The sequence below is a fragment of the Roseovarius atlanticus genome (assembly GCF_001441615.1).
In the GTDB taxonomy this organism is placed as follows: Bacteria; Pseudomonadota; Alphaproteobacteria; order Rhodobacterales; family Rhodobacteraceae; genus Roseovarius; species Roseovarius atlanticus.
On sequence record NZ_LAXJ01000027.1, the window covers coordinates 56,630 to 113,059 of the forward strand.

At 64.3% G+C, this 56,430-nt stretch carries 57 protein-coding genes (1 of these 57 running past the window's edge); 32 read left to right on the forward strand and 25 right to left on the reverse strand.

The genetic code is table 11. The features are described 5' to 3' along the window. The 5 genes from XM53_RS22735 to XM53_RS19605 all read right to left on the reverse strand — a co-directional run. Positions 1 to 134: the beginning of an SPOR domain-containing protein gene (locus XM53_RS22735; protein ID WP_082631140.1), read on the reverse strand. 1,357 nt of this gene lie to the left of the window's left edge; 134 of the gene's 1,491 nt are visible here — the first part of the coding sequence; it begins with the start codon at positions 132 to 134; the stop codon falls past the left edge of the window. 64 nt (positions 135 to 198) lie between these two features. Beyond that, positions 199 to 831: a uracil phosphoribosyltransferase gene (gene upp / locus XM53_RS19590; protein WP_057796443.1), complete on the reverse strand. Its 633-nt coding sequence runs from the start codon at positions 829 to 831 to the stop codon at positions 199 to 201. Positions 832 to 906: 75 nt separating this feature from the next. Next, positions 907 to 2,094, reverse strand: coding sequence for a phosphopentomutase (locus XM53_RS19595; protein WP_057796444.1), 1,188 nt, complete (start codon positions 2,092 to 2,094; stop codon positions 907 to 909). Next, the gene (locus tag XM53_RS19600; RefSeq protein ID WP_057796445.1) at positions 2,091 to 3,398 is read right to left on the reverse strand and encodes a thymidine phosphorylase; all 1,308 of its coding nucleotides are present in this window, start codon (positions 3,396 to 3,398) and stop codon (positions 2,091 to 2,093) included. Before XM53_RS19600 ends, XM53_RS19595 begins: the two co-directional genes overlap by 4 nt. Before the next feature lie 3 nt (positions 3,399 to 3,401). Further along, positions 3,402 to 3,794: a cytidine deaminase gene (locus XM53_RS19605; protein ID WP_057796446.1), complete on the reverse strand. Its 393-nt coding sequence runs from the start codon at positions 3,792 to 3,794 to the stop codon at positions 3,402 to 3,404. A 156-nt stretch (positions 3,795 to 3,950) separates the two neighbouring features. Here XM53_RS19605 and XM53_RS19610 point away from each other — a divergent pair, with 156 nt between their 5' ends. The 3 genes from XM53_RS19610 to XM53_RS19620 all read left to right on the forward strand — a co-directional run bounded on the left by XM53_RS19610 (position 3,951) and on the right by XM53_RS19620 (position 8,801). Continuing rightward, complete coding sequence (locus tag XM53_RS19610; RefSeq protein WP_057796448.1) at positions 3,951 to 6,230, forward strand: NADP-dependent malic enzyme; 2,280 nt, start codon at positions 3,951 to 3,953, stop codon at positions 6,228 to 6,230. Between the two features lie 121 nt (positions 6,231 to 6,351). Continuing rightward, positions 6,352 to 8,241, forward strand: coding sequence for a propionate-CoA ligase PrpE (gene prpE, locus XM53_RS19615; protein WP_057796449.1), 1,890 nt, complete (start codon positions 6,352 to 6,354; stop codon positions 8,239 to 8,241). Positions 8,242 to 8,255: 14 nt separating this feature from the next. Next, positions 8,256 to 8,801, forward strand: a complete 546-nt coding sequence (locus XM53_RS19620; RefSeq protein WP_082631141.1) for a CIA30 family protein — start codon at positions 8,256 to 8,258, stop codon at positions 8,799 to 8,801. Here the strand turns inward: XM53_RS19620 and XM53_RS19625 are convergent, their stop codons facing one another. Next, entirely contained in the window at positions 8,802 to 9,569 is a 768-nt protein-coding gene (locus tag XM53_RS19625) for an NAD kinase (protein WP_057796450.1), read from the reverse strand. It abuts the gene before it with no gap. Between the two features lie 161 nt (positions 9,570 to 9,730). On the opposite strand from XM53_RS19625, the gene glyA reads away from it, so the two are divergent. Then, positions 9,731 to 11,038, forward strand: coding sequence for a serine hydroxymethyltransferase (gene glyA / locus XM53_RS19630; RefSeq protein ID WP_057796451.1), 1,308 nt, complete (start codon positions 9,731 to 9,733; stop codon positions 11,036 to 11,038). A 52-nt stretch (positions 11,039 to 11,090) separates the two neighbouring features. On the opposite strand, the gene XM53_RS19635 is transcribed toward glyA, so the two are convergent. Continuing rightward, positions 11,091 to 11,465, reverse strand: coding sequence for a hypothetical protein (locus XM53_RS19635; RefSeq protein ID WP_057796452.1), 375 nt, complete (start codon positions 11,463 to 11,465; stop codon positions 11,091 to 11,093). A 72-nt stretch (positions 11,466 to 11,537) separates the two neighbouring features. Here XM53_RS19635 and XM53_RS19640 point away from each other — a divergent pair, with 72 nt between their 5' ends. Beyond that, a complete protein-coding gene (locus tag XM53_RS19640; protein WP_057796454.1) occupies positions 11,538 to 12,311 on the forward strand; it encodes an alpha/beta fold hydrolase in 774 nt (257 codons plus the stop codon). Positions 12,312 to 12,355: 44 nt separating this feature from the next. On the opposite strand, the gene XM53_RS19645 is transcribed toward XM53_RS19640, so the two are convergent. Then, positions 12,356 to 12,541: a hypothetical protein gene (locus XM53_RS19645; RefSeq protein ID WP_057796455.1), complete on the reverse strand. Its 186-nt coding sequence runs from the start codon at positions 12,539 to 12,541 to the stop codon at positions 12,356 to 12,358. Positions 12,542 to 13,532: 991 nt separating this feature from the next. Between XM53_RS19645 and XM53_RS19650 the strand changes: the two genes are divergently transcribed. Both XM53_RS19650 and XM53_RS19655 read left to right on the forward strand, forming a co-directional pair. Further along, the gene (locus XM53_RS19650) at positions 13,533 to 13,820 is read left to right on the forward strand and encodes a hypothetical protein (protein ID WP_057796457.1); all 288 of its coding nucleotides are present in this window, start codon (positions 13,533 to 13,535) and stop codon (positions 13,818 to 13,820) included. Between the two features lie 143 nt (positions 13,821 to 13,963). Then, positions 13,964 to 14,440 carry an REP-associated tyrosine transposase gene (locus tag XM53_RS19655; protein ID WP_057796459.1) on the forward strand — a complete coding sequence of 159 codons (477 nt, stop codon included), beginning with the start codon at positions 13,964 to 13,966 and terminating at the stop codon, positions 14,438 to 14,440. A gap of 87 nt (positions 14,441 to 14,527) precedes the next feature. Here XM53_RS19655 and lepA read toward each other — a convergent pair whose 3' ends face one another. Further along, the gene (gene lepA, locus XM53_RS19660; RefSeq protein ID WP_057796463.1) at positions 14,528 to 16,327 is read right to left on the reverse strand and encodes a translation elongation factor 4; all 1,800 of its coding nucleotides are present in this window, start codon (positions 16,325 to 16,327) and stop codon (positions 14,528 to 14,530) included. Positions 16,328 to 16,523: 196 nt separating this feature from the next. On the opposite strand from lepA, the gene XM53_RS23215 reads away from it, so the two are divergent. The 3 genes from XM53_RS23215 (at position 16,524) to XM53_RS19675 (ending at position 18,963) form a co-directional block, all read left to right on the forward strand. Beyond that, on the forward strand, positions 16,524 to 17,537 hold the full coding sequence (locus XM53_RS23215; RefSeq protein ID WP_144435622.1) for a hypothetical protein: 1,014 nt from the start codon (positions 16,524 to 16,526) through the stop codon (positions 17,535 to 17,537). Positions 17,538 to 17,642: 105 nt separating this feature from the next. Continuing rightward, positions 17,643 to 17,924 (forward strand): acylphosphatase, encoded by a 282-nt coding sequence (locus XM53_RS19670; protein ID WP_057796468.1) that lies wholly within the window; start codon positions 17,643 to 17,645, stop codon positions 17,922 to 17,924. Between the two features lie 190 nt (positions 17,925 to 18,114). After that, positions 18,115 to 18,963: an MBL fold metallo-hydrolase gene (locus XM53_RS19675; protein ID WP_057796471.1), complete on the forward strand. Its 849-nt coding sequence runs from the start codon at positions 18,115 to 18,117 to the stop codon at positions 18,961 to 18,963. Positions 18,964 to 18,966: 3 nt separating this feature from the next. On the opposite strand, the gene XM53_RS19680 is transcribed toward XM53_RS19675, so the two are convergent. Further along, positions 18,967 to 19,557, reverse strand: a complete 591-nt coding sequence (locus XM53_RS19680) for a GcrA family cell cycle regulator (RefSeq protein WP_057796473.1) — start codon at positions 19,555 to 19,557, stop codon at positions 18,967 to 18,969. A 125-nt stretch (positions 19,558 to 19,682) separates the two neighbouring features. Between XM53_RS19680 and XM53_RS19685 the strand changes: the two genes are divergently transcribed. Beyond that, positions 19,683 to 20,486 (forward strand): ABC transporter permease, encoded by an 804-nt coding sequence (locus tag XM53_RS19685; protein WP_057796475.1) that lies wholly within the window; start codon positions 19,683 to 19,685, stop codon positions 20,484 to 20,486. A 64-nt stretch (positions 20,487 to 20,550) separates the two neighbouring features. Here the strand turns inward: XM53_RS19685 and XM53_RS19690 are convergent, their stop codons facing one another. From XM53_RS19690 to XM53_RS19700, 3 genes are all read right to left on the reverse strand, one after another. Continuing rightward, on the reverse strand, positions 20,551 to 21,267 hold the full coding sequence (locus tag XM53_RS19690) for a methyltransferase domain-containing protein (protein ID WP_057796477.1): 717 nt from the start codon (positions 21,265 to 21,267) through the stop codon (positions 20,551 to 20,553). Then, positions 21,264 to 21,614: a hypothetical protein gene (locus XM53_RS19695; RefSeq protein WP_057796479.1), complete on the reverse strand. Its 351-nt coding sequence runs from the start codon at positions 21,612 to 21,614 to the stop codon at positions 21,264 to 21,266. Before XM53_RS19695 ends, XM53_RS19690 begins: the two co-directional genes overlap by 4 nt. A 145-nt stretch (positions 21,615 to 21,759) precedes the next feature. Further along, positions 21,760 to 22,356: a hypothetical protein gene (locus XM53_RS19700; RefSeq protein ID WP_057796481.1), complete on the reverse strand. Its 597-nt coding sequence runs from the start codon at positions 22,354 to 22,356 to the stop codon at positions 21,760 to 21,762. A gap of 211 nt (positions 22,357 to 22,567) precedes the next feature. On the opposite strand from XM53_RS19700, the gene XM53_RS19705 reads away from it, so the two are divergent. After that, on the forward strand, positions 22,568 to 23,419 hold the full coding sequence (locus tag XM53_RS19705) for a DUF4394 domain-containing protein (RefSeq protein ID WP_057796483.1): 852 nt from the start codon (positions 22,568 to 22,570) through the stop codon (positions 23,417 to 23,419). Between the two features lie 353 nt (positions 23,420 to 23,772). Here XM53_RS19705 and XM53_RS19710 read toward each other — a convergent pair whose 3' ends face one another. From XM53_RS19710 to coxB, 9 genes are all read right to left on the reverse strand, one after another. After that, positions 23,773 to 24,357, reverse strand: coding sequence for a GNAT family N-acetyltransferase (locus XM53_RS19710; protein ID WP_057796485.1), 585 nt, complete (start codon positions 24,355 to 24,357; stop codon positions 23,773 to 23,775). Beyond that, entirely contained in the window at positions 24,357 to 25,619 is a 1,263-nt protein-coding gene (locus XM53_RS19715) for a M16 family metallopeptidase (protein ID WP_057796487.1), read from the reverse strand. The genes XM53_RS19710 and XM53_RS19715 overlap by 1 nt, the downstream gene beginning before the upstream one ends. Next, positions 25,616 to 27,004, reverse strand: coding sequence for a threonine synthase (gene thrC / locus XM53_RS19720; RefSeq protein ID WP_057796489.1), 1,389 nt, complete (start codon positions 27,002 to 27,004; stop codon positions 25,616 to 25,618). The genes XM53_RS19715 and thrC overlap by 4 nt, the downstream gene beginning before the upstream one ends. Beyond that, on the reverse strand, positions 27,001 to 27,690 hold the full coding sequence (locus tag XM53_RS19725) for an SURF1 family protein (RefSeq protein ID WP_057796555.1): 690 nt from the start codon (positions 27,688 to 27,690) through the stop codon (positions 27,001 to 27,003). Before XM53_RS19725 ends, thrC begins: the two co-directional genes overlap by 4 nt. Positions 27,691 to 27,792: 102 nt before the next feature. Then, positions 27,793 to 28,593 (reverse strand): cytochrome c oxidase subunit 3, encoded by an 801-nt coding sequence (locus tag XM53_RS19730; RefSeq protein ID WP_057796491.1) that lies wholly within the window; start codon positions 28,591 to 28,593, stop codon positions 27,793 to 27,795. Positions 28,594 to 28,619: 26 nt separating this feature from the next. Then, positions 28,620 to 29,207 (reverse strand): cytochrome c oxidase assembly protein, encoded by a 588-nt coding sequence (locus XM53_RS19735; RefSeq protein ID WP_057796493.1) that lies wholly within the window; start codon positions 29,205 to 29,207, stop codon positions 28,620 to 28,622. Continuing rightward, complete coding sequence (locus tag XM53_RS23600) at positions 29,207 to 29,365, reverse strand: hypothetical protein (protein ID WP_057796495.1); 159 nt, start codon at positions 29,363 to 29,365, stop codon at positions 29,207 to 29,209. The genes XM53_RS19735 and XM53_RS23600 overlap by 1 nt, the downstream gene beginning before the upstream one ends. A 3-nt stretch (positions 29,366 to 29,368) precedes the next feature. Next, complete coding sequence (gene cyoE / locus XM53_RS19745; RefSeq protein ID WP_057796497.1) at positions 29,369 to 30,316, reverse strand: heme o synthase; 948 nt, start codon at positions 30,314 to 30,316, stop codon at positions 29,369 to 29,371. Between the two features lie 85 nt (positions 30,317 to 30,401). Then, entirely contained in the window at positions 30,402 to 31,301 is a 900-nt protein-coding gene (gene coxB / locus XM53_RS19750; RefSeq protein ID WP_057796499.1) for a cytochrome c oxidase subunit II, read from the reverse strand. 194 nt (positions 31,302 to 31,495) lie between these two features. On the opposite strand from coxB, the gene tldD reads away from it, so the two are divergent. From tldD to topA, 4 genes are all read left to right on the forward strand, one after another. Next, a complete protein-coding gene (gene tldD / locus XM53_RS19755; protein ID WP_057796501.1) occupies positions 31,496 to 32,923 on the forward strand; it encodes a metalloprotease TldD in 1,428 nt (475 codons plus the stop codon). A gap of 271 nt (positions 32,924 to 33,194) precedes the next feature. Continuing rightward, positions 33,195 to 34,013, forward strand: coding sequence for a class I SAM-dependent methyltransferase (locus XM53_RS19760; protein WP_057796503.1), 819 nt, complete (start codon positions 33,195 to 33,197; stop codon positions 34,011 to 34,013). 167 nt (positions 34,014 to 34,180) lie between these two features. After that, a complete protein-coding gene (dprA, locus tag XM53_RS19765) occupies positions 34,181 to 35,323 on the forward strand; it encodes a DNA-processing protein DprA (RefSeq protein WP_082631144.1) in 1,143 nt (380 codons plus the stop codon). 125 nt (positions 35,324 to 35,448) lie between these two features. Continuing rightward, the gene (gene topA / locus XM53_RS19770; RefSeq protein ID WP_057796507.1) at positions 35,449 to 37,968 is read left to right on the forward strand and encodes a type I DNA topoisomerase; all 2,520 of its coding nucleotides are present in this window, start codon (positions 35,449 to 35,451) and stop codon (positions 37,966 to 37,968) included. A gap of 10 nt (positions 37,969 to 37,978) precedes the next feature. Here topA and XM53_RS19775 read toward each other — a convergent pair whose 3' ends face one another. Further along, positions 37,979 to 38,815: a lytic transglycosylase domain-containing protein gene (locus XM53_RS19775; RefSeq protein ID WP_057796509.1), complete on the reverse strand. Its 837-nt coding sequence runs from the start codon at positions 38,813 to 38,815 to the stop codon at positions 37,979 to 37,981. Between the two features lie 359 nt (positions 38,816 to 39,174). Here XM53_RS19775 and XM53_RS24085 point away from each other — a divergent pair, with 359 nt between their 5' ends. The 16 genes from XM53_RS24085 to XM53_RS19855 all read left to right on the forward strand — a co-directional run bounded on the left by XM53_RS24085 (position 39,175) and on the right by XM53_RS19855 (position 55,243). Continuing rightward, positions 39,175 to 39,363, forward strand: a complete 189-nt coding sequence (locus XM53_RS24085) for a Flp family type IVb pilin (RefSeq protein ID WP_057796511.1) — start codon at positions 39,175 to 39,177, stop codon at positions 39,361 to 39,363. 203 nt (positions 39,364 to 39,566) lie between these two features. Next, positions 39,567 to 39,755, forward strand: coding sequence for a hypothetical protein (locus XM53_RS19785; protein WP_057796557.1), 189 nt, complete (start codon positions 39,567 to 39,569; stop codon positions 39,753 to 39,755). Positions 39,756 to 39,975: 220 nt separating this feature from the next. Continuing rightward, positions 39,976 to 40,848, forward strand: coding sequence for a Flp pilus assembly protein CpaB (gene cpaB / locus XM53_RS19790; RefSeq protein ID WP_057796513.1), 873 nt, complete (start codon positions 39,976 to 39,978; stop codon positions 40,846 to 40,848). A 199-nt stretch (positions 40,849 to 41,047) separates the two neighbouring features. Continuing rightward, a complete protein-coding gene (locus tag XM53_RS19795) occupies positions 41,048 to 42,469 on the forward strand; it encodes a type II and III secretion system protein family protein (RefSeq protein ID WP_057796515.1) in 1,422 nt (473 codons plus the stop codon). Positions 42,470 to 42,483: 14 nt separating this feature from the next. Further along, entirely contained in the window at positions 42,484 to 43,149 is a 666-nt protein-coding gene (locus tag XM53_RS19800) for an OmpA family protein (RefSeq protein ID WP_057796517.1), read from the forward strand. Between the two features lie 249 nt (positions 43,150 to 43,398). Further along, a complete protein-coding gene (locus XM53_RS19805; protein ID WP_057796519.1) occupies positions 43,399 to 44,640 on the forward strand; it encodes an AAA family ATPase in 1,242 nt (413 codons plus the stop codon). 14 nt (positions 44,641 to 44,654) lie between these two features. Next, positions 44,655 to 46,109, forward strand: a complete 1,455-nt coding sequence (locus XM53_RS19810) for a CpaF family protein (protein WP_057796520.1) — start codon at positions 44,655 to 44,657, stop codon at positions 46,107 to 46,109. Between the two features lie 4 nt (positions 46,110 to 46,113). Continuing rightward, positions 46,114 to 47,082 carry a type II secretion system F family protein gene (locus XM53_RS19815; RefSeq protein WP_057796523.1) on the forward strand — a complete coding sequence of 323 codons (969 nt, stop codon included), beginning with the start codon at positions 46,114 to 46,116 and terminating at the stop codon, positions 47,080 to 47,082. Between the two features lie 10 nt (positions 47,083 to 47,092). Further along, positions 47,093 to 48,073, forward strand: a complete 981-nt coding sequence (locus tag XM53_RS19820; RefSeq protein WP_057796525.1) for a type II secretion system F family protein — start codon at positions 47,093 to 47,095, stop codon at positions 48,071 to 48,073. Positions 48,074 to 48,140: 67 nt separating this feature from the next. Next, positions 48,141 to 48,701 (forward strand): tetratricopeptide repeat protein, encoded by a 561-nt coding sequence (locus tag XM53_RS19825; protein ID WP_057796526.1) that lies wholly within the window; start codon positions 48,141 to 48,143, stop codon positions 48,699 to 48,701. A 25-nt stretch (positions 48,702 to 48,726) separates the two neighbouring features. Then, positions 48,727 to 49,584: a tetratricopeptide repeat protein gene (locus tag XM53_RS19830; RefSeq protein ID WP_057796529.1), complete on the forward strand. Its 858-nt coding sequence runs from the start codon at positions 48,727 to 48,729 to the stop codon at positions 49,582 to 49,584. Positions 49,585 to 49,605: 21 nt separating this feature from the next. Next, on the forward strand, positions 49,606 to 50,112 hold the full coding sequence (locus tag XM53_RS19835) for an A24 family peptidase (protein WP_201455451.1): 507 nt from the start codon (positions 49,606 to 49,608) through the stop codon (positions 50,110 to 50,112). 130 nt (positions 50,113 to 50,242) lie between these two features. Further along, positions 50,243 to 51,553, forward strand: a complete 1,311-nt coding sequence (locus XM53_RS19840) for a hypothetical protein (protein WP_057796531.1) — start codon at positions 50,243 to 50,245, stop codon at positions 51,551 to 51,553. 76 nt (positions 51,554 to 51,629) lie between these two features. Next, positions 51,630 to 54,032 (forward strand): ligase-associated DNA damage response DEXH box helicase, encoded by a 2,403-nt coding sequence (locus tag XM53_RS19845; RefSeq protein ID WP_057796533.1) that lies wholly within the window; start codon positions 51,630 to 51,632, stop codon positions 54,030 to 54,032. 49 nt (positions 54,033 to 54,081) lie between these two features. Beyond that, positions 54,082 to 54,756 (forward strand): ligase-associated DNA damage response endonuclease PdeM, encoded by a 675-nt coding sequence (pdeM, locus tag XM53_RS19850; RefSeq protein WP_057796535.1) that lies wholly within the window; start codon positions 54,082 to 54,084, stop codon positions 54,754 to 54,756. A 67-nt stretch (positions 54,757 to 54,823) separates the two neighbouring features. Next, the gene (locus XM53_RS19855) at positions 54,824 to 55,243 is read left to right on the forward strand and encodes a PaaI family thioesterase (protein WP_057796537.1); all 420 of its coding nucleotides are present in this window, start codon (positions 54,824 to 54,826) and stop codon (positions 55,241 to 55,243) included. 132 nt (positions 55,244 to 55,375) lie between these two features. On the opposite strand, the gene folD is transcribed toward XM53_RS19855, so the two are convergent. Next, a complete protein-coding gene (gene folD, locus XM53_RS19860) occupies positions 55,376 to 56,266 on the reverse strand; it encodes a bifunctional methylenetetrahydrofolate dehydrogenase/methenyltetrahydrofolate cyclohydrolase FolD (RefSeq protein WP_057796539.1) in 891 nt (296 codons plus the stop codon). 72 nt (positions 56,267 to 56,338) lie between these two features. After that, on the reverse strand, positions 56,339 to 56,430 hold a 92-nt coding region (locus tag XM53_RS23220), incomplete at its 5' end, for a formate--tetrahydrofolate ligase (RefSeq protein ID WP_144435623.1).

Consider the following 56,430-nt stretch of genomic DNA (forward strand, 5'->3'; position numbering starts at 1 on the left):
TATTGCCGCCCGGTGTAATTCGCCGGTGGAAATTCCGCCGGAACCCTTGCCCCTGAATCACTCTGCGCCACGGCCCCGCCGTGGACGACAGTTGTGGCGATTGCAGCTATCGCCAGAACACGCGTCAGTCTCATTTTGCCCCCAAGACAGTTGAGGCAAGATTGCCTTATTAATTTCGCTGAGTAAACAGCATTTAGCCTATTTGGTGCCGAACATCCGATCGCCCGCATCACCTAGACCGGGCAGGATGTATCCGATGTCGTTCAGCCGCTCGTCCAGCGCCGCCGTCACGATCGGCACATCCGGGTGCGCCGCCTTCATCCGGGCCACGCCTTCGGGGGCCGCCAGCAAGCACAGGAACCGGATATCGGTCGCGCCCGCCTCTTTCACCATGTCGACCGCCGCCGCCGAGGAATTGCCAGTGGCCAGCATGGGGTCCACGACAATGGTCAGCCGCTTGTCCAGCTGCTCGGGCACCTTGAAATAATACTTTACAGGTTTCAGCGTCTCTTCGTCCCGGTAAAGCCCCACAAACCCCACCCGCGCCGACGGAATCAGCTCCAGCATCCCGTCCAACAGCCCGTTGCCCGCCCGCAGGATGGAGATCAGCGCCAGCTTGCGCCCCGCCAGCACCGGCGCATCCATCTCTTGCAGCGGTGTTTCGATGGTTTGCGTGGTCATCTTCAACTCATGCGTGACCTCATAGGCCAGCAATTGGCTGATCTCGCGCAGAAGCTGCCGGAACACGGCGGTCGGCGTATGCTTGTCGCGCATCAGGGTCAGCTTGTGCTGCACCAGGGGGTGGGTCACGACGGTCAGGTGCTCTTTCATCTCGGCTCCGTTCGGCAAGGCAGGTGTGGGCTGATCCGTTCTTTCCAGAAAAACCCGCAAAGGGCAACGCAGAGGTCAGGGAAGAAAAGACCGCCCCGGCCCGCGCTGCGCCAAACCAAGATGCGCGGCCACGCTTGCGGCCACATCGACGAATTCCACGATCCCCGCCTCATGCGCCCCGACCCCGGCTGCCAGCACCGGCACACGCTCGCGGGTGTGGTCGGTGCCGGGCCAGGTGGGGTCGTTGCCGTGGTCGGCGGTGATCAGCATCAGATCCCCCGGTCGCAGGCGCGCCAGGCACCGGCCGATCCCGGCATCGAACCGCTCCAACGCTTCCGCGTAGCCCTCGACGTCGCGCCGATGCCCGTACTTGCTGTCGAACTCGACGAAGTTGGCGAAGGTCAGGCTGCCCTCTGCGGCCCCGGCCACGGCCCGTTCCAACGCCTCCATCAACTCCGCATCGCTGCCGGTCACCACGTCGTCGATCCCCTGCATCGAGAAGATGTCACCGATCTTGCCAATCCCGTGCACGCCGCGCCCCTCGGCTTGGGCCCAATCGCACAAGGTCGGCGCGGGCGGGGCCATCGCGTAATCCCTGCGCCGGCCGGTGCGCTCGAACCCCTCGTCATCGGACCCGACGAAGGGCCGCGCGATCACCCGCCCGACACCCATCTCGTGCAAGAGCGGCGCAATCGTGCGGCAAAGCTCCAGCAACCGATCCAGCCCGAACCGCTCTTCGTGGGCGGCCACCTGGAAGACGCTGTCGGTCGAGGTATAGCAGATCGGCCAGCCCGTGCGCATATGCTCTGCGCCCAGCGCCTTCAGGATCTCGGTGCCCGAGGCGTGGCAATTGCCAAGAAGGCCATCCACCCCGGCGGCCTGCCGGACCGCCGCGACCAGCGCTTCGGGAAAGGCCGGAACGGTCTTGGGAAAGACGTGCCACTCAAACGGCACCGGCACCCCGGCCAGTTCCCAATGCCCGGTCGGCGTATCTTTCCCCGGCGAGGTTTCCTGCGCAGCCCCCCAGCATCCTTCGGGCGTCGCACCCAACCCCGGCGCCGCCACGCCCGATGCCAGCGTCACCGCCGCCCCAAGCCCAAGCCGGTCAAGACTGGGCAGGGTCAGCCCGCTGGGCCCCGCCTGCGCGATATGCGCCAAAGTGTTGGCGCCGGTATCAGGAACAGGCCCGTTGAAAAACCCGCCGGCATCAGGCGCCCCGCCGATACCCACGGAATCCATGACAACAAGAAACGCGCGCGTCATGGCCCGACATGCTCGATCACCAGGGGGGTCTGTGCAGGCGCCGCCGGACCTATTTCAATCGCGCCGCGCACGATGGCCTCGGCGGCGTCCGCATGGGCCGCCCGGCTGGCATGGATGCGCAACAGGGGCTGGCCCGCGACCACCTCCGCCCCCAGGGGCAGAATGTCGGACAGGCCCACCGCCGGGTCGATCCGGTCGGTTTCCACCTTCCGTCCGCCGCCCAGCGCGATCACCGCATGGCCCAGCGCCTCGCCGTCGATCGCGGCGATAAAACCGGGCGCCTGCGCCGGCACCTCGCGGATGATCGTCGCCTCGGGCAAAAACCGCTGCCACGTATCGACGAACCGCACCGGGCCGCCCAACGCGCGCAGCATCCGGCCAAAGACCTCTGCCGCCTGCCCGCTCTTCAACACTTTCAACACTTGGCGCACGCCGCTTTCCGGACTGTCGCACAGCCCTCCGTGATACAGCGCCTCGCCGCCCAGATAGCAGGTCAGTTTCGCCAGCCGTCCCTCCACCGTTCCGGTCAGCACCCGCATCGCCTCGGCCACTTCCACCGCGTTGCCCGCCGACGGCGCCAGGGGCTGGCTCATATCCGTGATCAGCGCGCTGCACCGGCATCCGGCGGCATTCGCCGTTTCCACCAGCGATCCCGCCAGCGCGCGTGCCGCGCCCAGATCCTTCATGAACGCGCCCGAGCCCTGCTTGACGTCCAGAACCAGCCCGGTCAAACCCGCTGCCAGCTTCTTGGACAGGATCGACGCGGTGATCAGATCGACGCTTTCGACCGTTCCCGAAACGTCGCGCACCGCGTAAAGCCGCCGGTCCGCCGGGGCGATCTCGGCGCTGGCGGCGGCGATCACCACGCCGATCTCCTCGACAACCCTTTGCAGCCGCCCGGTCTCCAACTCGGTCGACACACCCGGGATGGCCTCCAGCTTGTCCAGCGTGCCCCCGGTATGACCCAGCCCGCGCCCAGAGATCATCGGCACCGCCGCCCCACAAGCCGCCAGCGCCGGGGCCAGCACAAGGCTGATGCAATCGCCAATCCCGCCGGTCGAATGCTTGTCGAGGACAGGGCGATCGGTGCGCCACCGCAATATCTGCCCGCTGTCGCGCATCGCCAGCGTCAGCGCGCGGCGGCTTTCGGGCGCAAGCGATTTCAGCAACACGGCCATGGCAAAGGCCCCGGCCTGCGCGTCGCTCACACCGCCGTCGGCCAGACCTTTGACAAACGCTTCGAGTGCCGCGTCGGACACCGCGCCGCCATCGCGTATCGCCGCTATGACGTTGCGCGTCTCCAAGGCTCAGCCGTTTGCCATGTGGTGCGTCGCAAAGGCGCCGGGCAACAGCTCTTTCAGGGTCCGCGTGACCGTCGCGCCGCCCAGCGTGGCCATCGTGACAGGCATGTCGCCGTCGCCGAATTCGGCCAGTTTCTGACGGCACCCCCCACAGGGCGTCACCGGCTCGGGGCTGTCGGCGATGACCACGATCTCGGCGATGCGGGTGTCGCCCGCCGCCACCATCGCGGCGATGGCCCCGGCCTCGGCGCAGGTGCCTTCGGGATAGGCCACGTTTTCCACGTTGCATCCGGCAAACACCCGGCCGGTCTGGGTTTTCAGCGCCGCCCCGACCTTGAAGCCCGAATAGGGCGCATAGGCGTTGTCCCGCACGCGCCGCGCCTCGTCCAGCAAACTCATCCCGCCTCCCGGCCTCATGGCCATCTCGTCGCCCGATAAAGATTGCGTCGCAACGCCTCGATATGCAAGCTACCTGTGACCCGGAATGATCGGGGGTGGCACATCCGCCGGACACAAGGTAGTTTAACCTTAAACTAATTTCCGCAGAGGGACCTCATGGCTGACAACTCGAACGAAACCCTGCGCCAGGCGGCACTGACCTACCACGAGTTCCCCAAGCCCGGCAAACTCGAGATCCGGGCGACGAAACCGCTGGCCAACGGGCGTGACCTCGCCCGCGCCTATTCGCCCGGCGTTGCCGAAGCTTGCCTGGAAATCAAGGCCAACCCCGCCGACGCCAGCCGCTACACCAGCCGCGCCAACCAGGTCGCCGTGGTTACCAACGGCACCGCCGTGCTGGGCCTTGGCAATATAGGCGCGCTGGCCGCCAAACCGGTGATGGAGGGCAAGGCGGTTCTCTTCAAGAAATTTGCCAATATCGACTGTTTCGATATAGAACTGAACGAGCAGGATCCCGAAAAACTGGCCGAAATCGTCTGCGCGCTGGAGCCGTCCTTTGGCGCCATCAATCTCGAAGACATCAAGGCGCCCGACTGTTTCATCGTCGAGAAGATCTGCCGCGAACGCATGAACATCCCCGTCTTTCATGACGACCAGCACGGCACGGCCATCGTCGTCGGCGCCGCCGCCACCAACGCGCTGCACGTCGCCGGCAAATCCTTCGAGGACATCAAGATCGTCTCCACCGGGGGCGGCGCCGCCGGCATCGCCTGCCTCAACCTGCTGCTGAAGCTTGGCGTGAAACGCGAAAACATCTGGCTCTGCGACATTCACGGCCTCGTCTACGAGGGCCGCACCGAGGACATGAACCCACAGAAAGCCGCCTTCGCTCAGAAAACCGACCTGCGCACGCTTGATGACGTGGTCGAGGGCGCGGACCTCTTCCTCGGCCTTTCAGGTGCAGGCGTGCTCAAGCCCGAACATGTCGCGCGCATGTCCGAACGTCCGATCATCCTGGCCCTGGCCAACCCGATGCCCGAAATCATGCCCGACGAGGTGCGCAAGGTCGCCCCCAAGGCGATCATCGCCACAGGGCGCAGCGATTTTCCCAACCAGGTCAACAACGTGCTCTGTTTCCCGTTCATCTTCCGCGGGGCGCTCGACGTGGGTGCGACGGACATCAACGACGCCATGCAGATCGCCTGCGTCGAGGCCATCGCCGAGTTGGCCCGCGCCACCACCTCGGCCGAGGCCGCCGCCGCCTACCAGGGCGAGCCGATGAATTTCGGCCCCGATTACCTGATCCCGAAACCTTTCGATCCGCGCCTGTCCAGCGTCGTGCCTACTGCCGTGGCCAAGGCCGCGATGGACTCGGGCGTGGCCGCGCGTCCCATTGAGGACCTCCACGCCTACGCGGCCAACCTTCAGGCATCGGTCTTCAAGTCCGCGCTTCTGATGCGCCCGGTTTTCGAGGCCGCAGCCACCGCCGCCCGCCGGATCGTCTTTGCCGAGGGCGAGGACGAGCGCGTGCTGCGCGCGGCACAGGCGATCCTGGAGGAAACGACCGAGTTGCCGATCCTGATCGGCCGCCCCGACGTGATCGCCGCCCGCTGCGAGCGCATCGGTCTGGAAATCCGCCCCGACAAGGATTTCAGCATCGTGAACCCGGAACGCGACCACCGCTACCGCGACTATTGGGCAACGTATCATGACATCATGAAGCGCCGCGGCGTCACGCCCGACCTGGCCAAGGCGATCATGCGCACCAACACCACCGCCATCGGTGCGATCATGGTCTACCGCGAAGAGGCCGACTCGCTCATCTGCGGCACGTTCGGCGAGTATCGCTGGCATCTCAATTACGTCACGCAGGTACTGGGCGACGCCGAACATCACCCGCACGGCGCGCTGTCGATGATGATCCTCGAGGATGGCCCGCTGTTCATCGCCGACACCCATGTGCGCATCCGCCCCACGCCCGAGGAACTGGCCGAAACCGCCATCGGTGCCGCCCGCCACGTCAAGCGGTTCGGCCTCGTGCCCAGCGTCGCCTTCTGCTCGCAATCGCAGTTCGGCAACCAGGGCAGCGATTCCGGCAACCGCCTGCGCGAGGCGCTCAGCATCCTCGACCGCGAGCCGCGCAATTTTTGCTACGAGGGCGAGATGAACCTCGATGCCGCGCTCGACCCCGACTTGCGCCAGCGCCTTCTGCCCGACAATCGCATGGAGGGTTCCGCCAACGTGCTGCTCTTTTCCAACGGCGACACCGCTTCGGGCGTGCGCAACATTCTGAAAATGAAGGCTGGCGGGCTCGAGGTGGGGCCGATCCTGATGGGCATGGGCAACCGGGCGCATATCGTGACCCCCTCGATCACGGCACGCGGACTGCTGAATATGGCTGCCATCGCAGGCACGCCGGTGGCGCATTACGGGTAGCGTACCGGGATATTCCCTAACCACGGCGGCTTGCGGTATTGTGCCACGGGCCGCCCGGACTCTCTTGTCTTGGCGCATTTCGCTCGCGTAAACGAAACGCGAAGACCGTGGAGGGGATACAATGGCATACAAAGACGTCTACGAAAGCTGGAAGACAGACCCCGAAAGCTTCTGGATGCAGGCCGCCGAGGCGATCGACTGGGACGAGAAACCCTCCAGGGCGCTCTTTGACGACAAGGCCCCCTTCTACGAATGGTACAGCGACGGCAAGGTGAACGGCTGCTACAACGCCGTCGACCGCCATGTCGCGGCCGGTCGCGGCGATCAGGTGGCGATCATCCACGACAGCCCGATCACCGACAGCATAACCAAGATCACCTATGCCGAACTGAAAGACCACGTCGCCAGCCTGGCCGGGGCGCTGCGCGCCAAGGGCGTGGAAAAGGGCGACCGCGTCATCATCTACATGCCCATGGTCCCCGAGGCGCTCGAGGCGATGCTGGCCTGCGCCCGGATTGGCGCGATCCACTCGGTGGTCTTCGGCGGTTTCGCGGCGCATGAACTGGCCGTGCGCATCGACGACGCCAAGCCCAAATGCATCATCGCCGCCTCCTGCGGGCTGGAACCGGGCCGAGTCGTCCACTACAAGCCCCTGCTCGACGGCGCGGTGGACCAGGCCAAGCACAAGCCCGACTTCTGCGTGATCTTCCAGCGCGAGCAGGAGACAGCCACCCTGACCGAGGGCCGCGATGTCGACTGGCACGAGTTCCAGAACGGCACCGAGCCCGCCGACTGCGTCCCGGTCGAGGGCAATCACCCGGCCTATATCCTCTATACCTCCGGCACCACCGGCGCGCCCAAGGGCGTCGTCCGCGCCACGGGCGGCCATTTGGTGGCGCTGCACTGGAGCATGAAGAACATCTACAACGTCGACCCCGGCGACGTCTTCTGGGCCGCGTCCGATGTCGGCTGGGTCGTGGGCCACAGCTATATCTGCTACGCGCCGCTGGTTCACGGCAACACAACCATCGTGTTCGAGGGCAAGCCCGTCGGCACGCCTGACGCCGGCACCTTCTGGCGCGTGATCGAACAGCACAAGGTCAAGTCCTTCTTCACCGCGCCCACCGCCTTTCGCGCGGTCAAGCGCGAGGACCCGCGTGGCGAGTACCTCAAGAAATACGACCTGTCGGGCCTCAAAGCGATCTATCTGGCGGGCGAACGCGCCGACCCCGACACCATCGAATGGACGCAAAAGATGACCGGCAAGCCGGTCTATGACCACTGGTGGCAGACCGAAACCGGCTGGACAATCGCCGGTATGCCCGCGGGGATCGAGGCGCTGCCGGTCAAGATCGGGTCACCCACCGTGGCGATGCCCGGCTACGACATCCAGATCCTCGACGACGCCGGCCACCCCGTCGCCCCCGGCACGCTGGGCGCCATCGCGATCAAGCTGCCTTTGCCGCCCGGCACCCTGCCCACGCTCTGGAACGCCGAGGACCGCTTTCGCAAAAGCTATCTCGACCATTTCCCCGGCTACTATGAGACCGGCGATGCCGGGATGGTCGACGAGGACGGCTATGTCTGGATCATGGCGCGCACCGATGACGTGATCAACGTCGCGGGCCACCGACTGTCCACCGGCGGGATGGAAGAAGTGCTGGCCAGCCACCCCGACGTGGCCGAATGCGCGGTGATCGGCGTCAGCGACGAGCTCAAGGGGCAACTGCCCGTCGGTTTCGTCTGCCTGACCAAGGGCGTCGACCGCCCGCATGACGAAATCACCGCCGAATGCGTCAAGCTGGTGCGCGACCAGATCGGCCCCGTCGCGGCCTTCAAGCTGGCCGTGGTGGTCGACCGCCTGCCCAAGACACGCTCGGGCAAGATCCTGCGCGCCACCATGGTCAAGATCGCCGACAGCCAGGACTTCAAGATGCCGGCGACGATCGACGATCCCGCCATCCTCGACGAAATCCGCGATGCGCTGCAAACCCTTGGCCTCGCCAAGTGACCGGACGGGTCGCCATGTTTGGACGCGCCCTGATCGCCGCGGCCTGCCTTCTCTGGCCCATGGCCAGCCAAGCCCAGGAGGTGTCCATGCGCCTGCCCCTGTCCGAGCCCGGCCGTTGGACCTATGTCGGCGACACGGTCATGGGCGGCGTCAGCCAGGGCGCGGCCCGTGTCGAATCCCAAGCGGGACAGCCTGTGCTGCGCCTGACGGGCGAGGTCAGCACCGCCAATAACGGCGGCTTCATCCAGACCCGCACCAGGCTTGATACCGCGCCGCCCGTCGATGCTTCCGGTGTGGTGATAGAAGCCCGCGGCAACGATCAACGCTATTTCGTGCATCTGCGCACCACCGGCACCTCGCTGCCCTGGCAATACTACCAGGCGGCCTTCGACGTCACGTCCGACTGGCGCGAATACCGCCTGCCGTTCGAGGCGTTCAAACCCTCGGGCAACCTGCTGCGCGACGTGCCCGAAGCGGACAGCATCCGCAGCGTCGGGATCGTCGCCTTCGGGCGCGACCACAAGGCCGATATCAGCGTCCGGCTCGTGGGCTTTTATTGATCAACTAAACTGCTCCCGCAGCAGCCGTTCCTCCAGCCCGTGACCGGGATCGAAGAGGATCCGGTGCTTTATCGTGGGATCGGACCGCACCTCGACCGACAAGACATCCGGGATCGAACTGCTATCGGCGTCTGCCATTACCGGCCGCTTGCCGGGGTCCAGCACATCAAACCGCACCTGCGCGTTCATCGGCAACAGCGCCCCGCGCCACCGCCTTGGCCGGAACGCCGCCACCGCCGTCAGCGCCAGCACGTCCGAGCCAATGGGCAGGATCGGCCCGTGCGCGCTGTAATTATAGGCGGTCGATCCCGCAGGCGTGGCCAGTAGGCACCCGTCGCAGATCAGCTCTTCCAGCCGCAGCCGCCCATCCACCGTGATCCGCAACTTCGCCGCCTGCGGCCCCGCCCGCAGCAAAGACACCTCGTTGATCGCCAGCGCCTCGTGCGTCTGCCCGTCCTTGTCGGTGGCCAACATGAACAACGGGTTGATGACCTCTTCCTCGGCCTCGTCCAACCGCTCCAGCAGGTCCGATTCGCTGTACTCGTTCATCAGAAAGCCGACCGTGCCCCGATTCATCCCGTAAACCGGCTTTCCCAGCTTCTGGACCTCATGCAGCGTCTCCAGCATGAAGCCGTCGCCGCCAAGCGCCACGATCAAATCGGCGTCCTCGGGCTCGACATGCTCGAACCGCTTGGCCAGCCTGTCCCGCGCGGTCTGCGCGACCGACACGCGGCTGGCGACAAAGGCGATTTTCTGCGGATTGCCCATTTTGGCTACCTTGATTTGTTCCGGAAGTTGATCGAAGCATAAATCGCGCCTTCGTACCAGCGATGCCGGTCCGCGGGTGACATGTGTCGCATTACCGCCTTTCAAAAAGACGGTGTTTCCGATACGAAATCGCTTGGCTCGCAATGTGGAGGACACCAACAATGGCGCACGACGGAAATCAAGATTTTGTTTCAGAAGGCTTTTTCACGGAATCGCTGGCGTCTCGCGATCCCGATATCGCCGAAGCCATGCGCAAGGAACTGGGCCGGCAGCGCGACGAGATCGAGCTGATCGCCTCGGAAAACATCGTTTCCGCCGCCGTGATGGAAGCGCAAGGCAGCGTGATGACGAACAAATACGCCGAAGGATACCCCGGGCGTCGGTATTACGGCGGTTGCCAATTCGTCGATATCGCCGAAGATCTGGCGATCGAGCGGGCCTGCAAACTTTTCGGCTGTGGCTTTGCCAACGTCCAGCCCAATTCTGGCAGCCAGGCCAACCAGGGCGTCTTTCAGGCGCTCCTGCAACCCGGCGACACGATCCTTGGCATGAGCCTCGACGCGGGCGGCCACCTGACCCACGGCGCGGCCCCCAACCAGTCGGGTAAATGGTTCAAGGCCGTGCAATACGGCGTCAAACGCGACACGCTGGAAATCGACTATGACCAAATCGCCGAACTGGCGAAAGAGCACAAGCCGCAGATGATCATCGCCGGCGGTTCGGCCATTCCGCGCCAGATCGACTTTGCCAAGTTCCGCGAAATCGCCGAAAGCGTCGGTGCCTATCTTCTGGCCGACGTGGCGCATTTCGCCGGCCTCATCGCGGCGGGCGAATATCCCAACCCGTTCCCGCACGTGCACGTGGCCACCACCACCACGCACAAGACTCTGCGCGGCCCGCGCGGCGGCATGATCCTGACCGATGACGAGGCGCTGTCGAAAAAGTTCAACTCGGCGATCTTCCCGGGCATCCAGGGCGGCCCCCTGATGCACGTGATCGCCGCCAAGGCCGTGGCCTTTGGCGAGGCGCTGCGCCCCGAGTTCAAGACCTACCAGAAGCAGGTCATCTGCAACGCGCAGGCGCTGGCGGACCAGCTGCACAAGGGCGGGCTGGACACCGTGACCCACGGCACCGATACCCACGTGATGCTGGTGGACCTGCGCCCCAAGGGTGTGAAAGGCAACGCGACCGAAAAGGCGCTTGGCCGCGCGCACATCACCTGCAACAAGAACGGTGTGCCCTTCGACGATGAAAAACCCACGGTCACCAGCGGCATCCGCCTTGGCACGCCCGCCGGCACCACGCGCGGCTTCGGCGAGGACGAATTCCGCCAGATCGGCGACTGGATCAACGAGGTGGTCGACGGCCTTGCCGCCAATGGCGAGGACGGCAACCAGGCTGTGGAAGACAAGGTCAAGGCCGAGGTGGCCGAGCTTTGCGCCCGCTTCCCGCTGTACCCAAACCTATGATTGCGGTCTGATCACTCTTAAGACCCGCGCAAGCCCTTGCTTGCGCGGGTTTTTATATGACGCCCTGCCAGCGCAGCACGATCAAAACCAGCGCGCCCAGGATCAACAGGTTGAACACCAGCCCCGCCAGCCAGTGGATCAGCCGGCTCCGCCGCCGGTCTGCCGCGTCAATGCTTTTGAGGTGCTCCTCCAACGCTCCAAAGGCTTTTTCCACGCGCGCCGCGTCGACCTGTGTGGCCAGTCGCGGATGCGCCAGTTTCCGCTCGGCTTCCACAAGGTACTGCCCCTCCGCCCGCAAGCGCTTCGGCAGCATCCGCCCGGCCCGCCGCAGCCGTGCGGCCAGGGTTTTGCCCCTCAGGCCCAGCTTCTCGTGAAGCTGCGTCTCAAGCGCCTCGCGCCGTGCGTCAAAATGTTTGCGATCAATCACTTAAGCCACCCCTCGGCGGCGCACACTAGGCGCAATTGATTGCGGGGGCAATGGCGTGTATTGGCTTCATCCATGTTGAACGTCATTCACCACGTCTCCCAAGGCACGAAGCCACCGCTTCTTATCGCCCACGGCCTTTACGGCTCTGGCCGCAACTGGGGCGTCATCGCCAAGCGGCTGTCAGATCGTGGCCCCGTGATGGCCGTGGACATGCGCAATCACGGCACAAGCCCCTGGTTTTCCACGCATTCCTATCAGGACATGGCCGCTGATCTTGCCGAGGTGATTGAGGCCGAGGCGGACGGTCCGGTGGACGTGCTGGGCCACTCCATGGGCGGCAAGGCGTCGATGGTGCTGGCATTGACCCGTCCCGACCTTGTGAACCGGCTGATCGTCGCCGACATCGCGCCGGTCAGCTATAACCACAGCCAGGCGCAATATATCGACGCCATGCGCCGCGTGGATCTTTCGACGATCACCAAGCGGTCGGACGCCGAGGCGCAGCTGGAAGGCGTCGTCGACGATCCGGCGCTTATCCCCTTCTTCACGCAATCTCTTGACGTGAAAGAGAAAAAATGGCGCCTCAACCTCGATACGCTTGAGGCCGAGATGCCCAAGATCCTCAGCTTTCCCGACCTGGACAGCCGGTTCGACGGCAAGACGCTGTTCCTCTCCGGCGCAAATTCTAACTACGTTTCACGTGAGTACCGCCCCCGCATCAAGGACCTTTTCCCGGACGCGACCTTCATCAAGATCAAGGACGCGGGCCACTGGCTTCATGCCGAGCGGCCGCGCGAATTCGAATCCGCCGTGCGCGGATGGCTGGAGAACACCGCGTCGGTATAGCGTCGGTATCCGGGTGGCATCGCGTCGGTGCGAAATCCGCGGCTTCAGCGGGCCTGATACAGCTGTTTCGCCACGATCCACGACACCGGAAAGGCCACCACGAACCCCGCCGCCGCGGTGATTAAGATCGGCGTCAGCGTGTCATAGCCCATGGCCAGGGCGGCGATGACGAACGAGCCTGCGAGGGTGGATCCGATGAAAACGTGCAAGATAACCATCAACCAGATCATGACGGGTCTCCGAGTGGGAATGTTGCGCGTGCCCTGCATAGCGCGCCGCACCTATCGGCGCATTGATCTGGATCACGGGCGCCTGTCTCAGGCGGCTTGTGGCCGATTTGCGAAGATATGGTGAAATCCGTCGGTCGCGCCGCCAGATCTGGTTGACCGGCGCCAAACCACGCTATATCGCAAAGACACAGGTGTTAGACGCGGTAGCATCACTGACAGCGGGGTCCGGAGGCCATTGGCCACGGACCCCGTTCGCGTTCCGACCTACTGCCATTCGGCGCATCGGACAAAGTAAAGGCGCCAGGTGCTCAGACGCGGTCTTTGCATCGCGGGGGTCACCCCGCACCCTGACGCCTTTGCCGAACCGATCATCCCGGGGGGCATCCGGCTCAGCTTTGCCTCCGGCCTCAATGAGACCGTCAGCGATCTCGCCACCCGAAGGCAACGACACCGTTCCACACCCGTCGCCGGACATGGCCGCCTCAAGACCCGAAGGCCCCTTGGCCACGAACAAGGGACAGGCCCCTGCCCGCCTGCATCGACCCGGCGATACGCAAGGTCGCCCTGGCCCCGAAAGGCGCGGGCATCCCCCGTGCATCGGCCTGAGCTGGCTTGGGCGGTCGTTAAGGCCCTGAGACCCCCGGTTCCGCCCGCGCCGGTCCCGAGGGGCCTTTGCGGCGCTGCGTCGGATCAGCGACCCGGTGCAGACATTCAAATGACACATCCGAAACCGCGTTCAGGCAAGGAAAAAGCACTGCGGCATCGAAATTTCTTGGGGATAACCTGTTGATATTGCGCCGGGAATTTCTGTGGATAAGCTCTGAAACCTCAACGTTTCGGCTGCTTTGCGCCGGGATAACTGCAATCGAGGCGCGAGCGGATGCACCTCGCCTGATTCTGCAGTTGCAAATTAACCTTTTCTATAAAATTGATTCAGAGTTGGGCGACTCACGTGGTATGGTGAAGGCACATATCACCAGGGTGGGGACCCATGTTTAAAACTTCTTTGTGCGCCGCCGCGGCGGCATTTCTCGTGATGGCCGACACTGCCAAGGCCGATACCTACATCCTCGTCAGCTGCTATCGCGGCCCATGGAACGAAGTGATCTGGGACAAGGCGAACCCGAACTTCGTCGATTCGCTGGTCGGCGCGGGCTACAGCCAGCAGGAAGCGACCAGCATCGCAAACTACATCTGCCGCGACCCACGCCTCGTGAACAACCCGATCGCGCTCGCCAAGGAAGTGCGGGCCGCGATGAGAGCCGCCCCTCGCGGGTGAGCGACAGGCCGGGCGGCGACGCCCGGCTTTCAATGTCCAAGCCGTAGGGTGGGTGAAAACCCACGCCCCGCCACGTGTGGAACACGCGTGGGTTTTCACCCAACCTACATGGCTTGTTAACCTTGGTACGGAACTATGGGTCCATGCCAAGGTATCGACGCCTCTATGTCCCAGGTGGGACCTACTTCTTCACCGTCACGTTGGCCGACAGGTCGGCAACCACCCTGACCGATGAAATAGACCTTCTGAGGTCGGTCTATGCGTCGGTCGTGGCCCAGCACCCTTTGCATTGCGACGCCATGGTCGTTCTGCCGGACCACATCCACGCGGTCTGGACGCTGCCACCCGGCGACGACGATTTCCCGACGCGGTGGAGAAAGATCAAGGCGTTGTTTTCACGGCATTCGGCAACGACTGGGTGCGTCAACCAAAGCAGGCGGCGCAAAGGCGAGCGGGGCATCTGGCAGCGGCGTTTCTGGGAACATGCCATCCGCGATGACGCGGACTTTCTCAAGCATGTTAACTATTGCCACTTCAATCCGGTGAAACACGGGTTGGTCGAACGACCCGAAGACTGGCCCTATTCCACGGTGCATCGAGATATACGCGCGGTCGCGTAGGGTGGGTGAAAACCCACGCGGCGCGACGTTCCCTGACGCGTGGGTTTTCACCCACCCTACGCCAATTTTTCACCGGGGCGGGCGCCCTCAGTTGTCCATCTTAAGCGCCGAAATAAACGCCTCCTGCGGGATATCCACCTTCCCGAACTGGCGCATCTTCTTCTTCCCCGCCTTCTGCTTATCCAAGAGCTTGCGCTTTCGGCTGGCGTCGCCGCCATAGCATTTGGCGGTCACGTCCTTGCGCAGGGCCGACAGCGTCTCGCGGGCGATCACCTTGCCGCCGATGGCGGCCTGGATCGGGATCTTGAACATGTGGCGCGGGATCAGGTCCTTGAGCTTTTCGCACATGGCGCGCCCACGCATCTCGGCCCGGTCGCGGTGCACCATCATGCTGAGCGCGTCCACCGGCTCGTCATTCACCAGCACGGACATCTTCACCAGATTGTCCTCGCGGTAGCCTTCCAGTTGATAGTCGAACGACGCATAGCCCCGCGTCACCGATTTCAAGCGGTCGTAGAAGTCGAACACCACCTCGTTCAGCGGCAGGTCATAGACCGCCATCGCGCGGCTGCCGGCATAGGTCAGGTCCATCTGGATGCCGCGCCGGTCCTGGCACAGCTTCAGCACGTCGCCCAAAAACTCGTCCGGCACCAGGATCGTCGCCTTGATCCGCGGCTCCTCCACATGGGCCACGGTCGAGGGGTCGGGCATGTCGGCGGGGTTGTGCAGGTCGATCTGCGTGCCGTCCTTCATGTAGACGTGGTAGATCACCGAGGGCGCGGTGGTAATGAGCTCGATATCGTATTCCCGCTCGATCCGGTCGCGGACCACTTCCAGGTGCAATAGCCCCAGGAACCCGCAGCGAAAGCCGAAGCCCAGCGCGGTGGAGCTTTCCATCTCGTAGCTGAAGGACGCGTCGTTCAGCGCCAGTTTCTCGATGGCGTCGCGCAGGTCCTCGAACTCGGCCGAGTCCACCGGGAAAAGCCCGCAGAAGACCACCGGCTGAGACGGGTTGAAGCCGGGCAGCGGCTCGGGCGTCTGGTTCTTCTCCAGCGTGATCGTGTCGCCCACGCGGGTGTCGCGGACCTGCTTGATCGAGGCGTTGAGATAACCGATCTCGCCCGGCCCCAGCTCCTTGACCGGTTTCATCGACGGGCGATAGACGCCGATATCGTCCACGTCATAGGTGCCGCCCGTTTTCATCATGCGGATGCGGTCGCCCTTCTTCAGAACCCCGTCGATGATCCGCACGATACAGATCACGCCCAGGTACTGGTCATACTTGCTGTCGACCAGCATCGCCTTCAGCGGCGCGTCGCGGGTGCCCTTGGGCGGGGGCAGAAGTTTGACGATGGCCTCCAGCACCTCGCGGATGCCCTCGCCCGTCTTGGCCGACACCGGGATCGCGCCCGACGCGTCGATGCCGATCACGTCCTCGACCTGTTCGGCAACCCGGCTGATATCCGAGGCGGGCAGGTCGATCTTGTTGAAAACAGGCACAATCTCGTGGTCGGCGTCGATTGCCTGATAGACATTGGCAAGCGTCTGCGCCTCGACCCCTTGGGTGGAGTCCACCACCAGCAGCGAGCCCTCGACCGCCCGCATCGAGCGCGAGACCTCGTAGGCGAAATCGACGTGCCCGGGCGTGTCGATCAGGTTCAGCACGTAATCCTCGCCATCGAGCGCGGTATACTCGATGCGCACCGTGTTGGCCTTGATGGTGATGCCGCGCTCGCGCTCGATATCCATCGCATCGAGCAGCTGTTCCTTCATGTCGCGGTCCGGCACCGTGTCGGTGGCTTGGATCAGCCTGTCGGCCAGCGTCGATTTCCCGTGGTCGATATGCGCCACGATGGAGAAATTGCGGATATGCGAAAGCGGTGTCATGTACCGCGTATGTAGTGGAAATCAAGGGTGGTCAAGGTGGCTTGAATAAGAGCGATGGGTCTATACGCTGACGCGATGTGTGACGGGAGCACAGGTATTGAGAAACAACTCCAAAGAATTGAACACTTGGTTGGAAAGTCAACCCGACGGGATGAGCGTTCTAATCGCCTTAAGGTCCGCTCTTCGGGCACTTTCGATGCTTTCTGACGACCGAGTGGAACCCGACACACAGGACAAAGCTATTTTAAGCTGCGTTCGGGCTATTTCCCTTTCTCTGCATATTGCCCGAAATCCCAGTGCTGAACTAAGCGAGCTGGCATTCTTGGTTTCTCGACGGGCCGCGAAAGCAGCAATCGAATGCCTCGATCAAGAGTATCGCAGCCCCAGAAAGAGGAAGGCAAGTGCCGGCACCACGTCATATGCTTGCGAAACTGCGAACCGATCTGCCAAAGCAGCCGAGCTTCAATCACAGTCAAGAACAAGAGGATTTGCCATCGACGCAACGCTTGATGGTGTACCTGACAACCCCGAGGAAACACTTTCTGATTTCTATGTTCCGTTCGAAAAGCTTCTGATAAAACCTTTGTGGTCCGACGAAAGGCTGCAAGCTTCACAAAACACTATCGGAAAGGTCTTCCCCTCTGGCGCTTGGTCTTTCTGGCGCGAATGGTATCAAGGCTTTCTCGATGGCAACCCCATCGACTGGGAGCTTCAGGCGCGGGTAGCATTGATTGACGATCCGATCTGGGAGGCCGGGCTGGACGCGGTAGCGGAGGAGATTGCCAAAATCGAGGCGGCCTATCAGGTTGAGAAATGTGCCTCGGACTTGGAAGAAAGCGCCTATCCACATTCCGACCTCAGAACCGCGCGTGGCATAGGGGACAACAATCCACCATCTTCGATTGAAGACGCGCTCCAGACGTCGGACGGCGTGACGATTATTTGGGCCGCTGCGCGAGATTTGAAGGAAGAGGCGCAGGCAGCGAAGCCAGATAAGAAACGTGTGGAAATTGCACTGGGTGCCATTCTTGGTGTCTTGAAAGTATGCGGAGTTTGGATGGCGAAGAAAGTCGATAGCGGCTTGCAGGCTGCGGTTATCGCTGCGGGCAGCACCGGAGGAATTGCTGGTGCCGCTTGGGTCACGCAGAACAGTGACAAGATCTTGGACTTGGTTGATGCCGTACAGAAATGGTTGCCGTTCCTTCAATGAGTTTTGACCGTATCGCAAGAGTTCGTGAGCAGAATGCCCACCCTACCGACCGACGCGACTATTTGGCCGTGTGCCCTATATCCTTCCCCAGAACAGGAGGCGACCATGCATAACGAGACGACACTCACCGGCGTTCTGGTGACCGGCAAGGTGCAGGGCGTGAACTACCGCGCCTGGACGCAGGAAGAGGCGCGGTCACGCGGCCTGCGCGGCTGGGTCAGGAACGAGGAGGACGGGTCGGTCCGGGCCGTTCTGTCGGGGCCGGAGGAGGCCGTGGCGGACATGCTGCGCGCGATGGAAAAGGGCCCACCGGCGGCAAAGGTCGAGCGGGTGGAACCCGAACCCGCCGAGGCACCCGAACAGGACGGGTTCGAGATCCTGCGCTGACGGCGCGTCTTTTCGCGACGTCATCCCGGACTTGATCCGGGATCTCCCGCTCGTGGGCGCGGCGCGACGGACAACGCGGCACCGATGTGCTTCTCAAACAGGCATTGCAGCACACCGTGCGGCGTCGGCACCGACGCAAAGCTGACTTTCCCGTCCCATGCGCTACACTTCCCGTCAGGAGGTACTGCCGATGGTCCGACTCGCCGTTTTGCTCGCCGCGCTTGCGACGACGCCCGTCTTGGTGCAGGAGGGCGCGGCGCAGGAGGCCCAGCGCAAGCCCAGCCATTGCCTGTCGATCGCGCAATCCGCACCGGGGCTCGACTATGTCCAGAAGGCCAGTTTCCGCGATCCGGTGCCCCAGGACAGGGTGCGCCTGCAATACATCGCCCACGCCTCGTTTCTGATCCAGGCCCATTCCGGCACCAGCGCGGTCACCGATTTCACCGGCTTCATCGGCAACGTGGATTTCCTGCCAGACGTGGTGACGATGAACCACGCGCATGAAACCCATTGGACGCCCTTCCCCGATCCCGGCATTCCCAACGTGCTGCCCGGCTGGGGCGAAGAGCACGGCGCGGGCATCGACCATTACCTCGATCTGGGCGATATGGTCATTCGCAATGTCTCGACCGATATCCGCTCGCGCTACGGCGCGCCGGCGGAGCCCGAGGGCAATTCGATCTTCGTTTTCGAGACGGCGGGGCTTTGCATCGGCCACCTGGGCCACCTGCACCACATGCCCACGGACGAGCAATTCGCGGCCTTGGGGCGGGTCGATGTGCTGCTGGCGCCGGTCGACGGGGGCTACACCCTTCCCCTGCCCCGGATGATCGAGACGGTCAAGCGCCTGCGCTCGTCCATCGTCATCCCGATGCACTGGTTCGGCGATGGCACGCTTCAGGCGTTTCTGGCAGCGATGGAAGAGGAATTCGCGGTGGTGCGCACCGAGGACAGCGCGCTGACCGTATCCCTGGACACCCTGCCGGGGCAGCCCACCGTTATGGTGCTGCGGCCCGGGTGGCTGCGTGAGCCGGACTAGGGCCTAGCGTTTCCGGTCGCGGCGCGAACTCATCGGCTGGAACGCGACGCCGACATGAGCCTCGCAATAGGGCTTGCCCGACTGAACCGGCAGACCGCAGAACCAGAAATCATCCGTCGCGGGGTCGCCCACGGGCCATTTGCAGGTCCGCTCGGTCAACTCCATCAGCGTCAGCCGCTTGGCCTTCTTCTCGATCTCACTGACCTTGGCCAGCGCGGCGGGGTCGATCTCGTTCGCCGACGGCTGCGGCGGCAGGGGCTGGCCTGCCGGGATGATCGCCTTGACGCGGCTCGCCGCGGCACTGGGCGCGGGCTCTTCCTTGGGCTCGGGCTTTTTCGCCTCGGGCTTGGGCGCCGCGGGCTTGGCCTTGGCCGCCGCCGGCTTGGCCTTGGCGGCAGGCTTGGCCTTGGCCGGTGTCTCGGACGCGGCCGCACCATTGCCCGAGCCGCTGCGGTTCGACAAGCCAAGGCGGTGCACCTTGCCGATCACGGCGTTGCGGGTCACCCCGCCCAGTTCCTTGGCGATCTGGCTGGCCGACTGGCCTTCGCCCCACATCTTCTTCAGCAGTTCGACGCGCTCGTCACTCCAGGACATGAGCCACCTTTCATTGGTTCATCACGCCGCGGGGCACCCCGGGGCGTGGTCTTTTTATCAGTCGCCCTATTCTAATCACTGAGCGTTGAGTTACAAGGCACCGCAGGACGACAATCGAGGCCGAGATGCAGGAATTCCACGAAATGGGCAGCCGCCGCTTCGGGCGGGTCAACTGGCTTGGGCTGGCCACGCTGGCCAAGCGCGAGACGCAGCGGTTTCTCGCCGTCTGGACGCAGACGCTGATGGCGCCGCTGGCCACGGCGGGACTGTTCCTGGTGATCTTTTCCATCGCCATCGGCGAGCGGCGGGGCGACGTGATGGGTGTGGATTTCACCACCTTCATCGCGCCCGGCATCCTTATGATGACGGTGATCCAGAACAGTTTCGCCAATACCTCGTCGTCCATCGTGATTTCCAAGGTGCAGGGCAATATCGTCGACACGCTGATGCCGCCCCTGTCGCCGGCCGAGTTGGTGCTGGGCTATCTGGCAGGCGCCATCGCGCGGGGCGTGCTGGTGGCGTTGGCCATCGCGGTGGGGCTGGCGCTGTTTTTGGGGATCGTTCCGGCACATCCGTTGATCTGGCTGGGCTTCGTGACCTTGGGCGCGGCGTTTCTGGGCGCGCTTGGCATGGTGGCGGGCATCTTCGCGCAGAAGTTCGATCAGATGGCGGCGATCACCAACTTCATCGTCACGCCGCTCGCCTTCCTGTCCGGCACGTTCTACTCGGTCGAGGCGCTGCCCGGCGCGCTATACACGATCAGCCACGTGAACCCGGTCTTCTACCTGATGGACGGAGGGCGCTACGGCATGATCGGCGTCTCGGACAGCAGCGTGTCGCTGGGCGCGGCGATCGTGCTGGCGTCGACCCTGGCGGTGTCGCTCCTGGCCTGGGCGCTGTTCCGCAAGGGCTATCGGCTCAAAGCCTGAACGGGCCCATTTTCCGCGCGGAAAATGGCGGCGAAAATACGCATTTTCGCGCGCCCGGCGACGGTCAGTCCGGGTCCACAGGGCTCAGCGCGCAGACATGCCGTACCTTGCGCCCGTCGCGGAAATAGTCGTGCATCCCGCGCCGGTCCTCGCCCAGGATCATGTCATGGTCGATCCACGTGGCCTCGAAATTCAGCGCCTCGGCCATGAAATCCGTGGCCTTGCGCGACGGCACGCCCACCACCGTATGGCTGCGCCCCTCGACCTCGGTCACCGCGTTCAGCGGGTTCGACACCTCTTCCTTCAGCACCTGGATCATGGCGTTGTCCAGCACGATGAATTCGCTGTCGATGATGACCAGCCCCGGTTCCAGTGCACGAATGAGCGACAACAGGCGGAAATGGTCCATCACGTGGTAAAAGATACCGTAAAGCGCCACCACGTCGAACCGCTCGCCCGCCGCGCCCCGCGCCTCAAGATCGGCGAAAAGGTCGCCGCAGGTCAGCCGCACGCGGGGCTTGAAGTCGGTCTTGGGGAAGGCGTCGAACCGCGCCACCAGTTCGGGTCGCGCCTCGACCCCCACGACCTCGGCCGCGCCGGCGGCGGCCAGCGCGTAGGACCACCGCCCGTCATGGGCGGCAATGTCCAGCACGCGGGCGCCTTCGATTTGCGGCACGAACGGGTCGATGATCAGCCTGTGGCGCTGGTTCAGGCGGTAGATCGTGGTTTCGTTGTCGTCATAGGGCGGAAGCTCGGCCAGAAAGTCGAACAACCCGCTCATCGGCACAGTCGCTCGGCCCGTTCGCCATAGGCTCGGTAGGCCTTCCAGAACGCCTCGTCCCCGCCCCGGTCCGACTGGCGGATTTCCTGCGCCTTGTGCGGATCGCGATAGAACGCCGCCGCGCGGCGCTGGTCGGACGGGTTCAGCGTCTGGTCCGCCGCCGCCTGGATACAGCCACACAGCGCCTGCGACCGCGCCTTGCGGTCGGACGCCATGCAGGCGCTGGAAATCGGGCCCGACGCCATCGGCGCGGCCCGGCTGACCGATCCGCTGCGCCCGTCGAAACGATCGGGCTGACCACACCCGGCAAGGCCGAGGGCCATGAAAGTCATCAGTAGCTTTTTCATCGGGACTGTCCTGCTCTGTCCTCAAAGTGTCGGCGGGATCGCGGGTTTGCCCCGTCTTGGCCGCGCCGTTTCGTTAACCTTCAATACACGCGATATTGCCCCAATGCCCGGCGTTTTTCAATCGCGATGACGCGGACCGCGACGCTCAGTCCTGCGACGGATTTTCCTCGGGGCGCGTGGTGTCGTACTGATCACCCGGCGACGTGAACCGCGTCCACCGCGCCGGCAGGATCGAACCGGACGTGAGCGCCAGGTTTTCGCCTGTCGCCGGCATGAACCAGATCTCGACGCCGATGCCGTCGCTGTCGCGTTCGCGCACCACGGCGCGGCGCGGAATGCGGATCTCGACGCGCGCCGCGTCGCGATAGGGCAGGCCTGTGCCCATGCAGGTGGCCGGCGCGCCGACATAGCTCTCGGCAGGCGCCACCTCGTTGAACACACGCAGGTCGTGCAGCACCACCTGCCCGTCCACGGCCAGCGTTCCGGGCGCCAGAAGGTCGCGCACGTGCGGGCGCACATAGGCTGTCAGCCGCTCGCTTTGCGCCCAGACCCCGCAGAGCGCCAGTTGCCCGTCGACGGCTCGCCGCGGCTCGACCGCCACGGTGATGCCGCCCCCGGTGCTGAAATCGCCGCCGCCCAGCGTGATATCGCCGCGCAACGGCACGGCCTCGGGCGCGGCCATCGCGTGGCCGGACACGCTGATCGCGGCCAGCGTGGCAATCATAAAGGCGCGAAACGACATGGTGCGGCTCCCCGATGCGGTTGGTGTAAGGCTACAGGGCTTTCCGCCGCGCATCAACAGAACCGCGGCCCCCCCTGCGCAAACCCGCGCGACGACTGCCACAAAAATTTTTGCTCCGCGCTGAAACTTCTTTCGGCCGCCTTTCGTGCCTTCGATCAAGCGCTGGCCAGGACGGCCGGTTGCGTGAACTTGAAAAACAGAGAGGACTAAAATGTATACTCGTACCATTACTGCTGTTTCCGCCCTGTCGATGCTTGGGGGCGCCGCCCTCGCGCAGAGCGATGGCGCTGACATGGGTTTCGCGCTTGCCAATGACGGCATGACACTTGTTTCCATGGCCGACATCACGTCGCCAACCGACGTTCAGACCATGGACCTCAGCGAGGCGCTGGATGCCATCGCATGGCGCCCCGTCACTGGCGAACTGCTGGGCTTCAAGAACGGCATGGTCGTCACCATCGATCCCGCGAGCGGTGAAATGACCGACCTGGAAGCGGCGTTCAACGACGACGCAATGGTCGCCGACGGCTCCAAGGTCGCGTTCGACTTCAACAACAAGATCGACGCCGTGCGCGCCGTATCCTCGGAAGAAGACAACCTGGTCTATTTCCCCAAGGATTTCAGCGCAGAGGACAAGGCCGGCAAGGTCGTCCGCGTCACTGATCTGGCCTATGCCGAAGGCGATGCGAACGCTGGCGCCGACCCGATGATCTATGCCAACGCCTATACCAACGCGATCAACGGCGAGACCGCCGGCAGCACCTTCCAGTACGCGCTTGACGCCGAGACGGATTCTCTCGTCAGCCTGGCCAACAACGAAGGCACGCTGGAAACCATCGCCGAGGTCACCGTCGACGGCGAGGCCGTGGACCTGAGCGACTGGGGCGGGTTCGACATCATGTCGCCGTCCGAGGGCGAGGACATGGCCTATGCCATCCTGCAGATGGAAGGCGCCGAGACGGCCGGTTTCTACACCATCAACCTGGAAACGGGTGAGGCCATGATGCAGGCCGATCTGGGCATGGGCGGCTTCACCGCGCTGGCCATCGCACAGGCCCGCTAAGACAAGACTGCGTAACGAGTTCCCTGTTTTCTGTTTGGTAACGAGTCATTGGGGACGTAACGAGTGTGGAGGGGGGCCTTTTGGCTCCCCTCTTTTTTGTGCGTTGGTAGCGGATATCCTATTCGCGCGGAACAGAGGCGCGGCCCTGCCGCGCCGCCGCGCGATCGTCCGCTGACCGAAAGGCGATTGCGCGCAATCGCCGAAAGGGGGACCGCCCCCCGGGGCTGGCGATTGGCTGACGCTAGCACCTCGAATTGCCGTTTCACGGATATGGCCAAGATAAAGTGCTCTGAAGAGAGGTCGGTTCGCCATCCCGCGGTCTGGCGATCGCGCGGCGCAAAAGGCCGAACGGTTTACCCTACATCCGTCCGGCCGCGCCGATCCCCGCGCAGCGATGCGTACAGAACATGCGTCCGCCAGCGCCCTGCGATTTGCAGGTAACTCTGCGCCACGCCCTCGTACTTGAACCCGCAGCTTTCCAGCAGCCGCCGCGACGGCGCGTTCTCGGGCAGGCAAGCCGCCTCCAGCCGCGACAGGTCCAGCCGTTCGAACGCGTAATGCGACATCGCCTGCAAAGCTTCGCGCATGTATCCCTTGCGCGCATACGGCTGGCCGGTCCAATAGCCCAGCGTGCCCGCCTGCGCCGGGCCGCGCCGGATATTGTCCAGCGTGATCGCCCCCACCAGTTTGTCACCCTCGCGCCGGAACAGGAACAACGGCACCGCCGAGCCCGACGCAATCGACCGCTGCGACCAGTAGACCCGGTTGGCGAACCCCTTGCGCGACAGGTGGTCGGCGGCCCATTGCGGCTCCCACGGGGTCAGGAAATCGGCACTGCTTTCGCGTAAGGACGACCAGTCGCGGAAGTCCGTCAAAACGGGCTGACGCAATGTCAGGCGCTCCGTCTCGATCCGGATCTTCCGGCGCGGCAGGAACATCAGGCCGCGCGCCTTTCCTGCAAGGTCTGCAAAGACGGTGCATGGCTGACAGGGCCGTACAGCGCCAGCGCGGCAGGCGCTTGCGTCGCGATCACCTCGGCATGGCTGCGCAGGTCGGTCAGCGTGACCGCGTCGATCCGCTCCACCACTTCCTCAAGGTCCGGCACCCGGCCCCAGATCTGCATCATCCGGGCCGAGCGTTCGGCCCGGCTCGACGGGCTTTCCAGCCCCATCAGCAGGCCCGCCTTCATCTGCGCCCGCGCCCGGTCCAGCTCGGCCTGGCTGAAATCCTCGGCGGCGCGCTTCATCTCGTCCACCGTCAGCCGCCCAAGGCTTTCCATCTCCTCGGCCGAGGTGCCGGCATAGATCGTCAGCATCCCGGTATCCGCATAGGCACCGGCCTGCGCGAAGATCGTATAGCACAGCCCCCGCCGCTCGCGGATCTCCTGGAACAGCCGCGACGACATCGAGCCGCCCAGCGCCGAGGCGTAGATCTGCGCGGTATGAATGTCGGGGCTGGAATAGTTCGAGCTCTCGAACGCCATGGCGAAATGCGCCTGCTCCAGCGTGCGCACGGTACGCGTCTCGCCCCCGGTGAACTTGGCGGCGGGCGGCGCGATGGTGTTCGAGGGCTGCATGTCGCCGAACGCCTCTTCGGCCAGCTTCACCAGCGCGTCGTGATCCACGGCCCCGGCGGCGGACAGGATCATCTGCCCGGGGCGATAGCGCTGATCGACGAACCGCGTCAGGTCATCGCGCGAAAAGCTGCGCACCCGGTCCTCGGGGCCCAGGATCGTGCGGCCCAGCGGGTGATTGGGATAGGCCTGTTCCTGCAACCAGTCGAAGATGATGTCGTCGGGCGTATCCAGCGCCTGCCCGATCTCCTGCAGGATCACGCCGCGCTCGACCTCGATCTCGCGCGCGTCGAAGACCGGGTTGCGCAGGATATCGGCCACCACGTCCAGCGCCAGCGGCACGTCGTCGGCCAGCACGCGGGCGTAATAGGCCGTCACTTCGCGGCTGGTGTAGGCGTTGATATAGCCGCCCACATCCTCGATCGCCTCGGCAATCTCAAGCGCGTTGCGCCGCTTGGTGCCCTTGAAAGCCATGTGTTCGAGAAAATGCGCGATGCCGTTCTGGGCTGCGTCCTCGTGCCGGGCGCCGGCCAGAACCCACACGCCGATGGCCGCCGATTGCAGGCCCGGCATGTGTTCGGTGACGATGCGAAATCCGTTGTCGAGAGTGGTCAGATTGACGGTCAATTCGGGATGCGGTCCTTGATGAGGGTTTCGATGGCGGCAAGGTCGTTCTCGACCCGTGTCACGCGTTCCGACCGCTCATACAGGTCGGCCATGCGGTCGGGCAAGGGGGGATGTTGGCCGCTGGCCTTTTCCACCGCGGCCGGAAACTTCGCCGGATGGGCGGTCGCCAGCGTGATCATCGGGGTGGCCGCGTCGCGCATCTCTTCGGCGACCTTCACGCCCACGGCGGAATGCGGGCACAGAAGTTCCCCGGCGGCGTTCCATGTCTCAAGAATCGTGGCGCGGGTCTCGTCCTCGTCGCAGCGGCCCGAGGCGAAACTCTCCCGCAGCGCCTCCAGCGCGCCCTGGCTGACCGAAAAGCCGCCCGCCTTCAACTCGTCCATCAACTGCGCCACCGCCGCGCCGTCCTGATCATAGGCATAGTAAAGCGCCCGCTCGAAGTTGGAACTGACCTGGATATCCATCGACGGGCTGATCGACGGGATCACACCGTCGGGCTTGTACTCGGATGTCGTCAGGCAGCGGTGCAAGATGTCGTTCTGGTTGGTGGCCACAATCAGCCAGTCGATGGGCAGGCCCATGCGCTTGGCAATGTAGCCTGCGAAGATGTCCCCGAAATTACCGGTGGGCACGGTGAAACTGACCTTGCGCTCCGGCGCGCCCAGCGACACGGCGGCGGTGAAGTAATACACCACCTGCGCCAGCACCCGCGCCCAGTTGATCGAGTTCACGCCGGCCAGGCCCACCGCATCGCGGAACTCGAAATCGTTGAACATGTCCTTCACCCGCGCCTGGCAGGCGTCGAAATCGCCGTCGAGGGCGATGGCATGCACGTTGTCCTCGACAGGCGTGGTCATCTGCCGCCGCTGCACCTCGCTGACGCGGCCATGGGGGTAGAGGATGAAGACATCCACCTTGTCCAGCCCCCGGAACGCCTCGATCGCCGCCGAGCCCGTGTCGCCCGAGGTGGCGCCCACGATGCACACCCGGTCGCCGGAGCGTTTCAGCGATGCCTCGAACAGCTGGCCGATCAACTGCATCGCGAAATCCTTGAAGGCAAGCGTCGGGCCGTGGAACAACTCCAGCAGGAAGTGCCCGGCATCAAGTTGCTTCAGCGGTGCGCGCGCGGCGTGGCCAAACCCGGCATAGGTCCTGGCGATGATCGTGCGGAATTCGTCATCGGTGAAGGCGTCGCCGATGAAGGGGCGCATGATGCGAAACGCCGCCTCCTCGTAAGACACCCCGTGCAGCGCCTTGATGTCGTCCGCAGTCAGCGTCGGAATGCTCTCGGGCAGGTACAACCCACCGTCCCGCGCCAGCCCGGTCAGCATGGCTTCCTCGAAACTCAAGACGGGCGCGTTGCCCCGGGTCGAGATGTATTTCATCGGTCCAGTCCTTTTGCGACGCCGCGGCCGCGGAAGATATAGAACGCGGTCATGCCCAGCCAGATGGCCGCCAGCGAGAACCACGTGATCGCATATTGCAAGTGATCGTTCGGAATGTGGCCCGTGTCCACCGGCAAGGGCGTCACTGCCTCCTCGGGTTGCGACAGGGTGCGCGCCACCAGCAGCACCGGCTCGGTGTCCAGAACCTCGGCCATCTGGCCCAGGTCGCGGGCGAACCACGTGTTGCCATCCACATCGTTTTCAGGAGTCGAGCTGTTGCGATCGTCGGGCCAGTGCAGGTTCCCGGTGACCGTCAGCACGCCTTCCGGCGCCGCCTCCAGCGTCTCGCCTTGCCGGATGAACCCGCGATCCACCAGAATGCGCCGCCCCCCTTCGGTCTCGAAGGGCGAGATCACCAGATATCCCGCGCCCACCTGCTTGCGGCTGACCAGCACCCGCAACGCACCGTCTTGGAATTGACCGCTCACCTCAACCGGCAGATACTTGTCGGCTTCAGGATCGAAACTTTCCGGCAGGGCCACCGGCGCGGCCGCGATGCGCGTCTCGATCTGCGCCAGGATGCCTTCCTTCCACTCCAGCCGCTGCATCTGCCACACGCCCAGCCAGATCAGCACGGCGGCACCGGCCAGCCCGAAGATCAGCGGAAGTACCAGGTTTCTCTGCATGATGCCCCATCTGACGCGAAAATGCGGAAGGAACCCCCTCCGCATCTTCCTCTGGCTTCAAATATCCCCGCCGGAGGCAGAGAATTTTCGTACGAAAATTCTTCAGCCGCCCCAGATATAGACCGCGGCGAAAAGGAACAGCCACACCACGTCGACGAAGTGCCAGTACCAGGCGGCGGCCTCGAACCCGATGTGTTTTTCGGGGGTAAAGTGCCCCCGCATCACCCGCATCAGGCAGACGAACAGGAAGATCGTGCCGATCACCACGTGCGCCCCGTGAAAGCCGGTCGCCATGAAGAAGTTCGCGCCATAGATGTTGCCGGAGAATCCGAAAGCCGCGTGACTGTATTCATAGGCCTGCAACCCGGTAAAGATCACCCCCAGGGCGATGGCGATGGTCAGGCCCCACTTGACGTCGTCGCGGTTGTTCTCGTGCACCAGCGCGTGGTGCGCCCAAGTCGCGGCCATGCCCGAACACAGCAGGATCAGCGTGTTGATCAGCGGCAGGTGCCAGGGGTCGAACGTCTCGATCCCCGCCGGCGGCCAGACGCCATCGGTAATGGGGGACATCTCGCCCATCGGATAGATGGCGTGCTTGAAGAAACTCCAAAACCAGGCGGCAAAGAACATGACCTCGGACATGATGAACATGATGAAGCCATAGCGCAGCCCGATCCGCACCACCGGTGTATGGTCGCCCGCCTGGCTTTCCTTGATCGTGTCGGCCCACCAGCCGAACATCACATAGGCGACGCCCACGAAGCCGGCCAGCAGCATCCAGGGTCCGCTGCCGTGGAAAAAGAGAACGGCGCCGAACAGCATGACGAACCCGGCCAATGCGCCCAGCAGGGGCCAGATTGAGGGGTTCAGAATGTGGTAATCGTGATTTTTTTCATGTGCCATCTGGCTTGGTCCCTCGTCGGTGGCTCTTAGTTCACGGTATTATCAGGTGTCTCGCCCTTGTCGAGCGCGGCCTGCGTTTCGTCTTCGGGCAACTCGATCTCGTAGAACGTATAGCCCAGTGTGATGGTCTTGGTGTACTTCGCATCGCGGTCGTCGACAATCTCGGGATCGACGAAAAACGTCACCGGCATCTGCACACGCTCGCCCGGCTGCAACACCTGCTGTTCAAAGCAGAAGCAGTCGATCTTGGTGAAAAACCCGCCCGCCTCGAAGGGTGTGACGTTATAGCTGGCAGATCCCGCGACCGGCTTGTCGGTGGGGTTGTAGGCCTCGTAGAAAGCCAGACCGGTCTCTCCGATGCGAATCTCCATCTCGCGCTGCACCGGTTTGAACTCCCACGGAAAGCCGCGCTCGTTGCTGGCGTCGAACCGAACCTTGATCGTGCGGTCCAAAATCTCGTCCGAACCCAGATCGGCCACGTTGGTCTCGCCGCCGTAACCCGTAACCCGGCAGAACCAATCGTAAAGCGGCACCGACGCCCAGGCCAGCGCGCCCATCGTGACACCCACGGCCACCAGCCGCATCACCGTCTTGGTGTTTTGGTCCATCGCCATCAGCTTGCCTCCTCGGTCGTCACCGCGAAATCGTCGTCAGACACCTTGGCAATGGTCAGCCCGAAGACCAGTGCCACAAACGCGACCAGCACCAGACCAAGGCCCAGGTTGCGCGAAAAGCGGCGCTTGTGCATTTCATGTTGGCGCGACAGCGACATGGCTCACCACCCTCCCAGGCCGTAGGGCGCCAGCAGCGCCTCGGCGGCAATCGCGCCGAAATGCGCGAACAGGTACAGCAGCGACGCCTTGAAGAACTTGCGCTCGGCCAGGTATTTGTCGGCCTCCGCCGCCGTCTCGTCGCGACGCACGATGTCCACCGCGCCTTTCAGGAAATTGAGGTTCAGCACCACGGCGACCGCCAGGTAAAGCGGACCGCCCACGCTGGTAAAGCCCAGCCCGATGGCCAGTGCCGCCAACAGCACGGTGTAGACAAGGATGTGCACCCGGGTCGACCGGCGGCCGTGGGTCACGGTCAGCATCGGCACCTGCGCGTTGTCGTAATCCATCTTGGTGAACAGCGCCAAGGCCCAGAAATGCGGCGGCGTCCACATGAAGGTCAGGCAGAACATCAGCACCGCCTCGATCGAAACCGAGCCCGTCGCGGCGGCCCAGCCGATCATCGGGGGGAAGGCGCCGGCCGCGCCACCGATCACGATATTCTGCGGCGTCCAGCGTTTCAGCCACATGGTGTAGATCACGACATAAAAGAAAATCGTAAAGGCCAGCAGGCCCGCGGCCAGAAGGTTCGTCGCCAGCCCTAGCATCACGACCGAGAAGCCCGACAGCGCCATGCCGAAGGCGAACGCCTCGTCCCGCGTCACTTTGCCTGCCGGGATGGGCCGCTTGGCGGTGCGTTTCATCACCGCGTCCATGTCGGCATCCCACCACATGTTCAGCGCGCCCGACGCGCCGCCGCCCACGGCGATGAACAGGATCGCGGCAAAGCCGACAACCGGGTGTACGGAGACTGGCGCGGCGATCAGGCCGACAAAGGCGGTGAATACCACCAGCGTCATCACGCGCGGCTTCAGCAGCGCGAAGAAATCGCCGAAGGTGGCCTCGTCCTCAAAGCCCTGTACCTTGGTGGTGCTGAGACTTGCGTCGCTCATGTCGTCTCCGAAACACGGGATGCGCCCGGGGGCGCATCCTGCGGGGGATGGCATGGGGCGCGCGTGCTGCGCACCCCGGCTGTCTTTACTCGGCGGCGGCCAGCTTCACCCGGTTGGGCAGCGTCGACGGGTCGCCGGCGTATTCCTCGATCGCACCTTCCAGCCACGCGTCGTATTCTTCCTGGCTGACGACCTTGACCGTGATCGGCATATAGGCGTGTGCCTGGCCGCACAGCTCGGAACACTGGCCGAAATAGACGCCTTCCTTCTCGGCGGTGAACCACAGTTGCGCGATCCGGCCCGGAACGGCGTCCTGCTTCACGCCGAAGGCGGGAATGGTCCAGCTGTGGATCACGTCCGCGCCGGTGACCTGCATCACGACGGTCTGGCCCACGGGCACGACGACGGCGGTGTCGGTCGCCAGCAGGAACTCGTCCTCCGAATACCCGGCCTCTTCCAGTTGCGCGCGCACGTCGTCGGTCAGGCGGTTGTCGCCGCCCGTTGCCGGTGCGCCGATCATGTAGCTGTCGAAGGCAAAGTCATGATCCATGTATTCATAGCCCCAGTACCACTGGTACCCGGTGACCTTGATATTCACGTCGCCTTCGGGGATTTCCTGCTGCTTGAACAGCACCGGCAGCGAGAACGCCGCGATGAAGACCAGGATCACGATCGGCACAACGGTCCACGCCACCTCGATGGGCGAGTTGTGGGTAAAGCTTGCCGGTTTCGGGTTGGCTTTCGCATTGTAGCGCACGATGCAATAGCCCAGCAGGCCGCAGACGAAAATGGTGATCGCCGTGATGATCACCAGCACCATGCCGTCCAGCCATTGCAGGTCGCGCGCCAGTTCCGTGGCAGCCGGTTGAAAGCCAATGCCGCCCTGTTCAGGCTTGCCGATGATTTCCAGATTGTCCTGTGCCATCGCCGGAAGCGCCGTTGCGGCGGCCATCACGGACGCCAGAAAGCTGGTGAATTTGCGCATGTTGCACCCTGATCCCGTTAGTTCGGTTTTGTCTTCAGCAGAACGTTCCAGGGCGAATGCCATGGAATCCCGTTGTTCGCGCCGTAAATAACAATATTCTGACGGGGCGTACAAGGAAATGCGTTGCGGCAAACGGACGCTTTTGAAACCGTTAAAATATTGGCGTTTCAGCGGCCCCAAGCAGGAGCAGGCAGATGACATCAGACGTTTTTCGTCCCTTCGAGACCGAGATCGAGCGCGAGGCGGCGCTCGGCAAACTGCGCCAGGCTGTGGCCGGCGCGGACGATGGCGAGCTTTTCTTCGAACGTCGCCGCGCGGAATCGCTGGTGTTCGACGATGGCCGGGTCAAGACCGCCTCCTACGACGCCGGACAGGGGTTCGGCCTGCGCGCCGTGCGGGGCGAGGTGGCGGGGTATGCTCACTCGTCCGAGATTTCCGAGGCCGCCATGGGCCGCGCCGTGGAAACCGCACGCCTTGCCGTGGGCGATGGCGGCGGCACGATGGCCGACGCCCCTTCGCCCACCAACAAGCGGCTTTATTCCGACGCCGACCCCATTGCCGGGCATGAATTTCCCGTCAAGCTCGACACCCTGCGCGAGATCGACGCCTACCTGCGCGATATGGACCCCCGCGTGGTGCAGGTCACCGCCACCATCGCCGCCTCGTTGCAAGAGGTCGTGATCCTGCGCGCCGACGGGCACGAGGTTTCCGACACCCGGCCCATGACCCGCCTCAATATAAGTGTCATCGTCGAAAAGGACGGCCGCCGCGAAACCGGCAGCGTCGGCGGCGGCGGGCGCGTCATGCTCGACGGCCTCATCGCCCCCGAGGACTGGCAGGCCAAGGCCCGCGAGGCGCTGCGCGTGGCGCTGGTCAACCTCGAGGCCGAGGCCGCGCCCGCGGGCGTGATGGACGTGGTCCTCGGCCCCGGCTGGCCCGGCATCCTGCTGCACGAGGCCATAGGCCACGGGCTGGAAGGCGATTTCAACCGCAAGGGCAGTTCCGCCTTCGCTGGCCTCATGGGCCAGCGCATAGCTGCCCCCGGCGTTACGGTTCTCGACGACGGCACCATTCCCGACCGGCGCGGCAGCATCACCGTCGATGACGAGGGCACGCCCTCGGGCAAGAACGTGTTGATCGAGGACGGCATCCTCGTGGGCTACATGCAGGACCGCCAGAACGCCCGCCTGATGGGGGTCGAGGCCACCGGCAACGGCCGCCGCCAAAGCTATGCCCACGCGCCGATGCCGCGCATGACCAATACCTACATGCTGGGCGGCGACGCCACGCGGGACGAGATCGTGGCGGATCTCAAGGACGGCATCTATGCCGTGGGCTTCGGCGGCGGTCAGGTCGATATCACCAACGGCAAGTTCGTCTTTTCCTGCACCGAGGCCTACCGCGTGAAGAACGGCAAGATCGGCGCGCCGGTCAAGGGCGCTACGCTGATCGGCGACGGGGCAACGGCGCTGCAACAGATCCGCGTGCTCGGCAACGACATGGCGCTCGACCCCGGCATGGGCAATTGCGGCAAGCAGGGGCAATGGGTGCCCGTGGGCGTGGGCCAGCCCACCGTGATGATCGGCGGTCTGACCGTGGGCGGCTCGCAGGCGGGGAGTTGAGCCCGCAGAACCCATGCCAACGCTCTTTCGCGCGGAATCAAGGCGCGGCCCTGCCGTGCCGCCGCGCGATCGCCAGACCGCCCCCCGGGCTGGCGATTGGGTGCCGTTGGCGCTTCGCTCAGAGGCCTTGCGGATATGGCTGCCATAAACCGCGCAGAACGGTCGGCGGGTCGCCACCCCGCGGTCTGGCAATCGCGCGACGAGGCCTGAACGTTTCTGCTGAGGTCGCCCTTCCAAACAGCGCGGAAACCATTATCAATCAATACAGCACATGACCGACCCGACTCAAACCCTCGACACAGACGCCCTCCGCGCCTTCGGCAATGACGTCGATTTCGGCCGCACCGCCAGCGACTATGCCACCCATCGCGCGGGGTTCCCGCCCGCCTTTTTCGACCTTCTGACGGACCGCGGCTGGGCCGGTCCCGGCCAGACCGACATCGACCTTGGGTGCGGCACCGGTACAGTCGCGCGCGGACTGGCGGCGCGGGGGCTGAAAGTCACCGGCATCGACCCCGCGCAGCCGCTTCTGGACGAGGCCCGCAGGCTAGACAGCGCGGCAGGCGTCGACGTGACCTACACAACAGGCACGGCCGAGGCGACGGGCCTGCCCCCGGCTTCCGCCGATCTCGTCACGGCGGGCCAGTGCTGGCACTGGTTCGACCGTCCCGCCGCCGCCGCAGAGGTTTCGCGCCTCCTGCGCCCCGGCGGACGGGCCGTGATCGCCCATTTCGACTGGCTGCCGCTGCCCGGCAACGTGGTCGCGGCGACCGAGGCGCTCATCCTGCAATACAACCCTCGCTGGGCGGGCGCGGGCGGCACCGGCATCTATCCCGCGTGGTTGGCCGATCTGGCACAGGCGGACTTCACCGCATTGGAAACCGCGTCCTTCGATCTCTTCCAGCCCTACACTCACACCGCCTGGCGCGGCCGCATCAGGGCCAGCGCGGGCGTCGCCGCGTCGCTCGACGCAGACGCCACGGCGCGATTCGACGCTGACCTCGCCGCCCTGCTGGCGCGCGCCTTCCCCGACGACCCGCTGAAGGTGCCGCACCGGGTCTGGATGGCGACCGGCGTGCTGAAGACCTGACACCAAAAGGCGGATTTGCCTGCAAAAGCGAGTCCGCCGGCAGAATTTCTTGATCAGAACCAATCCGTTACGCCTGGAATCAAAATTACTTCAACCGGCAGGGGTTTGGTTTACCGCCTATTAACCAACCGCGCGTATCAATGATCCTGCAACCAGGCGAAGTCACGATGCCCGAGGAACTACATCCTTCCACTCACCCCCAACTCCCACCCACCACGGAAGATGATCGGGTCGCGTGGCTTCGTCTGTTGCGCTCTCGCCGGGTCGGCCCTGCGACGTTTCACAGGCTGATGCAGGAACACGGCAGCGCCCAGGCCGCGCTCGAGGCGTTGCCCGAGGTCGCCCGTGCGGCAGGGGTCGAGAAATACACCCCCTGCCCTATTGGTGTGGCCGAGGCAGAGCTGAAGGCCGGGGCCGCCCTCGGCGCAAGGCTCATATTCATCGGCACGCCCGACTATCCCGCGCTTCTGGCCGAGACCTCCGATGCGCCGCCCTTTCTCTGGGCCGTCGGCGACGGCGCAGAGCTGCTGCACCGTCCCATGGTGGCGCTCGTCGGCGCCCGCAACGCCTCGTCGCTGGGCCTGCGCATGGCCAAGGCGCTGGCCGGCGCACTGTCCGAAAAGGGGCATGTGGTGGTTTCGGGCCTCGCGCGCGGCATCGACACGGCGGCGCATATGGCCGCTCTGGGCCCCGGCACCCTTGCCGTGGTCGCCGGCGGCGTCGACGTGATGTACCCCGCCGAGAACACCAAGCTGGCCGAGGATATCGCCCACACCGGCCTGCGCCTCTCGGAACAGCCCATCGGCACGGTCCCGCAGGCGCGCCACTTTCCGGCTCGCAACCGCATCATCAGCGGCCTCGTGCAGGCCGTCGTGGTGGTCGAGGCCGCGGCCAGGTCCGGCTCGCTCATCACCGCGCGCACCGCGCTCGACCAGGGCCGCGACGTGCTGGCGGTGCCCGGCCATCCCTTCGATGCCCGCGCCGCAGGCTGCAACATGCTCATTCGCGACGGCGCGACGCTGGTGCGCAACGCCGACGACGTGCTGGCCGCCCTGCCCGCCCCCGCCGAACCGGCCCCGACGCCGCAGCCCGACCTGCCGCTGGCATCGCCGCCCGAAAGACGCAGCCTGAGGGAAACCGCCCGGCTGCACATCGATATTCTCGACCGTCTCGGCCCCTCTCCGCTGGCCGAGGACCAGCTGATCCGTGACCTCGCCGCCCCCGCATCACAGGTCACTCCGGTACTCACCGACCTGGAGGTCGACGGCAAGATCCGGCGCCACCCCGGCGGTCTTGTCTCGCTCAGCTGACGAAACGCGGCCGGCGCGCCACCGCGTCGGGCTGCATTGACAATCCCCCTGCACACACCACATGTTGCGCCGCCATGGGGCCGGGCCGAGTCGTCCGCCCCCGTTTTCAGAGCGTAGGAGTGTTCATGCCAGTCGTTGTTGTCGAATCCCCGGCCAAGGCCAAGACGATCAACAAGTACCTGGGCAAGGACTATACCGTGTTGGCCTCCTACGGCCACGTGCGCGACCTTCCGGCCAAGAACGGCTCGGTCGATCCTGACCAGGATTTCGAGATGACCTGGGAGGTCGGCAATGACAGCAAGAAACACATCAAGGCCATCGCCGACGCGCTGAAGGACGACAATTCGTTGATCCTCGCCACCGACCCCGACCGCGAGGGCGAGGCTATCAGCTGGCACCTGGAAGAGGCCCTGCGCAAGCGCCGCGCCATCAAGAAGGACACCGACGTCAAGCGCGTCGTCTTCAACGCCATCACCAAGACCGCCGTCACCGAGGCCATGCAGAACCCGCGCGACGTGGACGGCCCGCTGGTCGAGGCCTATCTCGCCCGTCGTGCGCTCGATTACCTCGTGGGCTTCAACCTGTCGCCCGTCCTCTGGCGCAAATTGCCCGGCGCACGCAGCGCCGGCCGGGTGCAATCGGTCTGCCTGCGCCTCATTGTCGAGCGCGAGATGGAGATCGAGGCGTTCAATCCCCGCGAATACTGGAGCGTCAAGGCGCTTCTGACCACGCCCCGGGGCCAGGAATTCGAGGCCCGTCTGGTCAGCCTCGCCGGCGACAAGCTCGACAAGTACGACCTGGAAAACGCCACGCAGGCCGAAATGGCCCAGCAGGCCGTTCAAAGCCGCGACCTCACCGTCACAAGCGTCGAGGCCAAGCCCGGCAGCCGCAACCCCAGCCCGCCTTTCATGACCTCGACCCTGCAACAGGAGGCCAGCCGCAAGTTCGGCATGGGCGCACGGCAATGCATGAGCGCGGCCCAGCGCCTCTATGAGGCGGGACACATTACCTATATGCGGACCGACGGCATCGACATGGCCCCCGAGGCCGTCGAGGCCGCCCGCGACGCCATCGGCGAACGCTTCGGCAAGGACTACGTGCCGTCCAGCCCCCGCATCTACAAGAACAAGGCCAAGAACGCGCAGGAAGCGCACGAATGCATCCGCCCCACCGAGATGACGCGCGACGTCGACAGCCTCAAACTCAGCGAGCCGGACCAGCGCAAGCTCTATGACCTGATCTGGAAGCGCACCCTGGCCTGCCAGATGGAAGGCGCGCGGCTTGAACGCACCACGGTCGAAATCGGCTCGAAGGACGGCCAGGTCGGCCTGCGCGCCACGGGCCAGGTCGTGCTCTTCGACGGGTTCCTGCGCGTCTACGAGGAAGGCCGCGACGACGTGGTCGTCGATGACGACGACAAGCGCCTGCCGCAGATGTCCGAGGGTGACAAGACCGCCAAGAAATCCGTCACGCCCGAGCAGCATTTCACCCAGCCGCCGCCCCGCTATACCGAGGCGACGCTGGTCAAACAGATGGAAGAGCTCGGCATCGGCCGTCCTTCGACCTATGCCAGCATCGTCACCACCATCCAGGAGCGTGAATATGTCCGCAAGGACAAGAACCGCCTGATCCCCGAGGACAAGGGCCGGATCGTCACCGTTTTCCTGCTCAATTTCTTCCGCAAATACGTGGGCTACGAATTCACCGCCAACCTCGAGGAAGAGCTGGACGTCATCTCGGCCGGCGACGCCGACTACAAAAAGGTGCTGGCGGATTTCTGGCGCGATTTCCACTCCGCGATCGAGGAAGCGTCGGAGCTGCGCATCGCCGAGGTGCTGGATGTGCTGGACGACGCTCTGGCCCCGCAACTCTATCCCCCGCGCGAGGACGGCTCCGATCCGCGCATCTGCCCAAAATGCGGCGAGGGGCGTCTGCACCTCAAGACGTCGCGCACCGGCGGCTTCGTCGGCTGCGGCAACTATCCCGAATGCACCTATACCCGCCCCATCGCGGGCGAGGGCGCCGAGGGCGACGAGCGCCTGCTGGGAGAGGACCAGGGTGACGAGATCTGGCTCAAGTCGGGCCGCTTCGGCCCCTATGTGCAGCGCGGCGAACCGACGCCCGACAACAAGAAGCCGCCGCGCGCGTCGCTGCCCAAGGGCTGGGACAAGGACGAGATGACGCTGGAAAAGGCGCTGACACTCCTCAGCCTGCCGCGCATCGTGGGGACCCATCCCGACGGCGGCGAGGTGAAATCGAACTTCGGCCGTTTCGGGCCTTACGTCATGCACCAGGCCGAGGACGAGGCGAAACCCGTCTACGTGAACCTCAAGGATCCTGCGGACGTGTTCGAGATCGGCATGAACCGCGCCGTGGAACTTCTGGCTGAGAAACGCGCCAATCCGGGTCGTGGCCGGGGACGCACCGCCGCCAAACCGCTCAAGGAACTGGGCGAGCATCCCGAGGGCGGCGGACCCGTCAATGTCATGGAAGGCCGTTATGGGCCCTACGTGAAATGGGACAAGGTCAACGCCACTCTGCCCAAGGACGTGGAGCCGGCCAACGTGACCATGGACATGGCGGTGGAGCTGATCGCCGAGAAAGCCTCGAAAAAAGGTAAGGGCCGCGCCAAGAAGAAGGCCTAGGCCCTCGCAATTAGTTCGACGCCAGGGTCAGCGCACACGCGTCGGAAATCAGTTCCGGTCGCGTCTTGCACAGACCGCTGGCCACCTGGAACGCCGCCAGCACCTTGGGCACGTAATCCCGCGTCTCGGCATAGGGCGGCACGCCTGCGTGCTTTTTCACCGCGTTCTCGCCCGCGTTGTAGCCCGCCAGCGCCAGCACGGCGTCGCCGCGGAACTCCTTCATCAGCCAGTCCAGATAGGCGACCCCGCCGTTGATATTCTGCCCCGCCTGCATCGAATCGGCGACACCGAAGCGTTCCGCCGTGGCCGGGATCAGCTGCATCAGCCCCTGCGCGCCCGCGCCGCTGACCGCGTCCGTGCGCCCGCCCGACTCGACCGAGATCACCGCCAGCACCAGCGCCGGCGACACTTCGGTCCCGATCGTGGCGCGCAGGATGTCGGCACCGTGGGTGCGGGCGATCTCCTGCATGTGCTGCAACCGCGGCCCCTTGACCGACGCACCGCCCGGCCCGTCGCGCAGGCTCTCGAACGCCAGGCGCAACCGATCCGGCCCGCTGGCCGTGTCGTCGGTGGGCACTTTCGTCCAGAACCAGCCATAGGCGGCGGTGACGCTCGGCACCACCGGAATGTCGGCTCCGGCATCGTCACCCGCCTTGGACTTGCCCGTGGGTTTCAGATGGGCCTGGTCCTCGGGGTCGATCTGCACCGTGATCAGCTTGCCGCCGCCTTTCTTGGGTGGCTTGCCTTTCTTGAAGGTGAACTCGGGAAAGGGCGGCGGATCGCCGGCGTGAACGGGGAGTGCACACGCCAGGCACACGCCAAGGGCGAGAAATCGATTGAATCGCATTGTCGGGCCTGCTCTGCCTCGGTTGATTTTTTGCCAGTATGACACCAATCGCGCCATTTGCCTATAATTGTAGTGCGTGCGTGAACGCCAAACCGGGCCGCCAGGCACCGGAAACTATCCAGCAAGGAAAAGATCGAAAAAATTTAACCTTTTTATTTGTTCAGAATCAATGCCTTAGATGGATTCTTTGCGAAAAAGTTAATGCGGTCCAAAAACGCTCAAATGCCGCCCAAATCTCGCCGGATTTGGACGGCTATATGCTCCTCATACCGCAACGCAGCGGGCCAAAGAGAGAGGCGGCCCACTCACCTGCTAGCGGTTGTAACCTGAGTAAAACTGATCCTTTGGAGGGACCAACCATGATCAAATTCATCAAAAAATTCCGCAAGGACGAAGAAGGTGCCGTGACTGTTGACTGGGTCGTGCTGACCGCAGCTGTCGTGGGCCTGGGCGTTGCCGGCGTTTCCACCGTGTCCGGTGGCGTGAACTCGCTGGCCAGCTCGATCTCGACCGGCGTCAGCACCAAGACGGTCGACAACGGCAACTAATAGACGGCCACGTTCCGTCAAACCAGAGGCCGCGATCCGAAGGGACCGCGGCCTCTTGGCTTTCTGGGCATCCCCCGGATCGTTCAACCGCCCGAGGCCGGACACCTTCGCGGCTTTCCCCGCAATGACACCGATATGGCCTTATTCCGGCCAATATCCTGGTCCAGGCTCGGATCAGCATCATGAAAAGCGAGATTTCGGACATGACCCAATTCATCAAGAACTTCTTCCGGCGCGAAGACGGCGCCGTCACGGTTGACTGGGTCGTTCTGACCGCCGCCACCGTTGGCCTGGCTGGCGGCCTGGGCGTCACCATGACAGACGGCATCACCACCGCCTCGACTACCGTGTCGACCGCCGTCGGCACCAAGACGGTGGACAACGGCAACTAAAGCCGGCCACTCCGCCCGCCCCGATCATACCGGCGCCCCGGACCTGTCCGTGCGGGCGTCGGCCTGCGTTTGGCACCGCCAGAGACGCCCGACGGCATACTCGCGGACCTTCGTCAAAGCACCACACCGCCCCCATCATTTCGCCATATTTTCTTCGTAGGTCTGAACGGTAAGGCGCAATCAGTGCGTCAGTGAGCAGTTGCATTCGAAAGGACACGCCATGCGTTTGGTGTTTGGACTTGTACTCATTCTCGGCCTCGGGCTGGCGGGCTTCGCCGTCTACATGGCCAAGAACTACATCCAGGGCTACCAGGCCCAGCTTGAACAGGAACGCGCCAAAAGCGCGCCCGCCTTCGACACGGTCGAGGTCTACGTGGCCACGCAGAAGCTGGAATATGGCCAGCGCCTGCTGAAAGATCACGTGTCGCTGGTGGCCTACCCCGCCGGGTCGCTCCCCGAGGGCACCTATTCCACCGAGGAAGAGCTTTTCCCCGAGGGCGAGGACGAACCCCGCACGGTCCTGCGCACGATGGAGTCCAAGGAGGCGATCCTTGACGTCAAGGTCACCGGACCGGGCGAAGATGCCGGCATCACCTCGCAGCTCAAGCGCGGGATGCGCGCCTTCGCCATCGAGGTGGACGTGTCCAGCGGCGTGTCCGGCTTCCTGCGCCCCGGCGACCGCGTGGATATCTACTGGACCGGCAATGTTGGCACCGGCGATGGCATCGACGGCCGCCGCGGCGGCAGCGAAGTGACCAAGCTGATCGAAACCGGCGTCCGCCTGATCGCGGTCGACCAGGTCGCCAACGGCGACACCACCGAGGCGATCATCGCCCGCACCGTCACCGTGGCCATCAAGCCGCAGCAGGTCGCGGCGCTGGCCCAGGCCCAATCCACCGGCAGCCTTTCGCTGTCGCTGGTCGGCGCCGACGACGAAACCGTGGCCGAAGCCATCGAGGTTGACCAGAACATGCTGCTGGGCATCGAACAGGCCGCCGCCCCCGCGCCGAAGGTCCAGGAAGAGATCTGCACGATCAAGACCCGCCGCGGCGGCGAGGTGATCTCGACACCGATCCCCTGCACCACCAACTGATCAACACAACATATTGTGTTACCGAGGCGCCCCCACCACAGGGCGCCTCGTTTCTTTCGGGCAACTGTCCCCGAAAATCCACAGCAACAGCGCGTCGAAAGTGGTTGATTCTTGAAAAAAATTTTGAATTGGCCCACAGTCCTCGCAATTCCGGGCGAAAAGACCCGACAAATGAGGCGTGATCGGAAAGGCAGGTCACATGAAAAATTCGAGCGTGTTCAAGGCCGCCCTGTTGGGGCTGGCTGTCATTTTTTCCCCTGTTGCCGAAATGGCAATGGCCGACAACATTACCGTGATCCGCAAGGGCGCGAACCGTGATCTCAGCATCCCGATGAACCGGGCCGTCGTCATCGAAAGCGATGTGCCCTTCGCGGAACTGAGCATCGCCAACCCCTCCATCGCGGACTTTTCGACGCTGTCGGACCGCACCGTTTACGTGCTGGGCAAGGCGCCGGGGCGCACCACCCTGACCCTTCTGGATGCGACGGGCCGGCTGATCACCAACGTAGAGGTGCATGTCAGCCCCGATATCTCGGAGTTCAAGGAACGCCTGCAACAGATCATGCCGGGCGAAAAGATCGAGGTCCGCTCGGCCAATGACGGCATCGTCCTCTCGGGCACGGTCAGCAGCGCCGGTAAGATGGACCGCGCGCTGGAGCTGGCCAACCGTTACGCGCCCGAACGCGTGTCGAACCTGATGTCGGTCTCGGGCAAGCAGCAGGTAATGCTGAAGGTCCGCTTTGCCGAGATGCAGCGCACCGTCTCAAAGGCCCTGGGCACCTCGCTGTCGCTGGATGCACGCTCGGCGGGCAGCGCCGGCTTCATCGGCGGCTCGGGCACCACCAACACCCAAGGCGGCGTTCTGGGCACGCTGGCCGGCGCGATCCCGACCGTTCAGAACAATTTCGGCGCGCTTGCCATCGGCTTCGACATCGGCTCGACCGAGGTCGGTATCCTTTTGGAAGCCTTGGAAGAAAAAGGCGTCGTGCGCACTCTGGCGGAACCCAACCTGACCGCCCTGTCGGGGCAGGAGGCCAAGTTCCTCGCAGGCGGCGAATTCCCCATCCCCGTGGCCCAGGAGAACGGCACCACGACGATCGAGTTCAAGCCCTTCGGCGTCGAGCTTAACTTCACCCCGCGCGTGCTGGACGACGAGGTCATCAACCTCGAAATGGCCGCCGCCGTCTCCTCGCTCGATCCCGCCAACGGGATCACGACGAACGGGCTAAACGTCTCTGCCTTCCGCCGTCGCGACGCGTCCACCACCGTGGTGATGCGCGACGGACAAAGCTTTGCCATCGCCGGCCTGCTTCAGGACGACTTCCGCGACAGCGCGGGCCAGATCCCGTGGCTGGGTGACATCCCGATCCTTGGCGCACTTTTCCGCAGCGCGGAATACGAACGCGCCCAGACCGAGCTGGTGATCATCGTCACCGCGCATCTCGTGACCCCCACCAGCGGCACGGTCCTGGCCCTGCCGACCGACCGGGTCAAGCTGCCGACGGAAAAAGACCTGTTCCTGAACGGCCGCGTCGCCAAGGACGTGCGCCAGTCGCCCGGCGCAACCGGCGAAGTCGCCCGGCAGGATTTCAACGGGTCCTACGGCTACGTGATGGACTGAGGAGAGACGAGGCCATGAAAAAATACCTTATAACAGCGTCGGTTCTCGCCCTTGCCGGGTGTTCGCAGCAGGGGCAGGTCTACAAGTCCTACTTCGGCGAAGCGGGCGGATTGGTGGATGGCGGCAATTTCGGCAACGCCACCGTCCACAACCAGTTGGTGATGCGCGGCGAGAAAGGCTATGTCTACGACCTGGCCAACCGCTTCTCGAACGAGGTGCTGAGCACGGTCAACTTCGCCTTCAACAGCGCCCAGCTGGATGCCGGCGCGCGCGACACGCTGAACGAACAGGCCCGCTGGATCAAGCAGTTCCCCGAGGTCCGTTTCCGGGTCTACGGCCACACCGACCTTGTCGGGTCCGCCGGCTACAACAAGAGCCTCGGACAACAGCGCGCCAACGCCGTGGTCAACTATCTGGTGGCCCAGGGTATCAGCCGCGGCCGGCTCGAGGCCGTCGTGTCCTTCGGCGAAACCCAGCCGCTGGTCGTCACCCAGGGCCGCGAGCGCCGCAACCGCCGCACCGTGACCGAGGTGACGGGCTTTGTCGCATCGCATCCCATCGTGATGGACGGCAAATATGCCGAAGTGGTTTACCGCGAATATATCGAAAGCGCCGAACCGCGCTCGACCCTGATCATGGTCGAAGAAGGCGGTGACGTCACCGGCGGCAGCGAGGAATGATCTGAATTCTCCCTGTCCGGCCACAGGCCGGGCCACCTCAAGAACCCGCCCGAAACAATATGTTGGGCGGGTTTTTTTTGTCGCGAGATATCGCACAATTACGATCTTTTGGCCCCATTATCGCCAAGATTTTCCAGCAGTTTCTGAGCATGGCAATGGGTCCCTCGCGTGTATGCGCGTGGCCCGATTGCGTTAAAAATAACGGTTTCCGACGCTCAGACGTCGCAACAAACATGGGGCCGACCAGAGATGAGTAGTGTGCAAAAACAACCCGAATCCAGCCCGATCACGGCCTGCACCATCAGCCGCGACGTCCAGGATTTCGACCTGTTGATCGAGGACATGGAAACCGCCCTGGGCGAGGCCTGGGGCGATCTCGGCTTTGCCGAGGCGCTGGCCTTTTTCAACCAGCCCGAGGCCGACGGTCTTGAATTCGTGGCGCTGGCCATCGACGCCAGCGACGAGGACGAGATCGGCCTGCTCAGCGAGATCATTACCATGGCCAAGGCGCGCGGGATCAAGGTGATCCTGATTGCCGAGGATGTCAGCCCCGCGTCCCTGCACCAGCTTCTGCGCCAGGGCGCGGATGAATTCGTCCCCTACCCCCTGCCCGAGAACGAGCTGCAAGCCGCAATCGACCGCCTGCACCGCACCGAGGCCGCCGCGCCTGCGGCCACCGCCGCCGCCCCGTTCGGTGATACAAGCCGCGCGGGCGACGGCGTGCTTCTGGCCGTCCAGGGGCTGGCCGGCGGCACCGGCGCCACCACCCTTGCGGTGAACCTGGCCTGGGAGCTGGCCTCTGTCTCCAAGAACGACGCCCCGCGTGTCTGTATTCTGGACCTCGGCCTGCAAACCGGATCGGTCGCCACCTATCTCGACCTGCCGCGCAAGGATGTGGTCTATGAGATGTGGGCCGACACCGACTCGATGGACGAGGATATCTTCAAGCAGGCGCTGGTGCCCTTCGAAGACAAGCTTTGGGTTCTGACCGCGCCCACCGACATCCTGCCGCTCGACATGATCACGTCCGAGGACGTGCAGCGCGTGCTCGATCTGGCCCGCGCCAAGTTCGACTATGTCATCGTCGACATGCCCAGCACCCTGGTCCAGTGGACCGAAACAGTGCTGCATTCCGCGCAGATCTACTTCACCACGCTGGAGCTTGACATGCGCTCCGCCCAGAACGCGCTGCGCCTGAAACGCGCCCTGCGCTCCGAGGATCTGCCGATCGAAAAGCTGCGCTTCTGCCTGAACCGGGCGCCGAAATTCACCGACCTGAACGGCAAGAGCCGCGTCAAGCGTCTGGCCGAAAGCCTGGAAATCAGCATCGAGGTACAGCTGCCCGACGGCGGCAAGCCGGTGATGCAGGCCGGCGATCACGGCACCCCACTGGCCAGTGCCGCCGCCAAGAACCCGCTGCGCAAGGAAATCGCCAAGCTGGCCGCCTCGCTGCACGCGCTTGGCCAAAGCGACGCCGAGCAGGCCGCATAAAGGAATCCCCACCGATGTTCTCGCGATACAAGAAAACGACCGAAGGCGCCCAGCCGGTCAAGGCCGCCAAGGCGGGCAAGGCGGCCGTCGCCGAGGCGCCCAAGACCGCCCCGGTTGAACAGGCCCAAAGCGTTTCGCTGCGCAAGCCGCTTCAGCAAGCGGCGGCGACCGCCGCGCCCCAAGACAAGGACCGAAAGCGCAAGGAACGCCTGGCCGAGATCAAGATCGACCTGCACCGCGCGCTTCTGGACAATCTCAACCTTGGCGCGCTCGACACCGCGACCGAGGCCGACCTTCGCGCCGAAATCAGCGCCATCACCGGCGAGGCCCTGGAAGAGCGCAGCATCGTCCTCAACCGCGAGGACCGCACCACGCTGACGCAGGATCTCTACGACGAGGTGCGCGGCCTGGGCCCGCTGGAGCCGCTGCTGAAGGACGACACCGTCAACGATATCCTGGTAAACGGCCCGCACCAGGTGTTCGTGGAACGCGCCGGCAAACTGATGCTGACGGACACCACCTTCAAAGACGAAAAGCACCTCTTGCGGATCATCGACAAGATCGTTTCCGCCGTGGGCCGCCGCGTCGACGAATCCAACCCTTACGTCGACGCCCGCCTGCAAGATGGCTCGCGTTTCAACGCGATGGTCCCGCCCGTGGCCGTCGACGGCAGCCTTGTGTCCATTCGTAAGTTCAAGAAGGACAAGCTTGGCATCGACGACCTGGTGAATTTCGGCGCCTTTTCCGAGGAAATGGCCGCCTACCTTCAGGCCGCCGTGGCCACGCGCCTCAACGTGATTGTCTCGGGCGGTACCGGCTCGGGCAAAACGACCACGCTCAACGCGCTGTCGTCCTTCATCGACAATTCCGAACGCATCCTGACGATCGAGGATACCGCGGAACTTCAGCTGCAACAGATCCACGTCGGCCGGATGGAAAGCCGCCCGCCCAACGTCGAGGGCAAGGGCGAGGTCAGCCCCCGCGACTGTCTGAAGAACGCCCTTCGGATGCGCCCCGACCGCATCATCGTCGGCGAGACGCGCGGCGAGGAAGTCATCGACATGTTGCAGGCCATGAACACCGGCCACGACGGCTCGATGACCACGATCCACGCCAACAACCCGCGCGACGGCATCAGCCGTCTGGAAAACATGGTCGCCATGGCCGGGATCGAAATGCCATTGAAGGCCGTGCGCTCGCAGATCGCCTCGGCCGTGAACCTTCTGGTGCAGGCCAGCCGCCTTCAGGACGGCTCGCGCCGGATGACCTCGATCACCGAGATCACCGGCATGGAGGGCGACGTGATTTCCATGCAGGAAATCTTCCGCTTCCAGCGCGTCGGCCTCACGCCCGACAACAAGATCATAGGCCACTTCACCGGCACCGGTGTGCGGTCGAACTATTCAGAACGGTTCCGCCTGTGGGGCTATGACCTGCCGCCCAGCATCTACGAACCGGTAGGGGAATAACGTCATGTCCATCAGTGCAGAGCCAATTATTTACGGCCTGATCTTCATCGGGATCATGGTCCTGGTGCAGGGTCTTTACCTTACGGTCTTCGGACGCTCGATCAGCCTCAACAACCGGGTCAACCGCCGGCTCGAGATGCTCGACAAGGGCGGCAACCGCGAAGAGGTGATGGAAAAGCTGCGCAAGGAGATGGAACAGCATCTCAAGGCGCGCAAGATCCCGCTCTATTCGATCCTTGCGACCAAGGCCCAGATGGGCGCCATCGCGTTCTCGCCCAAGCAGCTGATGATGCTGATGGTGGCCTGCGGCTTCATCGCCTTCATCGGCCTGTCCGTCGGCACCAGCACCGCCCTGCCCGTGCGCGTTCTCGTCTCGGCGGCGATGGGCGTGGGCGGCATTTTCGTGTGGGTCAACATGAAGGCCGGCAAGCGCATGGCGATGCTGGAAGAGCAGCTGCCCGACGCCATCGAACTCATGGTGCGCTCCTTGCGCGTGGGCCATCCGTTCAGCTCGGCCATCGGGATCGTCGCCAACGAGGTCGCCGACCCGCTGGCCACCGAATTCGGTGTCATCGCCGACGAGGCCGCCTATGGCCGCGACATGGGCGAGGCGCTCAAGGATATGGCCGAACGGCTGGACATGCAGGATCTGCGCTTTCTCGCCGTCGCCGTGACCATCCAGCAGCAATCGGGCGGCAACCTGGCCGAGATCCTCGACGGTCTGGCCAAGGTGATCCGCGCCCGCTTCCGCCTGTTCCGCCGCGTCAAGGCCATCACCGCCGAGGCCAAGTGGTCAGGCAAATTCCTGTCCGCCTTCCCGATCCTCGCGCTGATCGCGATCCAGATGATCAAGCCCGACTATTACGACGAGGCGATGGAACATCCCTACTTCATCCCGGCCTGCCTGGCCGTGGGCTTCTTCCTCGTGGCGAACCTCTTCGTGATGCGCGCCCTCGTGAACATCAAAGTGTAAGGCCACGATCATGCTCGATACCGTGACACAACTCATGACCGACACGCTGGGCCCCTTCGGCCCGCTGATCGCGGTCGGCACGCTGGGCCTGCTCCTGGTCCTGCTGACGATCCCGATCCTGATCCGCGAGTCGAACGACCCGCTGGACAAGATCAAGAAGGCGTCCCGCTCGGGCGTGTCGCAGGAAGAGCAGAAGAAGAAGCTGCGCTCGGGCCAGCGCAACGAGAAGCTGGACAAGTACGCCAAGTTCCTCGAACCCGAGGATGAAAAGCAGCTCAGCCAGATCCGCCTGACCCTTCTTCAGGCCGGCTATCGCGACCGCGACGCCGTGCGCTACTTCCACTTCGCGCAGTTCGCGCTCGGCATCGGCTTCCTGATCCTCGGCGTGCTCTACTTCGTCGTGTTCCTCGCGGGCAACGAGGATACCACGACCCAGCAGACGCTGATGTATATCCTCGGCCCCGGCGGCCTGGGCTACATGCTGCCCAAATACTGGGTGACCAAGCGCCAGCAGAAACGCCAGCAGGAAATCGAGGAAGGCTTCCCCGACAGTCTCGATATGATGCTGACCTGCGTCGAGGCGGGCCAGTCCATGGACCAGGCAATCATCCGCGTCTCCAAGGAAATCCGCGCCTCCTATCCCGCGCTGGCCGAAGAATTCGAGATCGTCTCGCACCAGATCAAGGCCGGCCGTGACAAGCCTTCGGTCCTCAACGAAATGGCCGAACGCTGCGGCGTGCAGGACATCTCCAGCTTCGTGACCGTCATGGTGCAGTCGCAGACCTTCGGCACCTCGATCGCCGATGCCCTGCGCGTCTATGCCGGCGAGATGCGTGACAAACGGGTCATGCGCGCCGAAGAAAAGGCCAACAAGCTTCCGACAAAGATGACATTGGCCACGATGATGCTTACAGTGCCGCCATTGCTGATCATTCTGGTCGGCCCGTCGGTGCTGGGGATCATGGAACTCTTCACGATGGCGGGCCAGTAGGGCCGGACCAACGAAAGGCAGGCCCCGCACGGGCTTGTCGCCACAAAGAAGAGGCGGCATCACAGGCATGGCACGAGCAGGTGTCTGGCTTCTGGTTTCCTTCGCTCTCGTCGCGGGCTGCGGCGAGGGCGCTTCGCGTGATCCCGACAACCCCTATGCCCCCGGCGTGGCGCGGGGCGGCGAGGCCGTCGACTCCAAGCTGGTCGGCCACCGTCTTGTCGCCGCGGGCGAGTTCGAGCTGGCGATCGACGCATTTTCCCGCGCCGCCCTCGACGAGGGCATGAGCGCCGACGTGCTGGCAGGCCTGGGCACCGCCAACCTTGGCCTGGGCCGCCTGCACACCGCCGAACGCCTGCTGCGCCAGGCCATCGAAAAGGACGAATTCTCGCCCGAGGTCTGGAACAATCTCGGTGTCGTCCTGCTGGAAAAGGGCGAAAACGGCGAAGCGGAACAGGTGTTCAAGAAGGCCTATGCGCTCGACAATGGCCAAAGTGACTCAATCCGCGACAATTTGCGGTTAGTTCTCGCAAAAATGGATAATTCGCTTTATAGTGAAGAGTTAGAGCAAGATTATAAACTGGTGCGGCGCGGGAGCAGCGACTACCTGATCCGCAGTATACCAGGTTGAGGCAAAGGCAGTAAAAGGACGCAAAATGCGCCATCCTATCCTTATGTGCATCTGCGTGGGCAGCGCATTTGCTCTTTCCGCTTGTGATGACAAGGCCGGCAAGGCCGATGTGGACCGGGCCCTGTCCGATCTCAACGTCGTCGATGAAAGCAACCTCGGCGATGTCATGCTGACCGTGGCCGACCCCAACGAGTCCGTGAAATACTTCCAACGCACGCTGGGCGAAAAACCCGACCGCCTCGACGTGCGCCGCGGTCTCGCGCAATCGCTCATTCGCGCCAAGCGCCACACCGAGGCCGTCGCGGCCTGGAAAAACGTGGTCGACCATGAAAAATCCACCGACGACGACAAGGTGGAATACGCCGACGCGCTCATTCGCAACAACGAATGGAAACGCGCCGACGAGGTGCTGGATTCCGTGCCACCCACCCACGAGACCTTCAAGCGCTACCGCCTCGAGGCGATGATCGCCGACAGCAACCAGAACTGGCAGAAGGCCGACAGCTTCTACGAGACCGCCATTGGCCTCACGACCCAGCCCGCCAGCGTGATGAACAACTGGGGCTATTCCAAGCTGACCCGCGGCGATTTCCCCGCCGCCGAGCGTCTGTTCACCGACGCGATCCGCCAGGATGACAGCCTGTTCACCGCCAAGAACAACCTGGTGCTGGCCCGCGGCGCGCAAAAGAAATACTCGCTGCCCGTCCTGCAAACCAGCCAGGAAGAGCGCGCGCAACTGCTCTACACGCTGGGCCTGTCGGCCATCAAGCAGGGCGACACCAGTATCGGCAAGGGCCTTCTGCGCGACGCCATCGACACCCACCCCCAGCATTTCGAGGCCGCCGCGCGCAGCCTGAGCGCGCTGGAAAACAACGTCGAATAAACGGTTTACGAGGCGCCGGCCATGCCCTTGGACATCACAAGCTGGGCGGCGCTCTGGTTCCTGCCCTTTGTCACCCCGGTCTGTCTGTGGGTGATGTGGAGCGACCTGCGCGCCATGCGCATCCCCAACACCTCCGTCCTGACGCTGGCGGGCATTTTCGTCGTCGTGGGTCTCTGGGCCGTCACGCCGTTCTGGCCCGATTACGCCTGGCGTATCGCGATCATGGCCATCGCATTGGTCATCGGCTTCATTGCCAACGCGGGCGGCTTGATGGGTGCGGGCGACAGCAAATTCATCGCCGCCGCCGCTCCCTTCGTCGCCCCCGGCGACTGGCGGGTCATCATGTTTCTCTTCGCCGCCAACCTTCTGGCCTGCTTCGTCACCCACCGGCTGGCGAAACACTCGCCCCTGCGCCGGCTCGCCCCTGACTGGGTCAGCTGGGACCGCGGCAAGAAATTTCCCATGGGCTTCGCCCTCGGCGCGACCCTGGTGATCTATCTCGCCCTCGGCGCGGCCTACGGACGCTAAAGCGTCCTGCCCCAACCCCGCCCGGCAGAGACCATAATTTCCGCACGATTTGCTGCCAGTCTGTGGTGAAACACTCCGCCGTCCGCGGGGTCGCAACACGTCACCTTGTCAGACAAACGGGCAGCAAAACATGAACATGCAAGTGACCACCGGCGTTCAACCGCCCCCGCCGCCATCCGGCATCGAGGAAATGCGCCTTCCCGTCGTGATGATGCGCGACATCCTTCTGAAAACCATGTTCCGCAAGAACCTCGACATGGTCAGCGAAATCGCCGAGGCGATCTGCCTGCCCCGCGCCGTCACGCAGGAGCTGGTGGACATGGCCCGCCAACAACGCCTGCTCGAGGCGACCGGCACGCTCAACGCCAATTCCGGCGGCGAAATGGGCTTTCAGCTGACGGACGCCGGCAAGTCCCGCGCGCTCGACGCCCTGTCACAATCGGAATATTTCGGCGCCATGCCCGTGCCACTGGCCGTCTACCGCGAGCAGGTTCAACGCCAATCGATCCGCAACATCCAGATCACCCGGGACGAGCTGACCGGCGCCATGGGCCACCTCGTCCTGCCGCCCAGCCTGCTCGATCATCTCGGCCCCGCCGTGTCGGCCGGCCGCTCGATCCTGATGTATGGCCCCCCCGGCAACGGCAAATCCTCGATCTCGAACGGCATTCGCGACGCCATGGGCGACAAGATCTATGTCCCCCGCGCCATCGAATACGCGGGCCAGGTCATCACCGTCTACGACCCGATCGTGCATTCCAAGGCCGAGGTCGAGGTCGACGACCCCAACTCCCTGCGCCGCAAGCGCACCTTCGACACGCGCTATGTGCGCTGCGAACGGCCCACGGTCATCACCGGGGGCGAGCTGTCGCTTTCGATGCTCGATCTGGTCTACAACCCCACCGCGCGCACCTACCAGGCGCCCTTGCAGCTCAAATCGACGGGGGGCATCTTCATCGTCGACGACCTTGGCCGCCAGGCCGAACCGCCGCAAAGCCTGGTCAACCGCTGGATCGTGCCGCTGGAGGAATCCAAGGACATCCTCGCGCTGCAATCGGGCGAAAAGTTCGAGGTGCCCTTCGACACGCTGGTCATTTTCTCGACCAACTTCCACCCCAACGAGATCTTCGACCAGGCCGCCCTGCGCCGGATCTTCTTCAAGATCAAGATCGACGGACCCAACCAGCAGGATTTCCTCAAGATCTTCGCCATGGTGGCCAAGAAACGCGGAATGCCGCTGGACGAGGAAACGCTGCTGCATCTTCTGAAGGTCAAGTACCCGACAATCAACAACGTCTACGCCAATTACCAGCCGATCTTCCTGATCGACCAGATGATCTCGATCTGCGAGTTCGAGGGCATCCCCTACCAGATGCGCCCCGACCTCTTGGATCGCGCCTGGGCGAACATGTTCGTCAAGGACGAAAAGATCGTGAAATAAGCGCCACCCGGAGTTTTGAAAAACTCCGGGCAAAACTTTTTCTGAAAAGTTTTGCGGTTGCGCCTACATCAGGCGGATGACGTCGCTACCCCCCGTGTTCACAGACTGGTTCGCCGCGCGCGGTTGGTCCATCCACCCGCACCAGCAGGCCATGCTGGACCGTGCCGATGACCCCGCCCTTCTGCTCATCGCCCCCACCGGCGGCGGCAAGACACTGGCCGGGTTTTTGCCCACCCTGGTCGATATCGCCCAGAACGGCCACGAGGGGCTGCACACGCTCTACATCTCCCCGCTCAAGGCACTCGCGGCCGACATCAAGCGCAACCTGACCACGCCTGTGTCCGAGATGGGCCTGCCCATCCGCATCGAGGACCGCACCGGCGACACCTCCTCGTCGGCCAAACGCCGCCAGCGCGCCGACCCGCCGCATATCCTGCTGACCACGCCCGAAAGCCTGGCACTCCTGACCTCCTACGAGGACGCGCCGCGCATCTTCAAGGGCCTCAAGCGCATCGTCGTCGACGAAATCCACGCGCTGGCGGAATCCAAGCGCGGCGACCAGTTGTTCCTTGCCCTCAGCCGCCTTCAGGCCATGTGCCCCGGCCTGCGCCGCGTGGGCCTCTCGGCCACCGTCGAGGACCCTGCCGCCATCGCACGCCTTCTCGCCCGCCACCCCGACCCGTGCGAGATCCTCATGGCCGATCCCGGCCCCGAGCCCGATATCGCCATGCTGCGAACCGACGCTTACCCGCCCTGGTCGGGCGGCGGCGCGGCCTATTCCATCCCCGCCGTGCTGGACGAGGTGAAACGCCACCGCATCACCCTCATCTTCCATAACACCCGCGCCCAGGCCGAGATCTTCTTTCACAACCTCTGGCTTGCCAACGAAGAGGCCCTGCCCATCGGCATCCACCACGGCTCGCTCGACCGCGCGCAGCGCGAGCGGGTCGAGGCCGCCATGCAACGCGGCGAGCTGCGCGCCGTGGTCTGCACCGGCAGTCTGGATCTTGGCATCGACTGGGGCGATGTGGACCTCGTGATCCAGGTCGGCGCACCCAAGAACGTCAAGCGGCTGGTCCAGCGCATCGGCCGCGCGAACCACCGCTACAACGCCCCCTCCAAGGCGCTTCTGGTGCCCGCGAACCGCTTCGAGGTCATCGAATGCGTCGCCGCGCTGCAGGCCGTCCGTGACCACGACCTAGACGGCGAGCCGCGCGGCCCCGGCCCCCGCGACGTGCTCTGCCAGCATATCCTCATCCGCGCCTGTGCCGGGCCGTTCGATGCAGATGCATTGTTCGAGGAAATCAAGACCGTCGGCGCCTACGCCACCCTCACCCGCGCCCAGTTCGACGCCTGCCTCGATTTCTGCGCCACCGGCGGCTATGCCCTGCGCGCCTATGACCAATGGCAGCGCCTGCTCAACCGCGACGGCCTGTGGCAGTTGCGCGACCCGCGCAGCGCCCGCCTCATTCGCATGAATATCGGTACCATCCAGGACGCCGACCTCTTGAAGGTGCGGATGCGCCGCAACCGCGGCGGCAAGCCCCTGGGCGAGGTCGAGGAAGGCTTCGCCGCCTCCCTTACCCCCGGCGACACCTTCCTGATCGGCGGCCAGATCGTGAAATACGAAGGCCTGCGCGAAACCGTGGTCGAGGTCAGCCGCGACGCCGCCAAAAAGCCCAAGATCGCCACGTTTGCCGGGACGAAATTCGCCACCTCCACCCAGCTCAGCCAGCGCATTCTGTCGCTCCTCCACTCCAGAGACCATTCCTCCCTGCCCGCCCACACCGCCGACTGGATCGCGCTGCAACAGGACGTCTCGCACCTGCCGCAAGCGGGCCGTCTACTGATCGAAAGCTTCCCCCATGACGGGCGTGAACACGCCTGCATCTACGGCTTCGCGGGCCGCAACGCGCAACAGACGCTGGGCCTGATCCTGTCCAAGCGGATGGAGGAAATGCGCCTCGCCCCCATGGGCTTCGTCTCGACCGATTACGCCACGCTCATCTGGGGGCTGGAGCCGCTGACCGACGCCACCGGCCTGCTGGACCGCGCCGCCCTGCGCGAAGGCCTCGAGAAGTGGCTGGCGGGTAACCAGCTGATAAAGCGCACCTTTCGCGCTTCGGCCACCATCGCCGGCCTGATCCAGCGCAACCTGCCGCAGGTGCGCAAATCCGGGCGGCAAGCGACGTTTTCGTCGGATATCCTCTACGACACGCTGGCCAAATATGACCCCGATCACCTGCTTCTGGACATCACGCGGCAAGAGGCGATGCGCGGCCTGATCGACTTTGGCCGGATCGAGGAAATGCTCGACCGCATCGGCGACCGTGTCGACCTCCTGCGCCTGCCCCGGGTCACGCCCTTCGCGGCGCCCTTGTTTCTCGAAGCCGGGCGCACCCCCGTCGAAGGGTCCGCACAGGACCGCCTGCTTGAGGAAGAGACCCAACGCCTGATGCAGGCCGCCGGCCTCGCCTGACCCTCGAAAAGCCCTTGCAAAATCAGTCGCCCCGCGTGATGAACGAAGCATGAACGGCTACGAGTTCACATTGGCAGGCGCCCGCCTCACCGCCCTCGGCTCCGGCGCGCTTTTCTGGCGTGACCAGAACCTGCTCTGCGTGTCGGACATGCACTTGGGCAAGACCGAACGCCGCGCGCGGCTGGGCGAGGCACAACTGCCCCCCTACGAGACGCACGATACGCTTTCCCGCCTGCAAGCCGACCTCGAGGCGACCGGCGCCCACACCGTCATCTGCCTCGGCGACAGCTTCGACGACGCGCTGGCCGCGCGCGCCCTGCTGGAGGCCGAAAAGCTCTGGATCAGCCGCCTTCAGGCCGGACGCCGCTGGGTCTGGATCGAGGGCAACCACGATCCCGGCCCCGTCGACCTGGGCGGCGCGCATCTGTTCGAGCTGCCCGTGCCGCCGCTCACCTTTCGCCACATCGCACAGGCCGGTTATTCGGGCGAGGTGTCGGGGCATTACCACCCCAAGGTCACCCTGCCCGTCCGGGGCCGCGCCATCACCCGGCCCGCCTTCCTGCTCGACAGCGACCGGCTGGTGATGCCCGCCTACGGCACCTATACCGGCGGCCTGCGCAGCCACGATGCGGCACTCTGCGACCTCATGCGGCCCGAGGCGCTGGCCATCCTTACCGGCAACACGCCCCATCCCGCGCCCATGCCGCGCGGCCAACGGGCCTGACACGCCCCGTTCCCATTGCCGCCCGCCCGGCCTAGACTGCCGGGGACAAGACCACCCGGAGACTCCCATGTCCGCGCAAATCGAAAACCGCATCCGCGACAGCTTCGCGCGGCAATCCATGATGCAGACGCTGGGCGCCACGCTCGCCGACATCGCAAAGGGCAAGGTCGAGATCACCGCGCCTATCCTGGACGGCAGCCGCCAGCAGCAGGGCGTCGCCCATGCCGGCCTGACCTTCGCCATCGGCGACAGTGCGGCGGGTTATTCCGCGCTCACCCTGATCCCCGAGGGGATGGAGGTGATGACCACGGAGATGAAGATCAACCTGCTGGCCCCCGGTGCGGGCGATCACCTGGTGGCCCGGGGCCGGGTGATCAAGCCGGGCCGCCGCCTGATGGTGGTGCAGTCGGATATTTTCGCCGTGACCGACGGCGCGGAACGCCACATCGCCATGATGGTCGGCACCATGATCCCGGTGGATCTTTAGCGGCAACAGCCCGGAACACCTGCGACCAAGTTCAACAGAAATAAGGGCAACCCCCGACCGAGGGTGGGGGTGAAGCCCCCGCCCGTGGGGGCGGTCGGGGGCTGCCCGGCGGTGGCCGCCGGGCAAGAGGTCTCAGGCCGTCAGCCCTTCGGGCTCCGACAACCCGTTGGCGCGGCAGCAGGCCGTCACCGTGTTGGCCAAGAGGCACGCGATGGTCATCGGCCCGACGCCGCCCGGCACCGGGGTGATCGCCCCCGCGCGCGCCGCGCAGCTCTCGTAATCCGCATCGCCCACCAGCTTGTTCTTGCCGTCGCGCTCGACCCGGTTGATCCCTACGTCGATCACGGTCGCGCCTTCCTTGATCCAGTCGCCCGGCACCATCTCGGGCCGGCCCACGGCAGCCACCACGATATCGGCCCGGCGCACGACCTCGGGCAAATCCTTGGTGCGGCTATGCGCGATCGTCACCGTGCAGCTGTCGCCCAGCAGCAGCTGCGCCATCGGCTTGCCCACGATGTTCGACCGCCCGACAACCACCGCGTCCATGCCAGAAAGGCTCCCGTGGTGTTCGCGCAGCATCATCAGGCACCCCAGCGGCGTGCAGGGCACCATGCTCTTCTGCCCGGTGCCCAGCAGGCCCACGTTCGAGATGTGAAACCCGTCGACGTCCTTGGCCGGATCGATCGAGTTGATCACCAGATCGGAATCCAGATGGTCGGGCAGCGGCAACTGCACAAGGATGCCATGCACGTCCTTGTCGTTGTTCAGCTGGTCGATCAGCGCCAGCAGGTCTTCCTCAGAGGTGTCCGCCTCCAGCTTGTGCTCGTAGGAATTCATGCCGACCTCCACGGTCTGCTTGCCCTTCGAGCGCACGTAAACCTGGCTCGCCGGGTCCTCGCCCACCAGCACCACGGCCAGCCCCGGTGTGATGCCATGCTCGTCTTTCAGGCGGTCCACGTGGCCCGCCACCTTTTCACGCACTTTCGCGGCAAACGCCTTGCCGTCGATAATCTCTGCCGTCATGTCTTTCCTCCCGGCCCGAAAAATTGGTCCCCCACCCTATACCTTTGGCACGGGGCGGGGAAAACCGGTCCTTTAGAACAACCCCTCGATCTGGCCATCCGCGTTGAGGCGGATGTTCTCGGAGGCCGGGCGGCTGGGCAGGCCGGGCATGGTCATGATCTCGC

Coding starts and splice junctions, on each gene's coding strand:
- upp (WP_057796443.1), bottom strand. CDS start 831: ATGAAAGAGCACCTGACCGTCGTGACCCACCCCCTGGTGCAGCACAAG.
- XM53_RS19595 (WP_057796444.1), bottom strand. CDS start 2,094: ATGACGCGCGCGTTTCTTGTTGTCATGGATTCCGTGGGTATCGGCGGG.
- XM53_RS19605 (WP_057796446.1), bottom strand. CDS start 3,794: ATGAGTTTGCTGGACGAGGCGCGGCGCGTGCGGGACAACGCCTATGCG.
- XM53_RS19610 (WP_057796448.1), top strand. CDS start 3,951: ATGGCTGACAACTCGAACGAAACCCTGCGCCAGGCGGCACTGACCTAC.
- prpE (WP_057796449.1), top strand. CDS start 6,352: ATGGCATACAAAGACGTCTACGAAAGCTGGAAGACAGACCCCGAAAGC.
- XM53_RS19620 (WP_082631141.1), top strand. CDS start 8,256: ATGTTTGGACGCGCCCTGATCGCCGCGGCCTGCCTTCTCTGGCCCATG.
- XM53_RS19625 (WP_057796450.1), bottom strand. CDS start 9,569: ATGGGCAATCCGCAGAAAATCGCCTTTGTCGCCAGCCGCGTGTCGGTC.
- glyA (WP_057796451.1), top strand. CDS start 9,731: ATGGCGCACGACGGAAATCAAGATTTTGTTTCAGAAGGCTTTTTCACG.
- XM53_RS19640 (WP_057796454.1), top strand. CDS start 11,538: ATGTTGAACGTCATTCACCACGTCTCCCAAGGCACGAAGCCACCGCTT.
- XM53_RS19645 (WP_057796455.1), bottom strand. CDS start 12,541: ATGATCTGGTTGATGGTTATCTTGCACGTTTTCATCGGATCCACCCTC.
- XM53_RS19650 (WP_057796457.1), top strand. CDS start 13,533: ATGTTTAAAACTTCTTTGTGCGCCGCCGCGGCGGCATTTCTCGTGATG.
- XM53_RS19655 (WP_057796459.1), top strand. CDS start 13,964: ATGCCAAGGTATCGACGCCTCTATGTCCCAGGTGGGACCTACTTCTTC.
- lepA (WP_057796463.1), bottom strand. CDS start 16,327: ATGACACCGCTTTCGCATATCCGCAATTTCTCCATCGTGGCGCATATC.
- XM53_RS23215 (WP_144435622.1), top strand. CDS start 16,524: ATGCTTTCTGACGACCGAGTGGAACCCGACACACAGGACAAAGCTATT.
- XM53_RS19670 (WP_057796468.1), top strand. CDS start 17,643: ATGCATAACGAGACGACACTCACCGGCGTTCTGGTGACCGGCAAGGTG.
- XM53_RS19675 (WP_057796471.1), top strand. CDS start 18,115: ATGGTCCGACTCGCCGTTTTGCTCGCCGCGCTTGCGACGACGCCCGTC.
- XM53_RS19680 (WP_057796473.1), bottom strand. CDS start 19,557: ATGTCCTGGAGTGACGAGCGCGTCGAACTGCTGAAGAAGATGTGGGGC.
- XM53_RS19685 (WP_057796475.1), top strand. CDS start 19,683: ATGCAGGAATTCCACGAAATGGGCAGCCGCCGCTTCGGGCGGGTCAAC.
- XM53_RS19690 (WP_057796477.1), bottom strand. CDS start 21,267: ATGAGCGGGTTGTTCGACTTTCTGGCCGAGCTTCCGCCCTATGACGAC.
- XM53_RS19695 (WP_057796479.1), bottom strand. CDS start 21,614: ATGAAAAAGCTACTGATGACTTTCATGGCCCTCGGCCTTGCCGGGTGT.
- XM53_RS19700 (WP_057796481.1), bottom strand. CDS start 22,356: ATGTCGTTTCGCGCCTTTATGATTGCCACGCTGGCCGCGATCAGCGTG.
- XM53_RS19705 (WP_057796483.1), top strand. CDS start 22,568: ATGTATACTCGTACCATTACTGCTGTTTCCGCCCTGTCGATGCTTGGG.
- XM53_RS19710 (WP_057796485.1), bottom strand. CDS start 24,357: ATGTTCCTGCCGCGCCGGAAGATCCGGATCGAGACGGAGCGCCTGACA.
- thrC (WP_057796489.1), bottom strand. CDS start 27,004: ATGAAATACATCTCGACCCGGGGCAACGCGCCCGTCTTGAGTTTCGAG.
- XM53_RS19725 (WP_057796555.1), bottom strand. CDS start 27,690: ATGCAGAGAAACCTGGTACTTCCGCTGATCTTCGGGCTGGCCGGTGCC.
- XM53_RS19730 (WP_057796491.1), bottom strand. CDS start 28,593: ATGGCACATGAAAAAAATCACGATTACCACATTCTGAACCCCTCAATC.
- XM53_RS19735 (WP_057796493.1), bottom strand. CDS start 29,207: ATGGCGATGGACCAAAACACCAAGACGGTGATGCGGCTGGTGGCCGTG.
- XM53_RS23600 (WP_057796495.1), bottom strand. CDS start 29,365: ATGTCGCTGTCGCGCCAACATGAAATGCACAAGCGCCGCTTTTCGCGC.
- cyoE (WP_057796497.1), bottom strand. CDS start 30,316: ATGAGCGACGCAAGTCTCAGCACCACCAAGGTACAGGGCTTTGAGGAC.
- coxB (WP_057796499.1), bottom strand. CDS start 31,301: ATGCGCAAATTCACCAGCTTTCTGGCGTCCGTGATGGCCGCCGCAACG.
- tldD (WP_057796501.1), top strand. CDS start 31,496: ATGACATCAGACGTTTTTCGTCCCTTCGAGACCGAGATCGAGCGCGAG.
- XM53_RS19760 (WP_057796503.1), top strand. CDS start 33,195: ATGACCGACCCGACTCAAACCCTCGACACAGACGCCCTCCGCGCCTTC.
- dprA (WP_082631144.1), top strand. CDS start 34,181: ATGCCCGAGGAACTACATCCTTCCACTCACCCCCAACTCCCACCCACC.
- topA (WP_057796507.1), top strand. CDS start 35,449: ATGCCAGTCGTTGTTGTCGAATCCCCGGCCAAGGCCAAGACGATCAAC.
- XM53_RS19775 (WP_057796509.1), bottom strand. CDS start 38,815: ATGCGATTCAATCGATTTCTCGCCCTTGGCGTGTGCCTGGCGTGTGCA.
- XM53_RS24085 (WP_057796511.1), top strand. CDS start 39,175: ATGATCAAATTCATCAAAAAATTCCGCAAGGACGAAGAAGGTGCCGTG.
- XM53_RS19785 (WP_057796557.1), top strand. CDS start 39,567: ATGACCCAATTCATCAAGAACTTCTTCCGGCGCGAAGACGGCGCCGTC.
- cpaB (WP_057796513.1), top strand. CDS start 39,976: ATGCGTTTGGTGTTTGGACTTGTACTCATTCTCGGCCTCGGGCTGGCG.
- XM53_RS19795 (WP_057796515.1), top strand. CDS start 41,048: ATGAAAAATTCGAGCGTGTTCAAGGCCGCCCTGTTGGGGCTGGCTGTC.
- XM53_RS19800 (WP_057796517.1), top strand. CDS start 42,484: ATGAAAAAATACCTTATAACAGCGTCGGTTCTCGCCCTTGCCGGGTGT.
- XM53_RS19805 (WP_057796519.1), top strand. CDS start 43,399: ATGAGTAGTGTGCAAAAACAACCCGAATCCAGCCCGATCACGGCCTGC.
- XM53_RS19810 (WP_057796520.1), top strand. CDS start 44,655: ATGTTCTCGCGATACAAGAAAACGACCGAAGGCGCCCAGCCGGTCAAG.
- XM53_RS19815 (WP_057796523.1), top strand. CDS start 46,114: ATGTCCATCAGTGCAGAGCCAATTATTTACGGCCTGATCTTCATCGGG.
- XM53_RS19820 (WP_057796525.1), top strand. CDS start 47,093: ATGCTCGATACCGTGACACAACTCATGACCGACACGCTGGGCCCCTTC.
- XM53_RS19825 (WP_057796526.1), top strand. CDS start 48,141: ATGGCACGAGCAGGTGTCTGGCTTCTGGTTTCCTTCGCTCTCGTCGCG.
- XM53_RS19830 (WP_057796529.1), top strand. CDS start 48,727: ATGCGCCATCCTATCCTTATGTGCATCTGCGTGGGCAGCGCATTTGCT.
- XM53_RS19835 (WP_201455451.1), top strand. CDS start 49,606: ATGCCCTTGGACATCACAAGCTGGGCGGCGCTCTGGTTCCTGCCCTTT.
- XM53_RS19840 (WP_057796531.1), top strand. CDS start 50,243: ATGAACATGCAAGTGACCACCGGCGTTCAACCGCCCCCGCCGCCATCC.
- XM53_RS19845 (WP_057796533.1), top strand. CDS start 51,630: ATGACGTCGCTACCCCCCGTGTTCACAGACTGGTTCGCCGCGCGCGGT.
- pdeM (WP_057796535.1), top strand. CDS start 54,082: ATGAACGGCTACGAGTTCACATTGGCAGGCGCCCGCCTCACCGCCCTC.
- XM53_RS19855 (WP_057796537.1), top strand. CDS start 54,824: ATGTCCGCGCAAATCGAAAACCGCATCCGCGACAGCTTCGCGCGGCAA.
- folD (WP_057796539.1), bottom strand. CDS start 56,266: ATGACGGCAGAGATTATCGACGGCAAGGCGTTTGCCGCGAAAGTGCGT.